Annotated in this window: 36 protein-coding genes (1 of these 36 cut by a window edge); 20 read left to right on the top strand and 16 right to left on the bottom strand. The window is 75.5% G+C overall.

Annotated features, from left to right (window positions below):
* Positions 1-204 precede the first annotated feature (204 nt).
* Complete coding sequence (locus LWC33_RS18345) at positions 205-1,929, bottom strand: class I adenylate-forming enzyme family protein (RefSeq protein ID WP_233305622.1); 1,725 nt, start codon at positions 1,927-1,929, stop codon at positions 205-207.
* Positions 1,930-2,027: 98 nt separating this feature from the next.
* Here LWC33_RS18345 and LWC33_RS18340 point away from each other — a divergent pair, with 98 nt between their 5' ends.
* Positions 2,028-3,119 carry an AbrB family transcriptional regulator gene (locus tag LWC33_RS18340; protein WP_233305621.1) on the top strand — a complete coding sequence of 364 codons (1,092 nt, stop codon included), beginning with the start codon at positions 2,028-2,030 and terminating at the stop codon, positions 3,117-3,119.
* A gap of 1 nt (position 3,120) precedes the next feature.
* Here the strand turns inward: LWC33_RS18340 and LWC33_RS18335 are convergent, their stop codons facing one another.
* Both LWC33_RS18335 and LWC33_RS18330 read right to left on the bottom strand, forming a co-directional pair.
* Positions 3,121-4,485 (bottom strand): MFS transporter, encoded by a 1,365-nt coding sequence (locus tag LWC33_RS18335; protein ID WP_233305620.1) that lies wholly within the window; start codon positions 4,483-4,485, stop codon positions 3,121-3,123.
* Positions 4,486-4,567: 82 nt separating this feature from the next.
* On the bottom strand, positions 4,568-5,449 hold the full coding sequence (locus LWC33_RS18330) for an ABC transporter substrate-binding protein (protein WP_233305619.1): 882 nt from the start codon (positions 5,447-5,449) through the stop codon (positions 4,568-4,570).
* Positions 5,450-5,525: 76 nt separating this feature from the next.
* On the opposite strand from LWC33_RS18330, the gene pgm reads away from it, so the two are divergent.
* Both pgm and ppgK read left to right on the top strand, forming a co-directional pair.
* A complete protein-coding gene (pgm, locus tag LWC33_RS18325; RefSeq protein ID WP_233305618.1) occupies positions 5,526-7,253 on the top strand; it encodes a phosphoglucomutase (alpha-D-glucose-1,6-bisphosphate-dependent) in 1,728 nt (575 codons plus the stop codon).
* Entirely contained in the window at positions 7,250-8,017 is a 768-nt protein-coding gene (gene ppgK, locus LWC33_RS18320; protein ID WP_233305617.1) for a polyphosphate--glucose phosphotransferase, read from the top strand. The genes pgm and ppgK overlap by 4 nt, the downstream gene beginning before the upstream one ends.
* Here the strand turns inward: ppgK and LWC33_RS18315 are convergent.
* The 4 genes from LWC33_RS18315 to LWC33_RS18300 form a co-directional block, all read right to left on the bottom strand.
* Positions 8,014-9,489 carry a mannitol dehydrogenase family protein gene (locus LWC33_RS18315; protein ID WP_233305616.1) on the bottom strand — a complete coding sequence of 492 codons (1,476 nt, stop codon included), beginning with the start codon at positions 9,487-9,489 and terminating at the stop codon, positions 8,014-8,016. The genes ppgK and LWC33_RS18315 overlap by 4 nt on opposite strands.
* 48 nt (positions 9,490-9,537) lie before the next feature.
* Complete coding sequence (locus tag LWC33_RS18310) at positions 9,538-10,443, bottom strand: aldose 1-epimerase family protein (protein ID WP_233305629.1); 906 nt, start codon at positions 10,441-10,443, stop codon at positions 9,538-9,540.
* 78 nt (positions 10,444-10,521) lie between these two features.
* On the bottom strand, positions 10,522-14,040 hold the full coding sequence (locus LWC33_RS35635) for an AAA family ATPase (protein ID WP_308190961.1): 3,519 nt from the start codon (positions 14,038-14,040) through the stop codon (positions 10,522-10,524).
* Positions 14,041-14,043: 3 nt separating this feature from the next.
* Entirely contained in the window at positions 14,044-15,312 is a 1,269-nt protein-coding gene (locus LWC33_RS18300; RefSeq protein ID WP_233305615.1) for a DNA repair exonuclease, read from the bottom strand.
* Positions 15,313-15,524: 212 nt separating this feature from the next.
* Between LWC33_RS18300 and LWC33_RS18295 the strand changes: the two genes are divergently transcribed.
* Together LWC33_RS18295 and LWC33_RS18290 are read left to right on the top strand one after the other, a co-directional pair.
* A complete protein-coding gene (locus LWC33_RS18295) occupies positions 15,525-15,806 on the top strand; it encodes a hypothetical protein (RefSeq protein WP_233305614.1) in 282 nt (93 codons plus the stop codon).
* 202 nt (positions 15,807-16,008) lie between these two features.
* Entirely contained in the window at positions 16,009-16,671 is a 663-nt protein-coding gene (locus LWC33_RS18290; protein WP_233305613.1) for an RNA polymerase sigma factor, read from the top strand.
* A gap of 13 nt (positions 16,672-16,684) precedes the next feature.
* Here the strand turns inward: LWC33_RS18290 and LWC33_RS35630 are convergent, their stop codons facing one another.
* The 3 genes from LWC33_RS35630 to nhaA form a co-directional block, all read right to left on the bottom strand.
* Positions 16,685-19,744 carry a helix-turn-helix transcriptional regulator gene (locus LWC33_RS35630; protein WP_308190960.1) on the bottom strand — a complete coding sequence of 1,020 codons (3,060 nt, stop codon included), beginning with the start codon at positions 19,742-19,744 and terminating at the stop codon, positions 16,685-16,687.
* Between the two features lie 230 nt (positions 19,745-19,974).
* Positions 19,975-21,189, bottom strand: coding sequence for an MFS transporter (locus tag LWC33_RS18275; protein ID WP_233305612.1), 1,215 nt, complete (start codon positions 21,187-21,189; stop codon positions 19,975-19,977).
* Between the two features lie 154 nt (positions 21,190-21,343).
* Positions 21,344-22,624, bottom strand: coding sequence for a Na+/H+ antiporter NhaA (gene nhaA / locus LWC33_RS18270; RefSeq protein WP_372476625.1), 1,281 nt, complete (start codon positions 22,622-22,624; stop codon positions 21,344-21,346).
* A 147-nt stretch (positions 22,625-22,771) separates the two neighbouring features.
* Between nhaA and LWC33_RS18265 the strand changes: the two genes are divergently transcribed.
* Positions 22,772-23,995 (top strand): ROK family transcriptional regulator, encoded by a 1,224-nt coding sequence (locus tag LWC33_RS18265; RefSeq protein WP_233305610.1) that lies wholly within the window; start codon positions 22,772-22,774, stop codon positions 23,993-23,995.
* Here the strand turns inward: LWC33_RS18265 and LWC33_RS18260 are convergent.
* Positions 23,979-24,659, bottom strand: coding sequence for a GNAT family N-acetyltransferase (locus LWC33_RS18260; RefSeq protein WP_233305628.1), 681 nt, complete (start codon positions 24,657-24,659; stop codon positions 23,979-23,981). The genes LWC33_RS18265 and LWC33_RS18260 overlap by 17 nt on opposite strands.
* Before the next feature lie 153 nt (positions 24,660-24,812).
* Between LWC33_RS18260 and galT the strand changes: the two genes are divergently transcribed.
* The 3 genes from galT to LWC33_RS18245 are packed head-to-tail and all read left to right on the top strand — an operon-like array spanning position 24,813 to position 27,438.
* A complete protein-coding gene (gene galT, locus LWC33_RS18255) occupies positions 24,813-25,952 on the top strand; it encodes a galactose-1-phosphate uridylyltransferase (protein ID WP_372476624.1) in 1,140 nt (379 codons plus the stop codon).
* Positions 25,949-27,073 (top strand): galactokinase, encoded by a 1,125-nt coding sequence (gene galK, locus LWC33_RS18250; protein WP_233305609.1) that lies wholly within the window; start codon positions 25,949-25,951, stop codon positions 27,071-27,073. The genes galT and galK overlap by 4 nt, the downstream gene beginning before the upstream one ends.
* A complete protein-coding gene (locus LWC33_RS18245) occupies positions 27,070-27,438 on the top strand; it encodes a YchJ family protein (protein ID WP_233305608.1) in 369 nt (122 codons plus the stop codon). Before galK ends, LWC33_RS18245 begins: the two co-directional genes overlap by 4 nt.
* Positions 27,439-27,497: 59 nt before the next feature.
* Here LWC33_RS18245 and LWC33_RS18240 read toward each other — a convergent pair whose 3' ends face one another.
* Together LWC33_RS18240 and LWC33_RS18235 are read right to left on the bottom strand one after the other, a co-directional pair.
* A complete protein-coding gene (locus LWC33_RS18240; RefSeq protein WP_443719785.1) occupies positions 27,498-28,112 on the bottom strand; it encodes an Rv1733c family protein in 615 nt (204 codons plus the stop codon).
* Between the two features lie 124 nt (positions 28,113-28,236).
* On the bottom strand, positions 28,237-29,442 hold the full coding sequence (locus LWC33_RS18235; RefSeq protein ID WP_233305606.1) for a PucR family transcriptional regulator: 1,206 nt from the start codon (positions 29,440-29,442) through the stop codon (positions 28,237-28,239).
* Positions 29,443-29,699: 257 nt separating this feature from the next.
* On the opposite strand from LWC33_RS18235, the gene hpnC reads away from it, so the two are divergent.
* The 8 genes from hpnC (at position 29,700) to LWC33_RS18195 (ending at position 39,490) form a co-directional block, all read left to right on the top strand.
* On the top strand, positions 29,700-30,593 hold the full coding sequence (gene hpnC / locus LWC33_RS18230; protein WP_233305605.1) for a squalene synthase HpnC: 894 nt from the start codon (positions 29,700-29,702) through the stop codon (positions 30,591-30,593).
* Complete coding sequence (locus LWC33_RS18225; protein WP_233305604.1) at positions 30,590-31,693, top strand: squalene/phytoene synthase family protein; 1,104 nt, start codon at positions 30,590-30,592, stop codon at positions 31,691-31,693. Before hpnC ends, LWC33_RS18225 begins: the two co-directional genes overlap by 4 nt.
* Positions 31,690-33,102 (top strand): hydroxysqualene dehydroxylase HpnE, encoded by a 1,413-nt coding sequence (gene hpnE, locus LWC33_RS18220; protein ID WP_233305603.1) that lies wholly within the window; start codon positions 31,690-31,692, stop codon positions 33,100-33,102. Before LWC33_RS18225 ends, hpnE begins: the two co-directional genes overlap by 4 nt.
* On the top strand, positions 33,099-34,145 hold the full coding sequence (locus tag LWC33_RS18215; protein WP_233305602.1) for a polyprenyl synthetase family protein: 1,047 nt from the start codon (positions 33,099-33,101) through the stop codon (positions 34,143-34,145). The genes hpnE and LWC33_RS18215 overlap by 4 nt, the downstream gene beginning before the upstream one ends.
* 13 nt (positions 34,146-34,158) lie before the next feature.
* Positions 34,159-36,069 carry a squalene--hopene cyclase gene (gene shc / locus LWC33_RS18210; protein WP_372476623.1) on the top strand — a complete coding sequence of 637 codons (1,911 nt, stop codon included), beginning with the start codon at positions 34,159-34,161 and terminating at the stop codon, positions 36,067-36,069.
* Between the two features lie 34 nt (positions 36,070-36,103).
* Entirely contained in the window at positions 36,104-37,642 is a 1,539-nt protein-coding gene (ispH, locus tag LWC33_RS18205) for a 4-hydroxy-3-methylbut-2-enyl diphosphate reductase (protein WP_233305601.1), read from the top strand.
* 3 nt (positions 37,643-37,645) lie between these two features.
* A complete protein-coding gene (gene hpnH / locus LWC33_RS18200) occupies positions 37,646-38,650 on the top strand; it encodes an adenosyl-hopene transferase HpnH (protein WP_233305600.1) in 1,005 nt (334 codons plus the stop codon).
* Positions 38,651-38,830: 180 nt separating this feature from the next.
* Positions 38,831-39,490, top strand: a complete 660-nt coding sequence (locus LWC33_RS18195) for a VC0807 family protein (protein WP_233305599.1) — start codon at positions 38,831-38,833, stop codon at positions 39,488-39,490.
* A 23-nt stretch (positions 39,491-39,513) separates the two neighbouring features.
* Here LWC33_RS18195 and LWC33_RS18190 read toward each other — a convergent pair whose 3' ends face one another.
* Positions 39,514-40,644: an MGDG synthase family glycosyltransferase gene (locus tag LWC33_RS18190; RefSeq protein ID WP_233305598.1), complete on the bottom strand. Its 1,131-nt coding sequence runs from the start codon at positions 40,642-40,644 to the stop codon at positions 39,514-39,516.
* Positions 40,645-40,703: 59 nt separating this feature from the next.
* Between LWC33_RS18190 and LWC33_RS18185 the strand changes: the two genes are divergently transcribed.
* From LWC33_RS18185 to LWC33_RS18175, 3 genes are all read left to right on the top strand, one after another.
* Entirely contained in the window at positions 40,704-43,070 is a 2,367-nt protein-coding gene (locus LWC33_RS18185) for an MGDG synthase family glycosyltransferase (RefSeq protein WP_233305597.1), read from the top strand.
* A 109-nt stretch (positions 43,071-43,179) separates the two neighbouring features.
* Complete coding sequence (locus LWC33_RS18180; protein ID WP_233305596.1) at positions 43,180-44,091, top strand: DMT family transporter; 912 nt, start codon at positions 43,180-43,182, stop codon at positions 44,089-44,091.
* A gap of 115 nt (positions 44,092-44,206) precedes the next feature.
* Positions 44,207-44,932: an SDR family NAD(P)-dependent oxidoreductase gene (locus LWC33_RS18175; protein WP_233305595.1), complete on the top strand. Its 726-nt coding sequence runs from the start codon at positions 44,207-44,209 to the stop codon at positions 44,930-44,932.
* Positions 44,933-45,091: 159 nt separating this feature from the next.
* Here LWC33_RS18175 and nusB read toward each other — a convergent pair whose 3' ends face one another.
* The gene (gene nusB / locus LWC33_RS18170) at positions 45,092-45,511 is read right to left on the bottom strand and encodes a transcription antitermination factor NusB (RefSeq protein WP_233305594.1); all 420 of its coding nucleotides are present in this window, start codon (positions 45,509-45,511) and stop codon (positions 45,092-45,094) included.
* Position 45,512: 1 nt separating this feature from the next.
* Positions 45,513-45,526: the 3' portion of an elongation factor P gene (gene efp, locus LWC33_RS18165; protein WP_232874434.1), read on the bottom strand. Its footprint extends 550 nt past the window's final position; 14 of the gene's 564 nt are visible here — the last part of the coding sequence; its start codon lies beyond the right edge, outside the window; it ends in the stop codon at positions 45,513-45,515.

Genomic DNA, 45,526 nt, shown 5'->3' with positions numbered 1-45,526 from the left:
CTGGGGGACTGAGGTCGGGCTGATGCCCGACGTCCCGAGGCCGGGGACGGCGGTCCGCCGAGCCATGATCATCGACCGTGGAGGCAGACGGTCGGAAATCGACCCCCTCGGTCCACGATCCGTGATCACGGCTCGGGCGCCGGCAGCCGAACGTTCCCCGAGGGAGCGTCCGGCGCCGAGACCGCGGCAGAAGGATCCGCCGGACTAGCCCGAGCGGTCCCGCAGCTCCCGCTTGAGCAGCTTGCCGGTGGCGGTGCGGGGCAGCGGTTCGGTCCACCAGAACACGTGGGCCGGTGCGGCGAAGCCCGCCACCCGGGCGGTCACGTGGGCGCGGAGGGCCTCCGCGGCGGCGTCGTCGTGCGGGGACCCGGGGGTCGTGCGGACGGCGGCGGCCACCTCCTCCCCCAGGGTCGGGTGCGGCACCCCGAAGATCGCGACCTCGTCGACCCACGGCACCTCGTGCAGGGCCGCCTCGACCTGCGCGCTGTAGACGTTCTCGCCGCCGCGCAGCACGACGTCCTTGAGCCGGTCGACGACGTACACCCAGCCCGCGCGCACGAACCCGAGGTCGCCGGTGCGGAACCAGCCGTCGACGAACGCCGCCGCGGTCGCCTCGGGGTTGCGCCAGTACCCGCCCACGATGTTCGGCCCGCGGAACCACAGCTCGCCGATCTCGCCCTCCGGCACCTCGGCGAGCGTCTCCGGGTGGACGATCCGCACGTCGGCGCCGGGCGCCGGCCGGCCGACGCTGTCCGGGTGCGCCACGTAGTCCGCCCCGATGTTGGCGCAGACGGCCGAGGTCGTCTCGGTGAGCCCGTACCCGTTGGCGGACAACGGGCCGAGCTCGGTGGCGATGCGCTGGACCAGCTCGCCGGGGATCGGCGCCCCGCCCATCCCGATGCGCGACACCGAGGACAGCTCGTCCGGGTGCGCGATGGCGATCTCGGCGAGCTCGCGCATCGTGGTGGGGACGCCGGCCCCGCCGGTCAGCCGCTCCTCGCGCACCAGGCGCCGCGCCTCCTCGCGGTCCCAGCGGTACATCGTCGCGATCTTGCCGCCGATGATCACCTGCCCGTACAGGCCGTTGAGCCCGGCGATGTGGAAGAGCGGGTAGGTCAGCAGGGTCCCGGTCTGCGGCGGCGCGGGTCGGCCCGACCTCGGCGACGCCGGCGACGCGGCCGCGTTGGCCCGTGCGGTGAGCAGCACGTTCAGCGCGTTGGTGACGTGGTTGCGGTGGGTGTGGACCGCGCCCTTGGGTCGCCCGGTGGTGCCCGAGGTGTAGAGGATCGTGGACGGGTCGTCGGGCCGGACCGTCACCGGCGGCGGGCCGGCGTCCCGGTCCAGCGAGGCCACCAGGTCCGCCCACTCGCGCCCCGGGAACGGGCCCTCGCCGCGCACCCGCACGAGCGGCACGTCGCTCCCGATCCCGCCGTGCCCGGCCAGCAGAGCCGCCCGCTCGCCGTCGGCGACGACGATCCGGGCGCCGGCGTCGCCGACCGCCCACACCAGCTCCGGGCCGGTCCACCAGGCGTTGAGCGGCACGGCGACGAGCCCGGCGAGCTGCGCCGCCCAGAACACGACGCCCCACTCGGGGTAGTTGCGCATGGCGATGGCCACGCGGTCGCCGGGCTCGAGGCCGTACTCGCCGAGCAGGGCCGCCGCCAGGCCGTGCACCAGGCGCAGATGGGTGGCGTAGTCGAGGTGCTCGTCGGCGTAGACCCAGTAGGGGCGGTCGCCGAAGGCGGCGGTGTCCGCGATCATCTCGGCGAGCGTGTGCGGGCCGCGCACGTAGACACGCATCGGGACGCCGCCGACGTCCTCCTCCCGGAGGGCGTACTCCGCGCCGGGTGCGGTCATCCGGGAGAGCTCCCGCCCGAGCGGGGTGTCGTCCGCGGGGATGCCCGGTTCCACCGTCTGCTCGACCGGCACTGCCTGGTCCTCACTGTCCGTGGCATGCATCGGAGATCACTCTGCCACTCGCCTCCCCGGTCGCGCGACGGCTCGTTTCGCCGTGACAGGGTCGGGGGGTGACGGAGGAGCGGACCGGGGTCGCCCGCTGGGCCCGGACCTTCCCGTGGGGCCGGTGGGCATTGCTGGTCGCCCTCACGGTCGTCCTGACGGTGGTGCTGCAGGCCGTCGGCGTCCCCTCCCCCGCCCTCTTCGCCGGCCTCGCCGTGGCCACCGTCCTCGCGTTGATCGGGATCGGGCCGGCCCGCATGGCCCGCCCCGCCACGTCGGCGGCGCAGGCGGTGATCGCCGTGGTCATCGGCGTCCTGGCCCGCCCGGACACGCTCTCCGCGGTGGCCGCCGGCTGGCTGCCGGTCCTGCTGGTCAGCCTCGGGACGCTGGTGGTGAGCATGGCCGCCGGCCTGCTGCTGGGCGTCCAGCGCGGGATCTCGCCGCTGACCGGGACGCTCGCGCTGACCGCGGGCGGCGCCTCGGGCCTGGTGGCGATCACCCGCGAGCTGGGCGGCGACGAGCGGGTCGTGTCGGTGATCCAGTACCTGCGGGTGGGGATGGTCACGGCGAGCATGCCGATCGTGGCGGCGGCGGTGTTCGGGGCCGGGCACGTCGGGGTCGGGAGCGGCACGGGCTCCACCTCCGGTCCCTGGTACCTCGGGGTGGCGCTGGTCGCGGTGTGCGCACTCGTCGGGGTCCCGATCGCGAACCGGCTGCACGTGCCCGCGGGCGCCCTGCTGGGCCCGATGGTGATCGCGCTGGCGCTCAGCCTCTCCGGGCTGACGTTCGCCGCCTCGCCGCCCGCGCTGCTCGTCGACGTCGCCTACGCCGTGATCGGCTGGCAGGCCGGGATGCGGTTCACCCGGCCCGCGCTGCGGACGGTGCTGCGGGTGCTCCCGTTGGCCACGGTGCTGATCCTCGTGATCGTCGCGGCCTGCGCGGGGCTCGGGCTCGTCCTGTCCGCCACGACGGGTGCGACCCCGCTCGACGGGTACCTGGCCACCACGCCCGGCGGCATCTACGCCGTGCTGGCGACGGCGATCTCGTCCGGCGGCGACGTGACGTTCGTGGTGGCCGTACAGGTCCTGCGGGTGATCCTCATGCTCCTCGTCGCCCCGTTCCTCGCCCGGCTCGCGGGCCGGCACTGGAGCGGCTCCTAGGCTAGGTGAGCTCCGCCAGGCTGCGGCCCGTCGTGCGCGGCCCGAGCACGGCGACGTCGACGGCCACGATCACCATCGCGATCGCGATCGCGACGAACACGGCCGTCGGGCCCGCCGAGTTCAGCAGCGGGACCAGCACGAACGGCATCACGGCGGTGGCCAGACGGGACAGCGAGTAGGCACTGCCGGCGCCGGTGGCGCGCAGCGTCGTCGGGTAGAGCTCGCCCGAGTACACGTGGAAGCCGTTGGAGAACAGGTTGCTGACCACGGTGTAGGCGAACCCGAGCACCACGATCAGCACCGGGTTCCCGGCGTACCCGAAGCCGAGCCCGAGGACCAGCATCGCGAGCGCGGCGCCGACGATCAGCGTCTTGCGCTGCACCCGCTCCATCAGCGGGATCGACAGCGCCGAGCCGATCGGGTAACCGAGGAAGCTCAGCGCGGTGAAGGTCAGCCCCTGGACGATGTCGTAGCCCTTCGCCGCCAACACCAGCGGGACGAGCGTGCCGAAGCCGTAGTAGCCGAAGGTCTGGAACAGCTGGAAGATCCACAGCATCGCCGTGCGGCGCCGCCAGGGCCTGCGGAACAGCGTCCGGATCGGCTCGCGCTTCGCCGCGGCCGCCTCCGGTGCGGGCTCCGGCTCGTCGAGCGTGCCGTGCTCGGCGCGAGCCGCGTCCTCGAAGGTACGGACGGCGGCGTCGGCCTCCTCGTTGCGACCGACCGACGCGAGCCAGCGCGGCGACTCGGGCAGCCCGCGGCGCATCAGCCAGCACAGCAGCGCGCCGAGCCCGCCGATCACGAACATCCACCGCCAGCCCTCGAGCCCGAGGAAGCTGTGCGGGGCGATCACCCGGGCCAGCAGGCCCGCGATCGGGACGCCGCAGAACCCGACGGTGTACGCCCAGGCGATCATCCGGCCCCGGACGCGCGCGGGCAGCAGGTCGGAGAGATAGGCGTCGCAGAGCGGCAGCTCGGCGCCGATCCCGATGCCCGCGAGGAACCGGCACACGATCAGCATCTCCACGTTCGGGCTGAAGGCGCCCAGCACCGAGAACAGCGAGTAGATGCCGAGGGTGAGGAAGAAGGCCCGCCGGCGGCCCACGCGGTCGGCCAGCCGGGTCAACGTGATCGCGCCGACGAACGCGCCCACGAACACCGAGGCGAGCACCAGCTTCTGCGCGGTGCCGGTGACGCCGAACTCCTTGCCCAGGACGGTGGCGAGCGTGCCCGCGAGGAACACCTCGTAGAGATCGAAGAAGATCCCGATCCCGACCGCCACCAGCACGAACCGGTGCCGCCGGGTCACCGGCAGCCGGTCGAGCCGGGCGTGGATCGCCGCCACGGATGTGCCCGCCGAGGTCGTCATCGACCCTCACCTCCCCCGGCATGGTCGGGGCACCCCGGCGGACACGCACGGCGAGCTGTCCGCTTCGCCCGATTCACCGGCGTCAGCGCCGGCTGATGCGGCCCGGCGGCGGCTCGGGCACCACCTCCGGGTGCAACGCCCAGGCCAGCGCCTCCACGCCGTCGACCAGCCCGGGCCCGGCCTGCACCACGTACGCCGCCGAGTCGATCGCGACGAGCGGGACCCCGGGCAGGTGCTCCGCCACCGCCCCGGCCCGGCGCTCGGCCTCGGCCAGCCCGAACCCGCACGGGGCGACGACGGCGACGTCGGGCCGCAGGGCCGCGAGCTCGGCCCACGGCGCGGCCACGCTCCGGCCGCCCGCGATCGCCGCGAGCGGCTCCCCGCCGGCCCGGCGGACGAGATCGGGCACCCAGTGGCCGGCCACGTACGGCGGGTCCGTCCACTCCAGCAGCAGCACCCGCGGGACCGGCCGCCCGGCGACGGCGTCGGCCACGGCCGCGAGCCGCTCCCGCAGGCCCCCGACCAGGCGTTCCCCGGCCTCCGCCGCGTCGGCCGCCCGGCCGACGGCGAGGATCGCCCCGAGCACGTCGTCGAGCGTGTGGGGGTCGACGGACACCACGGCCGCGTCCGTGCCGATGGTCGCCAGCGCCTCCTCGACCGTGCCGGCGGGCAGCGCGCAGACCCGGCAGAGGTCCTGGGTGAGGATCAGGTCCGGGCGGGCCGCGGCGAGCGCGGCCCGGTCGAGCTCGTACAGCGGCAGCCCGGCCGCGGCGCGGTCGGCGACCCAGGCGTCGATCTCCTTCGGCTCCAGCCCCGGCGGGATCGCGGTGTCGACCACCACCGGGACGTCCGCCGGCGCCCCGGGCGGGAGACCGCACTCGAAGGTCCGGGCGACGAGCGCCCCGCCCAACCCCAACGCCCCGACGATCTCCGTGGCCGCGGGCAGCAACGACGCGATCCGCATGCGGCGGAGGGTAACCCCGGCGGCCCCGGCGCAGAGCTCACCGATGCCGTCCGGTGCATCCGGTGCTCGCGTCCGGATGACCGCGCGGCGCGGATGCGGCAGGCTACACGCGGCACCCGCGCCGGAGGAGCACCCGGCGCTGCCCTGCACCCAGCTGTTCGATGCGGAGGACGACATGGCCATCCACCCGCGGGCCGGCACGCCGGCGCGCCCCGAGGACCTCGTCGACGTGCCGGCCCTGCTGGCCGCCTACGCCGACCGGCACCCGGACCCCTCGGTCGCGGAGCAGCGGGTCGCGTTCGGCACCTCCGGGCACCGCGGGTCGGCCTTCTCCGCCACCTTCAACGACGACCACATCGCGGCCACCAGCCAGGCCATCTGCGAGTACCGGGCGCAGCAGGGCACCGACGGGCCGCTGTTCCTCGGCAAGGACACCCACGCCCTGTCCGACCCGGCGTGGGGGACCGCGGTCGAGGTGTTCGCCGCCAACGGGGTGCACGTGCTCGTCGACGCCCGCGACGGCTGGACGCCGACCCCGGCCGTCTCGCACGCGATCCTCACCTACAACGAGGGCCGGGACTCCGGCCTGGCCGACGGCGTCGTGGTCACGCCGTCGCACAACCCGCCGAGCGACGGCGGCTTCAAGTACAACCCCCCGGACGGCGGCCCGGCCGGGACCGCGGCCACCAGCTGGATCGCGAACCGAGCCAACGAGCTGCTCGAGGCGAAGCTCCAGGGTGTCCGCCGGGTGCCGCTCGACCGGGCCGAGCGCGGGACCTACGACTTCCTCGACGCCTACGTGAGCGACCTGGAGTCAGTCGTCGACCTCGACGCGATCCGCAGCGCCGGCGTCGTGCTGGCCGCGGACCCGCTCGGCGGCGCGGCGGTGCACTACTGGGGTGCGATCGCCGACCGCTACAAGCTGGACCTCACGGTGGTGAACCCGGACGTCGACCCGGCCTTCGGCTTCATGACGCTCGACTGGGACGGCAAGATCCGGATGGACTGCTCGTCGCCGTACGCGATGGCGTCCCTGGTCGGCCGCAAGGACGAGTTCACCATCGCGACCGGCAACGACGCCGACTCCGACCGGCACGGCATCGTCACCCGCGACGCGGGCCTGATGAACCCGAACCACTACCTCGCCGTCGCCATCGGCTACCTCTACGCGCACCGCTCCGGCTGGCCCGGCGGCGCCGCCGTCGGCAAGACGGCGGTGAGCTCGTCGATGATCGACCGGGTGGCCGGCGACCTCGGCCGGGAGCTGCTGGAGGTGCCCGTCGGGTTCAAGTGGTTCGTGCCCGGCCTGCGCGACGGGAGCATCGCCTTCGGCGGCGAGGAGAGCGCCGGGGCGTCGTTCCTCAGGACCGACGGCCGCCCGTGGTCGACGGACAAGGACGGCATCATCATGTGCCTGCTGGCCGGCGAGATCACCGCGGTGACCGGGCAGACGCCGTCGCAGCGCTACGCGGAGCTGACCGCCCGGTTCGGCGACCCCGCCTACGCGCGCACCGACGTGGCCTGCTCCCGCGAGGACAAGGCCAAGCTGGGCAAGCTGTCCGCCGACGACGTCGCCGCGACCGAGCTGGCGGGCGAGCCGATCACGGCGCGGCTCACCACCGCGCCCGGCAACGGCGAGCCGCTCGGCGGGCTCAAGGTCGTGACGGAGAACGGGTGGTTCGCCGCCCGCCCCTCCGGCACCGAGGACGTCTACAAGGTCTACGCGGAGAGCTTCCTCGGCCCGGACCACCTGGCACGGATCCAGGAGGAGGCCCAGGAGGTCGTGAGGGGGGCACTGGCATGACCAAGAAGAAGAAGCACCACGACCAGCGGCTCGGGCTGGGGATCGACATCGGTGGGTCCGGGATCAAGGGCGCGCCCGTCGACCTCGACAAGGGCAAGCTCGCCGACGACCGGCTGCGCATCCCGACCCCGCAGCCGTCGACGCCGGAGGCCGTCGCCGAGGTCGTCGGGCAGATCCTCGACCACTTCGAGTGGGACGGGCCCTTCGGCTGCACGTTCCCGGCCGTCGTGCAGCACGGGGTCACGCAGACCGCCGCCAACGTCGACCCGAGCTGGATCGGCTGCAACGCCCAGGACCTGCTGCGTGGCAAGACCGGCCGCAAGGCGCTGCTGGTCAACGACGCCGACGCCGCCGGCGTCGCCGAGGTCGAGTTCGGCGCGGCCAAGGGGCACAAGGGGACCGTGCTCGTGTCCACGCTGGGCACCGGCATCGGCTCGGCGCTGGTGATCGGCGGGCGGCTGGTGCCGAACACCGAGCTGGGCCACATCGAGCTCGACGGGCACGACGCCGAGTCGCGCGCCGCCGACTCGGCGCGCGAACGCGAGGACCTGTCCTGGGAGGACTGGGGCGCGCGGCTGACCCGCTACTTCCAGCACGTCGAGAACCTGCTGTGGCCGGACCTCATCGTGGTCGGGGGCGGCGTGAGCAAGAAGTTCGCGCGCTGGCAGCCCTATGTGGAGACGCGCACCCGGATCGTCCCGGCCGAGCTGCTCAACGAGGCCGGGATCATCGGGGCGGCGCTGCTGGCGGGCGAGGAGCGCTAGCCGCGCTCGACCAGTTTCTCCACCGTGGCGCGGGCGCCGTCGCGGTGCAGGGAGTCCAGCGCCCAGAGGTAGGCCTCGCGGAACCGCGCGTTCTCCGCGAGGTCGCCGAACACGGCGGTGTTGCGGATGAACGCCTCCGGGTCCTCGCGCTGGGTGCGGGCCAGCGGGACCAGGGTGTCGGCCAGCCGGTCCTGGACGTCGATCGGCGAGCCCTTCTCGTCGACGCCCTCGGCGTAGCGCGCCCAGCTGGCCACGACCGCCGTCGCCCGCTCGATCTCGCCGCCGTGCTCCAGCTGGTGGCGGATCACCGGCAGCACCCACAGCGAGATGCGGTCGGAGCTGCCGAAGTTGATCCGCGCCAGGGTGTCGGCCACGCCGGGGTTCGCGAACCGCTCGATCAGCGTGGTCTTGTAGGCGTCGAGGTCCACACCGGGCACCTCGGAGAGCGTCGGCGTGCCCTCGCGGTCCATGTAGGCCCGCAGGAACCGCGCGAACAGCGGGTCGCCGGCGACCTCGTGCACGTAGGTGTAGCCGGAGAGGAAACCGAAGTAGCCCAACGCCTGGTGGCTGGCGTTGAGCAGGCGCAGCTTCATCAGCTCGTAGGGCACGACGTCCTCGACGAGCTGCACGCCGACGTCCTCGAACGGCGGGCGGCCCGAGGAGAAGTGGTCCTCCAGCACCCACTGGGTGAACGGCTCGCAGACGACCGGCCAGCCGTCCGTCAGGCCGAACTCGTCGGCCAGGCGCTTCGTGTCCTCCGCGCTGGTGGCCGGGGTGATCCGGTCGACCATGCAGTTGGGGAAGCCGACGTTCTTCTCGATCCAGGTGGCCAGCTCCGGGTCCTTGAGCCGGGCGAAGGCGCCGAAGGTCCGGGCGGCGTTGTCGCCGTTGCCCTGGATGTTGTCGCAGCTCATGATCGTGAAGGGCGGCAGCCCGCGCTCGCGGCGGCGGACCAGCGCCTCGGTGACCAGCCCGAACACCGTGGTCGGCTCCGCGCCCGGCTGCAGGTCGGCGCGGATCTCCGGGGTGTCCTCGGCGAACTCACCGGTGACCTGGTCGATGTTGTAGCCGCCCTCGGTGATCGTGAGCGAGACGATCCGGGTGCTCTCGGCGGCCATCTTCTCGATCACGGCCTCGGCCGAGTCCGGCGCGAACAGGTACTCGACGATCGAGCCCACCACGCGGGGCGCCAGTGAGCCGTCGGGCTGCTTGACGACGAGCGTGTACAGCCCCTCCTGCTCGGTGAGCACCTCCTGCATGCGGCGGTCCCCCGGCAGCACGCCCACCCCGCAGATGCCCCAGTCGAGCGCCTCGCCCTGGTTCATCAGGGCGTCGACGTACATCGCCTGATGGGCGCGGTGGAACCCGCCGACGCCGAAGTGGACGATCCCCACGGTCACCGCGGAGCGGTCGTAGCCCGGGACCTTCACCCCGTCGATCTCCGGCAACCTGCCCCCGGCCAGAGTCTGCATGCCAGCCCCCTCGTCCGCGTCGTCGGTGACCGGGACGACCCTAGCCGCTCAGGCCGTGACCGGCCGGACTCCCCAGCGCGCCGTCCACTCCTCGCCGGGGGCGAGGACCGCCAGGTCGGTGCCGGAGTTCAGCGCGTCGGGCGGGCAGGTCATCGGCTCGACGGCGACGCCCCGGCCGTGCCCGGGCATGTCCGGCGGCGTGAAGACCTGCACCCAGCGGAACACCGGCTCGGCCCACAGCTCGACGCCCCGCCCGTCCGGCGCGACCAGGCGGTGCCGGACGAGGTCGTCGCCGTCGGCGGGCGCGCAGTCGCCGAAGGCGGAGTCCAGGTCGACACCCTTGAGCTGCTTCCCGACGCGCAGCGGGGCGTCGGCGGCCAGCGGCTCCAACGGCCCGCTCGGCAGCTGGTCGGCGAGCGGGAGTGCGGCGCGCGCGGCGAGGGTGAGGGTGCAGTCGTCCGTCGGGGTGTCACCGATGCGCAGGTAGGGGTGGAAGCCCAGGCCGAACGGCACCGTGTCGGAGCCGAGGTTGGTGGCGGTCGTGGTGACCGTGAGGCCCTCCTCGGCCACCGCGTAGGTGACCGCGACGCGGACCGGCTGCGGCCAGCCGTTCTGGGGCGGTGCGACGGCCTCGAGGGTGATCGCGGCGTCCGAGCGGTCCGTGGGGCGCCAGAAGGCGTAGCGGAGCAGCCCGTGGATCGCGTTGCCGGCCGCGGGCTCGGTGAGCGCGAGCTGCTGCTCCTTCCCCTGCCAGGTCCAGCGGCCGGCGGCGACCCGGTTCGGCCAGGGCGCCAGCAGCGACCCCGACCCGCGCGGCGGACGGACGCCCTCGGGCTGAGGCTCGGTGTAGTCGACGCCGGCCACGGAGAAGGAGCGCAGGCCCGCCCCGACCTCGTTCACCGCCGCCCGCGCCTCGCCGGACGCGATCGTGAAGTGCTCGCCGCTCGGATCCATCACGGACGCCATCCTGCCGGGTCGGGCAAGGGGGCCGTCCGGTGCATGATCCACCGGGCGCCCCGGGTGCCGCACCGGTCAGGCGGGGTGGGCCAGCGGGAGGGCGACGGGGGCGGGCGCGCCCAGGTCGACGACCGTGACGCCGTCCGCGACGTCGGCGGTGGCCCTCCGGGCCAGGTCGGCCAGGTGCTCGTGGTGGCTGAACAGCAGCACCTGCCAGTCCGCGGCGAGCTCGGCGAGCACGCCGAGGGCGGCCGCGGCGCGGACGTCGTCGAAGGTCATCAGCACGTCGTCGAGCACCACGGGGACGGCCGGCAGCCCGGCGGCCCGGCGCTCGGCCTGCAGCTGGCGGATCCCGGCGAGCCGCAGGGCGAGGAACACCTGGTCGGCCGTGCCCTCGGAGAGCTGGTCGGTGGCGAGCTCCTCCCCGTCCGCCCGGGCGGCGACGAGCGTGCGGGCCTCGCCGCCCGCCGGCCGCAGCCCGGCGAAGCGCCCGGCCGTGAGCCGTTCGAGCAGCCGGCCCGCCTCGTCGAGCAGCGGGGACGAGTGTCGCCGCTCGTAGCTCTCCAGCTCACGGCGCAGTGTCTCGCGCTGCAGGTGGACGATCACGTACCGCTCGGCCGCCTCCGCGGCGCGGGCGAGGTGGCCCTGCGCCTCGGCGTGCAGCACCGCAGCACCGTCGGCGCCCTCCAGCACGCGACGGCGGTCCCGGAGCCCACCGAGCTGCTCCAGGAGCTCCTCGTGCTCCCGTGCGAGGTCCGCGGCGGCGGCGCGGGCGCGCTCGAGCTCGTCGGCGAGCGCGCTCTCCTCGACCGCGTCCGACGCGGCGACCAGCTCGTCCGCGTCGAGATCGGGGGCGGCGGTGCGCAGCAGGGCCAGCGCGGTCGCCTCCTCCTCGCGGATCCGCACCGCCTCCCGGCCCCGCTCGGCCGCAGCCTCCAGGCCGCCCTCCTCGGGCGACGCCGTGAGCCACAGCTCCACCGCCAGCCGGTCGAGCCGCTGCCGCGCCGCCGCCGCCTCGCGGCGGACGCGCCGGGCCTCGGCCTCGGCCTGCTCCGCGGCGGCGTCGACGTGCCGGGCCGAGACCGCGGCGTCCGCGGCCTGCCGCACCCGTTCGACGAGCTCGGGCAGGGCGACGGCCGGGGGCAGCGCGCGGCCGAGGTACCGCTCGGCGAGCGCCGTCACGGCCTTCTCGTGTGCCGAGACCCGCGCGGCCAGCCGCTTGGCCTCCGCGGCCAGCATGCGGCCGTCGGCCTCCGCGTGGACGGCCTCGGCGAGCACCTCCTGCCGGACGCGCCAGCTCGCGGGTCCGGCCCCGGCCGGTCCGCCCGCCGCACGCACGGCGTGCCGCCAGCGCAGGGTCGCCTGGTCGAGGTCGTGGCGGCGGGCGTCGCTCTCCGCGGCCGCCCGCTCGGCGTCGGCCCGCAGGCGGTGCAGGACGGTGCGCCGGTCCCGCGCGGCGTCGGCCTCCGCCTCGAGGTCCTCGGCGGCGCGGAGCAGCGCGTCGAGGTCGGCGCCGGGGCGGGCGCGGCCGGCCCCCTCCAGCGCCGCGGCGAGCGTGGCGGCCTGGGCGGCCTCGTCGGCGGCGAGGTCGGTCGCCCGCGCGGCGGCGTGGTCGCGCTCGGCGAGCGCCTGCCGGGCGGCGAGCAGGCCGTGGCGGACGGTGTCGGCCTCGTCCGGGTGCGGGGCGGGGCAGGCTCCCCACAGCGCGATCCAGCGCTCGCGGGCCTGGGCGCGTGCGGTGGCGGCAGCGCTGGCCGCGCTCTCCGCGGCCGCGTGCTCCTCCTCGGCGGCGGCGACGTCGGCGCGGGCGCGGGTCAGCTCGGCCATCCGGTCCGCGGCGGTGATCATGCCGTCGGCCAGCGCGTCGGCCTCGCGGACCGCGCGCTCCACGGCGAGCGACGCCCGCGCGAGGCCACTCGGGTCGGTCGCCGCGGGGTCGCGGACGGCGGCCAGCAGGGCGTCGACCGCCGCGTCCCGCGCACGGCGGGCCGCGGCGAGGGCCTCGGGATCGGCGGGGGCGCCGGCGGCGACCAGCGCGTCGAGGGTGGCGCGTGCCGTGTCCCGACGGCGGGCGGCGCGGTGCGCCTCGCGGCGCGCCTGCCCGTCCGCCTCCGCGGCCTGCCGCAGGGCGGTGCGGTGCGTGGCGATCCGCGCGGTGGCCGGGGGTTCGGGGACGGGCGGGAGCGGGTCGGCGCTCGTCGGGCCGGCGGTAAGGCGGGTGCCCTCCAGGGCGGTGCGGGCGCGGAGGGCGGCGTCGGCGGCCTCGCGCAGCGCGGACCGGCGCAGGGCGCAGGCCGAACCCTCGGCCAGGACCGAGCGACGCGCCTCGACCACCCGCGCGACCGCCGCCGAGTCGGGTCCGGCCGCGCCCTCCGCGGCATCCCGCGCGGTGCGGCGCGCCTCGCGGTGCTGGTCCGCGGCCCGGTCCGCGGCGGCGGCCACCCGCTCGACCTCGGCCGCCAGGGCGTCGAGGTCCGCCGCCCGGTCGGCCGGGACGGTCAGCGCCTCCAGCCGGCGCCGCACCTCCCGGGGCGGGACGCCCGGCTCGATCCGCTCGAGCAGCTCCTCCGCCCGGCGGGTCCGGTCCGCCGCCTCGGCTCGCAGGGTGCCCAGCCGCTCGGCCTCGGCCTGCCGGGCCTGCCGCTCGCCCGCGAGCCGGTGGATCTGCTCGGCGTCGGCCGTGACGCCCTCGTCGACCCGGATCTCGCCGCGCTCGGCCCGCAGGTCGCGCAGCCGGTCCTCGAGCTCGGCGAGCGTCTCCTCGGCCCGGTCCCGCGCCTCGCGGGCGGTGTCGAACTCGGCGAGCCGCGTGGCGTCGAGCACCACGCCGGAGGCCGCGAGGGCGGCCAGGTCCGCACGCAGCCGCGCCACGTCGCGCGCCGCCGGGTAGGCCCGCACCCGCTGCTGCGCCTCGGCCCCGGCCCGCGCGGCGCTCTCCCGGTCCCGGGCCAGGGCGGCGGCCCGCCGCTCCAGCCGGCCGATCTCCTCGGCCAGCGCCGCGACGTCGCCCGCCCGGGACATCTGCTCGGCGGCCGCGGCGTCGGCGTGCTCGTACGCGGACAGCGCGCGGCGCAGCTCGACCTTCTGGGCGTTGCGGTGCTCCTTGTAGAGGCGGTCCGCCTCCTCGTCGAGCTCCGCGAGGATGGCCCGGACGTCGCGTCCGCTGCGGGCGGTGAAGACCAGCTCGGCCAGCTCGCCGTCGCCCCGGCACAGCCGGGCGCCGCCCTCGCGCAGCGCCTCGTGCCCGAGCCCGAAGCTCTGCTGCCAGGTGCGGCGGGACTGCGCGCCGCCCGGGCCCCAGGGCGCCTCCAGCGGCTCCTCCCCCGGCCCGAACAGCCCGCGGGTGGTGCGACGGACGCTCAGCTCGCCGCCGGACACCGCGATCTCGGCCGCGATCGCGAGCCGGGCCGGCGAGGCCGCATACGCGTGCCGGACGGGGCGCGGGAAGCCCCAGAGCAGGTCGGACACCGCGTCGAGCAGCGTCGACTTGCCCGCCTCGTTCGGCCCCGTGACCAGCGTGAGCCCACGGCCGAGCGCGAGCACCCGGCCCTCGTGGGTGCCGTAGCGCTCGAGGGTGAGCCCGGTGATCCGCACCCGTCAGGCCGCCGATCCCCGCGCGGGGTCGGAACCGGCGAGCCGGGCCCGCAGCTCCTCCTCGGCCCGCCGGGCCAGCTCGGCCAGCCCGGCCGGGTCCCGCAGGTCCAGCCCCGCGCCGCGCAACCGGCGCCCGGCCTCGCGTTCGAGCACGGCGACGAGCTCCCCGGCCCGCTCGGGCTCCTCCACCAGCCTGGAGGCCGCGACGGCGACCGCACCGGCGAGCTCCTCGTCGACCGCGACGACCGCGTCGGCGGAGGCGTCCTCCGCGCGGGGGCTGCGGGTGCGGTTGCGCACCATCTCGACCACGGCCCCGGACTTCTCGGCCACGACGTCGATCTCCGCGCGCAGCCACTCCGCGTCGAGCAGGGCGGGCGCCGCGGGAGTGGGCCCGTCGAGCGTCACCCGGGCCGCGACCGGCCGGGAGCCGGCGGCCAGCCCGATCTCGCGCAGCTCGGCGTCGAGCGCCTCCAGCACCTCGTCGGCGTCGGCACAGGTGCTCGCGTCGAGCCGGACGTGGGTCCAGCGCGCGACGTCGCAGACCTCGTGGCGCAGCTCGGCGCGGGCGCCGGGGACGACCTCGACCACGGTCGCGCCCTTCGCCCCGGGCTCCCGGGGGTGCCGGCCCTGTAGGTTCCCGCTGAACGCGGCGACGTGCTCCCCGTCGTTGACCACGCGGCGGTCGTGCACGTGCCCCAGGGCGAAGTACTCGTAGCGGCAGCGCGCAAGGTCCTCCGGGGTGCAGGGCGCGTACGAGTCGTGTCCCTCCGCGCCCAGTACCGAGGTGTGCAGCAGGCCCACGTTGACCAGGCCGGGAATCCGGTCCGGGTAGGCGGGGACCAGGTTCTCCAGCACCGCGCGGGTGGCGAAGCCCTGGCCGTGCACGGCCAGCCCCACGTCGTCGAGCACCACGGTCTCGGGGCGGTCCGTGGTGAGGCGGTGCACGTTGGGCGGCAGGCGCAGCGAGCGCGTGATCTCGCTCTCCGCGTCGTGGTTGCCGTTGATGAGGAAGACCGGGATCCCCTCGTCGTGCAGCCGGGACATCTGTCGGACGAAGAAGGCGCCGGTGGCGTAGTCCCGCCAGTCCCCGTCGTACACGTCGCCGGCGAGCAGCAGCGCGTCGGCCCGCTCGGTCACCGTGAGGTCGACGAGGTTCTCGCAGGCCCGGCGGGTGGCCCGGCGCAACGTGTCGGCGAGGTCGGAGTCCCCGAGCCGGGACAGGCCCAGCAACGGGCTGTCCAGGTGCAGGTCGGCGGCGTGGACCAGGCGCACTCGCAGAACCTCCAGACGGGCGAACTACACGCGTGCGATTCGCGCTGCGCCGAGAGTACAACCGGGGCCCGACAATCCCGGGACGTGCGCGACGCCACCCCGGACGACCTGGGGATCACGGTCCCCGCGTGCCAGAATCGGGCAAATCAGCGTCCGATCCAGCCTCGTCTCAGCGCCGACCCGGGGCCCTGCCCCGAGCCCTGGGAGGCGAGTTGCAGATCCACCTGTGCGAGCGGTGCTACGCGCCGATCGACACCGCTCGCGAGCGCTACACCACCCTCGCCCACATCGACCGCGTGCTGCCCGACGGCACCATCGCGTGGGTCCGCTCCGCCCTGCACGCCGAGGCGTGCGGCGAGCCGGCCCGTGAGCGGTCCGCCGCCGAGCCGCCGGACACCGGTGAGTGGGACGCGAGCCGCCGCGGGCACTCCCCGGCCGCCGCGGCGCACGCGGCCCGCCGGACCGCACCGAAGGGCGTGCGCACCTCGCGCTGACCGTCCCCCGGTAGGGTCCTCCCCCGGCCGGCGACCGGCCCACCCACGGGTGGCGGGGGTGGTCCCCCGCGGAAATAGGGGGGTCGTCGCGACCCTCCTAGGGGGTTGTCCAGACGCGCGGGAGGCCGTCCGGACGGAAGTCTCTGAGGGGTCATCAGCGAGCCGGTGCCCCGGCCGCGCAGGACCCCCCTCGGAGGCATCCATGCGCACCCCCGTCCCACCCCCGTCCGGCACCGGCGCGCCCGTCCCCACCACGGCCGCCGGATCCTCGGGCCAGGAGCTGCTGGACCGGATCGCCGCCGGCGAGCCGATCGCCTGGCGCGAGGTGGTCGACCGCTACGAGCGGCTCGTCCGGTCCCGGGTCCGCGGCTTCCGGCTGCAGCCCGCCGACGCCGACGACGCCGTCTCCGCCACCTGGCTGCGCCTCGCGCAGAACGCCCACCGCATCCAGGACGCCGACCGGCTCCCGGGCTGGCTCTCGACCGTCGCCGGTCGCGAGTGCCTGCGCATCCTCGACCGCTCCGCACACGCCGGCGTGCCCGTCGAGGACGCCGGCGCGACGGTCCCGGAGACCACCCCCGGACCCGAGCAGCGCGCGCTCGACGCCGACATCGCCCGCGAGCTGCGTGCGCTGATCGCGGACCTGCCTCGGCGGCGCCGGCTGCTCATCGCCGCGCTCTTCGGCGAGGACACCTGGAGCTACGAGCGGATCAGCCGGGTCACCGGCATCCCCACCGGGTCGATCGGCCCCACCCGGGCCCGCGCCCTGGACCAGCTGCGCCGGCTCGCGGTGGAGCGGGGCCTGGGGGCCGCCGCCCGCCCGGTCGTGCGGGGACTCGCCCCCGCCGGCACCGCCACGGGCTGAGCGGCACCACGCGTCAGGGGGTCGGGTGCGGTTCGGTCGGGGCGGCGCGCAGGTAGACCGCCCCGGCCTGCACCCGGCTGCGGACGCCGAGCTTGGCCAGCAGGTGCGTCACGTGGATGCCGACCGTCTTCTCACTGATGAACAGGCGCTGTGCGATCTCCCGGTTGGTGTGCCCGGCCGCGATCTCCGCGAGCACCTCCGTCTCCCGCGGGGTCAGCGAGGCGAGCACGTCCCGACGGCTCGGCCGGGACGCGGCGACCCGCGGCGCGGCCGGACGCGCGTCCTCTGAACCCGGGACGGGCGCCGGGACGGCGGGGACGGCAGCCCGCTCCGGCTCGACGACCAGGTCCGGGAGCCGGATCCGCGCCCGTCTGCCGAGGTCGCGGACCTCCTCCAGGAACGGCCGGGCCCCGAGCTGCGTCGCGATGTGGTGTGCCTCGGCGAGCGCCTCCGCGGCGGCCTTGCTCCGGGTGCGCCGCGCGAGCAGCGCCTCGGCCCGGCGCAGCTGCCCGTAGGCCACGTTGTAGGGCTGGTCCCGGCGCCGCCACTGTGCGGCCACCTCGCCCCAGAGCTCGGGATCGGAGTCGCCGTCGGCGCGGGTCACCTCGGCGTCGCACATCTGCGCGAACACCCTGACCAGGCCGCCGACCATCGGCACCGCCCGTCGGGCCCGGTCGTGCAGCCCGGTGCCGGACTCCCGGAGCCGATGGACGACCTCGCCGGCCGGCGGGGGCCGGTCCAACCGGACGGTCTCGGCGTGGGCGCGCAGCCCGTGCCAGATCAGCGGGGCCTCGAGCCAGACGTCGTCGTGCCCGGTCTCGAGCGCGTCGAGCCCGGCGACCGTGTGTCCCACGGCCTGCTCGGGCCGCCCGAGGAACATGTCCAGCCCGGCCCGCAGGGTGAGCAGCGGGACGCGGTAGCGGGCGCCGACGGTGTCGTGGGCCAGCATCGCGACCGCGTCGAGGTCCTCGGCGGCCCCGGAGAGGTCGCCGCGCCCGACCCGCATCCGGCCGCGGGACAGCCGGATGTCCAGCGCCTCGCTGCCCGACGGCCGGGCCCGGAAGGCCTGGTCGATCACCTCGACGGCCTCGTCCCACCGCCCGCAGCGGAACTGCCCGTTGGCGGCGAGCGCGAGCAGCCGCACGCCGTGCGTGCGGCCCAGCCCCAGCTCGGTCAGCCGTTCCGCGCCGGCCAGGGCCAGGTCGATGCCCTCGGACAGGGCGTTGAGCGGCCCGGAGAGGAGCTCGGCCCGGCGGTGGTAGGCGCTGCCGAGCACCGCGGGGGACCCGCTCGCCTCGGCCACGCGCAGCCCCTCGGCGAGGGCGGCCGCGCCGGCCTGGGTGTCCTCCAGGTACGCGAGGCTGAAGCCGAGCGTCACGAGCACACGCGCCTGCTCGTCGAGCGTGCCGGCGTGCCGCGCCGCCTCCAGCGCGCGGGTGGCCTCGTCACGGGCGTCGGCGAACCGGCCCGCGGCCTGCAGCGCCTCCGCGTGCCCGGCGAGCAGCGCGACGTGCGCCTCCCCGCCCAGCCGCAGCGCCTCCCGGTAGGCGCCCTCGGCCTCGACGCCCCGGCCCGCCGCCAGCAGGTAGTCGCCGAGCCGGGCGACGAGCGTGGCCCGTTGCGGATCGGCGGGGGCGGTGAGCCCGATCCGTTCCTGCAGCACACTGACGGCGGCGTCGTGCTCCCCCGCCAGGTGCGCGGCCTCGGCCGCACGCTCCAGGCTGGCCGGCCGGTCCAGACCGACCGAGACGACGGGTTCGGGTGCCGGCCGGGCCGGTGTGGAGGTCCGCCCGGCGACCAGGTCGGCGACCCGGCGCCAGTGCCGGTAGGCGTCGGCGTAGCCGTGCACGCGCTCGGCCGCGCTCGCGGCGTCGGCAGCGGCGGTGAGGGCCCGTGCGTCGTCGCCCGCCCGGTCCCAGTGGTGGGCGAGCAGCGCCGCGACGGCCGACCGGTCGCCGCCCGCGGTCAGCTCGGCGAGCGCCGCGGCGTACCGGCGGTGCAGGTCGCGGCGCTCGGCGGGCAGCAGGTCCGCGGAGACGACGTCGACGGCCAGGCCGTGCCGCAGCCGGTAGCCGTCGTCGCCGCCCTCGGCGCCGGGCCCGTCGAGCACGACCGAGCCCTCCTCGACGACGTGCCGGACGGCGGTGAGCAGCCGATCCGGCGGCAGCCCGGTGACCAGCTGGGCGAGCTCGTGCGAGACGGCGCCCTCGGCGACCGACAGCGCCCGGACGACCGTGCGGGCGTCCTCCGGCAGCGCCCGCACCCGCCCGAGCACGAGGTCGCGCAAGGTGCCCGAGACCGCCATCGGGTCACGGTCGCGCAGCGCGCGCACGGTCTCCTCGGCGATGAACGCGTTGCCCCGGGAGCGCTGCCACACCAGCTCGACCGGGTCCTCGACGTCCGTGTCCGGAAGCGGCGCACGCGCCACCAGCTCGGCGATCGCCCCGCGGTCGAGCGGGCCGAGGGACAGCCCGCGCACCCGCGGGTGCCGGCGCAGCCCGCCGAGACCGAGCTCGTCGAGCCCGGGCGAGCCGCCGCCCTCGCGGTGCGTGACGACGACGAGCAGCCGGGCGTCGAGCATGATCGCCGTGAGGTAGGCGAGCAGGTCGCGGGTGGCGCGGTCGGCCCACTGGACGTCCTCGACGACGAACAGGACCGGCCGGTCGGCGGCGAGCCCGAGCAGGACCCGTCCGGCCGCGTCGAGGTGGTGCGGGACGGCCTGGACCGCGGCGCCGGGCGCGGGCGGCAGCAGCCCGAGGGCCTCCAGCTCCCCCCGCCACGGCTCGACGATCGCGCGGCCGGCGGGTTCGCGGGCCAGCGTCCGTACGGCGAGGGTGAGCGGCAGCAGCGGCGGGCTCTCCCCCACGTCGACCGCGGCCCCGGCGAGCACGACGGCTCCGGCCCGTCCGGCCCGGTCGACCAGCTCGGCGACCAGCCGGGACTTCCCGACCCCCGCCTCCCCGGAGACGAGTGCGACCCCCGGCGTGCCCGCGCGGGCCGCCTCGAACAGCTCGGCAAGGGACCGCAGCTCGTCGGTACGTCCGATCAGCGGCGGACGGGCCGGGGCGGTCACTCTGCGCACGGTATTCAGCCCGGGCCTCCTGGTCCAGCAGGTCGACCCGCCCGAGGCGCGGCCGGGCCGCGGGGACCCGACGGGCCGGGGCGGACGCAGACACGGGCCCCCCGACCCGCTTCTGCGCCACCCCCACGGCCCCGGCCCGGCGGCACCCTCCCCCACGCCGGGAAAGAGCAGGGCGGGCCGCCGCCGGATACACGCGACCGGAAAGAGATCCGGAGAAGTTCTCAGACGGTGCGGCGGGACGCCGCCAGACCCGCCGTGAACAGCACCAGGACCGACGCGAACACCACGAGGAGCGGCCCGGACCACCCGCCGGTCGCCTCGTGCACCGCGCCCACGACCGACGGTCCGGTCGCCGCGATCGTGTAGCCGCCGCCCTGGACCAGCGCGGACATCCGTCGGTTCTCGGTCAGGTCCCGGGCCCGGCGCACGACCAGGGAGAAGATGACGGTGATCCCGCCGCCCTGGGCGGCCCCGCCCAGCGCGCACCACACCGCCCAGCCGTGCGGGGCCAGCAGCAGGCCGAGCGGCAGCGCCGCCCAGGCCACGGAGACCACGGCGACGACGGTCCGGGGCGAGGGGCACAGCCGCAGCAGCACGGGGACGCCGAAGGCCCCGACGACCGCCGCGATCTGGAAGATCGAGGAGCTGACGCCGGCCGCGGTCTCGCTCATCCCGAGCCGGTCACCGAGCAGCAGCGGCAGCCAGGCCGTGACGCCGTAGTAGGCGAAGGCCTGCCCGGCGAACGCGATCATGAGACCCCACACCACGGGGCGCCGCCACCACACGGGCCCGGCCACCGGCGCCTCGCCGGCCGACCGCTCGGCGGGTGCGTCCGCGAGCGAGCGGGTGGCCCACCACCACACCCCGGCGGCGACCACCACCAGCAGGCCCCACGACGCCAACGCGAACCGCCAGTCCGACGCGCCCGCGATCGGGACGGTCAGCGACAGGGTGATCATCGAGCCGATGTTGAGCGCGGCCGTGTACATCCCGAGCACGGCGCCCGCCTGCCGCGGCAGGTCGCGGCCGATGACCACCGGCACCGCCACGTTGCCGACGGTGATGGCCGCGCCGATGAGCAGGGTGCCGGCGATCGCGGCCGGCAGCCCGTCGAGCGACCGCACGACGGTCCCCGCGAGCAGCACACCCAGGGCGACCAGCACCCCGCGGGCCAGCCCGGTGCGCGCGAGCAGCGCCGACGCGAGCGGCGTGGCCAGCCCGAAGCAGAGGACGGGGAGGCTGGTGAGCAGGCCGGCCGTGCCGGCGTCGATCCCCAGGTCGGCGCGGATCGCCCCGGTGACCGGCGAGACGGCGACGATCGGGCCGCGCAGGTTCAGCGCGAGCAGCAGGATCGCGGCGACGAGGAGGGCGGGAGCGAGGGTCCGGGGTGGTGCTGCGGCGGAGGAGGGGGCGTGGGTTTCGTCCGTGGCGGTCACTGGTTTCATCTTTGCAGTGCGAAACTGTGGCGTCACGTGGTCGTGAGCGAGGGAACTGGCGTGGCCGCCGTGGACGAGACGCACGACACGGTCGCGGTGGTGGGCCCCGGGGCGATCGGGACGGCGCTGGCCGCACGGCTCGGGCTCGGTCGACTCAGTCGTCCCGCCGCTGGTAGACGTCCGGGACCCCGTCGGCGTCCGTGTCGATCGCCTCCTCTGCCTCCATGCGCCGGTACCGGGCGTTGCGGATGCGCAGGATCACCGTGGCGACCAGCGCCGAGAGCAGCGAGCCGGTCAGCACACCGATCTTGACCTCGTCGTCGATCGCCGAGCCCGGGCCGAAGGCCAGCTCCCCGATCAGCAGCGAGACGGTGAACCCGATCCCGGCGAGCACCGCCAGGCCGAGGACGTCCCACCAGCTGAGCCCCTCGGCGAGCTGCGCCCGGGTGAACCGCTGGACCGCCCACGTCGCACCGAGCACCCCGAGGGTCTTCCCCACGACCAGGCCGAGGATCGCGCCGAGCGCGACCGGGTGCAGGAAGGCGTCGAGGCCGGCGTCGACCACGGGCACCCCGGCGGCGAAGAAGGCGAAGACCGGCACGGCGACCCCCGCCGAGAGCGGCCGGAACCGGTGCTCGAAGTGCTCGGCCAGCCCCGGCCCGGGTCCCTCGGTCCGGCGCACCACCGGCACCGCGAACCCGAGCAGCACCCCGGCGACCGTGGAGTGCACCCCGGAGGCGTGTACCAGCCCCCACGTGAGGACGGCGAGCGGCAGCAGCAGCCACCACGACCGGACGCGACGCTGGACCAGCACCGTGAACACCGCGAGCGGGACCAGGGCCAGCAGCAGTGGCAGCGGGTGCAGGTCGTCCGTGTAGAAGATCGCGATGATCGTGATGGCCAGCAGGTCGTCGACGACCGCGAGGGTGAGCAGGAAGGTCCGCAGCGCCGACGGGAGGTGCGTGGAGATCACCGCGAGGACGGCCAGGGCGAAGGCGATGTCCGTGGCGGTCGGGATGGCCCAGCCCACGGCGGTCCCGCTGCCCGCGTTCAGCGCGGTGAAGATCACGGCCGGCACGATCATCCCGCCGACGGCCGCGGCCACCGGCAGCGCCGCGCGGCGCGGATCGCGCAGGTCCCCGGCCACGAACTCGCGCTTGAGCTCGAGCCCCGCCACGAAGAAGAAGATCGCGAGCAGCCCGTCGGCCGACCAGGCGGCGAGCGTGAGGTCCAGGTGCAGCGCGGCCGGCCCGACCGTGATCGCGCCGAGCGCGGCATAGGCCTCGCGCCACGGCGAGTTCGCCCAGGCCAGCGCGACGACGGCGGCACCGACCAGCAGCAGGCCACCCACGGTCTCGGTGCGGAGCAGGTCGCCGATGCGGCGGGCCTCGGGCCACGTTCCCCGGTCGAACAGGCGGGCGGGACGGCTCACGATGGTTGGCCTCTCGATGCGCGGGCAGGGCAGGACCGACGCCGACCAGACTTCCCGGCACACCGGGAGGTCACCCTACGGCACGGCTTGCGCACACGAAAAGCGAAAATGTGGCATCTTCGGTATCGACGCAGGTGAGGAGGCCCCGTCATGACCGGTGCCGGCATCGGGTCCGCCCGTGGCCGCAGGCCCACGTCCGCCCCGGCCACCGCGGGCGAGATCTTCGCGCTCATCCGCCAGGGTGCCGTCGCCACCCGGACCGAGATCGGCCGGGCGACCGGGCTGTCCCGGACCGCGGTGGCCGCGCGGGTGGACCGGCTGCTGAAGGAGGGCCTGGTCACCGAGGTGCAGGGCGGCGCCGCGACGGGGGGCAGGCCCGCCGCCCGCCTGGCCTTCCACACGGCCGGGGGCAAAGTGCTGGCCGCGTCCGTCGGCGTCAGCCGGACCTCGCTCGCCGTCTGCGACCTCGCGGGGACCGTGCTGGCCCAGGACTCCCTGCGGATGCGGGTGCGCACCGGGCCGGAGACCGTGATGGAGGCGGTCGGCGAGCGGCTCGCCCGGCTGCTCGGGGAGACCGGCAGCGACCCGGCCCAGGTGCGCGGCATCGGGCTGTCGATCCCCGGCACCGTGGACTCGGTCGCCGGCTGCAGCATCGGCGTCCCGGTCCTGCCGGGCTGGGCCGAGGTCAAGCTCCCGCCGCTGCTCACCGACCGGTTCCCGGTGCCCGTGCGGGTGGACAACGACGTGAACGTCATGGCCATCGCCGAGCAGCACGCCCATCCCGGCATCGACGACCTGCTGGTGGTGAAGGTCTCCACCGGGATCGGCGCCGCCGTGGTGAGCGGCGGCACGCTCCAACGGGGCGCCCGCGGGTCGGCCGGCGAGATCGGCCACACCCAGATCTCGGACGGGCCCGGCACGCCCTGCCACTGCGGCAACGTCGACTGTCTGGAGATCCTGGCCAGCGGCACCGCGCTCATCCGGGACCTCACCGCGCGCGGACGCACCGTCGACACCGTGTCCGGCGTCGTGGACCTGGTCCGCGGCGGCGACGCCGAGGCCGTCCGGCTGGTCCGCACCGCGGGCCGGCGGATCGGCGAGGTCCTGGCCTCGGCCGTCAACCTGCTCAATCCGGCGGTGATCACCGTGGGCGGCGACCTCGTCGGCGCCTACGAGCCCTTGGTCGCCGGCATCCGGGAGTCGGTGTTCAGGCGGTCGGTCGCCACCGCCACCCAGACGCTGCGGGTCGAGCCGGGCGCGCTGGCCGGGCGCAGCGGCGTCACCGGCTGCGCGATCCTCGTGCTGGACCAGGTGCTGTCCCCCTCGGCGGTGGACGACGTCCTGGCCCAGCACGACCTCACCCCGCCGGACTGACCGCCGGGGCCCGGTAGCCGATGAACTCCAGCTCGCGCGAGACCGTGAAGCCGAGGTGCTCGTAGAGCCGGATGGCGGTGACGTTCGTGGCCGCGGCGTGCAGGAAGGGGCGCTCACCGCGCCCGCGGATCACGGCGCCGACGGCCCGGACGAGGCGGGCGGCCAGGCCCTGCCCGCGTGCGGCGGGATCGGTGCAGACCGCGGAGATCTCGGTGCCCCCGGGCACCCGCATGCGCTCCCCCGCCATCGCGACCAGCGCGCCGTCGCGGCGGATGCCGAGATAGGTGCCGAGCTGGATCGTCCGGGGCAGGAACGGCCCCGGCTTCGTCCGGGCGACCAGGTCCAGCATCTCCGGCACGTCGGCGGGCCCGAGGCGCACGGCCTCCGGGTCCGGGGCGACCTCCAGCGCGTCCCCGGTCATCTGCACCCCGGGCAGGTCCATCCCGGTCTCCCAGCCCGCGGGCGCCTCCCGCCGCGGGCCGGCCAGCACCGCCGAGCCGCCGGGCCCGCTCAGCGCGGCGAGGTCCGCCCAGTCCGCGGCGGTGGGGTCGAGCGGCAGCCCGGCGAACGGGGTGACGTCCGGCTGGTAGCGACCCGCGCGGCCGCGCAGGTCGGCGAACTCGCGGTGCCGCCCGGTGAGGGCGGTGAGGACGGGGTTGGCCAGCGGGTCGGTCGGAGCGTCGGGCCGGGGGCCGGGCTGGAGGTCGGACAGGCGATCGGGGGACGGGAGAGCCACGAGATCCATCCTGCCCCGCCCGCGGGGTATAGCGTTCCGACGGCTCGCAGGAACCGGCACGACCAGGTTGGAGCATCCTCCGTGACGCAGGCACCGCCCCCCGCCGTCGTCGGCGGCACGACCGTCCACCGCACCCGAGGCAGGCTGTCCGACGGTCGGGAGGTCCTGTGGTACGACACCGCGCCGGGCCGGGTGGCCGGCACGGACGAGCGCGGCCTGCCCGAGGTGCACACGGTCTCGCAGATCCGGTACGACGAGCTGCTCGACGAGTGGGTGGCGATCGCGAGCCACCGGCAGACGCGCACGTTCCAGCCCTCCGGCGGCGCCGACCAGTGCCCGCTGTGCCCGACGATCCCGGGCCGCGCCACCGAGGTGCCCACCCCGGACTACGAGACCGTGGTGTTCGAGAACCGCTTCCCGTCCTTCTCCGGCGGGGTGGGCCGGGCGGAGGTCGTCTGCTTCACCAGCGACCACGACGGCCGCTTCGGCGCGCTGCCGCCCGACCGCGTGCGGCTCGTGATCGACACGCTGGCCGACCGCACCGCCGAGCTCTCCGCCCGCCCGGACGTCGAGCAGGTGTTCCCCTTCGAGAACCGCGGCGAGGAGATCGGGGTGACCCTCGCCCACCCGCACGGGCAGATCTACGGCTACCCGTTCGTCACGCCGCGGACCCGCCAGCAGCTCGAGTCCGCCCGCCGGTACCGCACGCGCACCCGCGGCAACCTCTACGCCGACATCCTCGAGCGGGAGCGCACCGAGCGCGAGCGCGTCGTGACCGAGACCGAGCACTGGACCGCGTTCGTGCCGAAGGCCGCGCGGTGGCCCGTCGAGGTGCACCTCTACCCGCACCGGGACGCGAAGGACCTGCCCGAGCTCACCGACGCCGAACGCACCGACCTCGCCACGATCTGGCTCGACGTGCTGGGCCGGCTGGAGCTCTTCCACGGCCGCCCGCTCCCCTACATCGCGGCCTGGCACCAGGCCCCGGTGCGCACCGACCGGGACCTCGCCTGGCTGCACCTGGAGCTGTTCTCGATCCTGCGCGCGCCGAACAAGCTGAAGTTCCTGGCCGGGTCCGAGTCGGGCATGGGCGTGTTCATCAACGACACCACGCCCGAGGACGTCGCCGCCAAGCTGCGCGAGCTGGGCACCGGGAAGGACGGCACCGGGAAGGACGGCGCCGGAAAGGACCGCACAGGGACCGACGGGGCCGGGGCATGAACGTCGCCGCGCGGTTCGCCGAGGCCTACGGTCGCGAGCCGGCCGGGGTGTGGGCGGCGCCCGGCCGGGTGAACCTGATCGGCGAGCACACCGACTACAACGACGGTTTCGTGCTGCCGCTGGCGCTGGACCGGCGGACCCTCGTCGCTGCGGAGCTCGCACAGGGGCCCACCACCGTGCGGTCCTCCAGGGAGGCCGATCCCGTCACGTTCGCGGCGGCGACGGTCGCGCCGGGCGACGTCGACGGCTGGGCCGCCTACGTCGCCGGGGTGGTGTGGGCGTTTCGGCAGGCAGGGCTGCCCGTCGCCGACCTCGACCTGTTCGTCGCGGGCGACGTCCCGGTCGGGGCCGGGCTGTCGTCGTCGGCGTCGCTGGAGTGCGCCGTCGCGGTGGCGCTGGCCGAGCTGACGGTCACCGCCCTGGACCTCACCGAGGTCGCGCACCTCGCCCGCCGCGCCGAGAACGAGTTCGTGGGCGCGCCCACGGGCGGCATGGACCAGATGGCGGCGATGCACGGCGTCGCCGACCGGCTGGTCTTCCTCGACACGCGGACCGACCACGTCGAGCTGATCCCGTTCGCGCTGGCCACCCACGGCCTGCGGCTGCTGGTGATCGACTCCCGGGCCCCGCACCAGCTGGTCGACGGCCAGTACGGCGCGCGGCGCGCCGACTGCGCGAAGGCGGCGGAGCTGCTCGGGGTGCCGGCGTTGCGCGACGCGACGGCCGCGCAGGTCGAGGCCCTCTCCGACGAGCGGCTGCGTCGGCGGGCGCGGCATGTGGTGACCGAGGACGACCGCGTGCTCGAGGTCGTCGACCGGCTGCGCGGCAACAGCGACCCGCGGGCGATCGGGCCGCTGCTGTCGGCCTCGCACGCGTCGATGCGGGACGACTTCGAGATCACCGTGCCGCATGTCGACGTCGCCGCCGCGGTGGCCGAGGAGGCGGGTGCGCACGGCGCCCGGATGACCGGCGGCGGCTTCGGCGGGTGCGTGATCGCGCTGGTCGACGCCGAGGCCGGCGACCGGATCGCCGCGGCCGTCGCCGCCGCCTACGCGGAGCGGGGCTGGGAGGCGCCGGTCGTCTTCGACGCCGTGGCCGCCGACGGTGCGGGCCGCGCGTGACGCCCTGTCCGTGCGGGTCCGGCGAGCCCTACGGGGCCTGCTGCGGGCGCTTCCACGCCGGCGAACGGGCGGCGACGGCCGAGCAGCTGATGCGCAGCCGGTTCGCCGCCTTCGCCCTGCGCGACGAGGCGTACCTGCGCCGGACCTGGCACCGCTCGACGCGGCCGCGCCGGCTGGAGCTCGACCCGGCGGTGGAGTGGACGCGGCTGGAGATCGTGGACCGGGAGGCGGGCGGCCCGCTCGACTCCGACGGGATCGTCGAGTTCCGGGCCCATCACCGGATCGGCGGGCGCGTAGGCGTGCAGGCGGAGCGCAGCCGCTTCGTGCGGGAGGGCGGGGCCTGGTTCTACCTCACGGCGGAGTAGCGGTGGTCGGCGGCGCACGAGGCCGTACAGAGGCGGCGCCGTAGCGGCCGACCCCGGGCTCAGCGGCCGGACCAGAGCGGCTCGTAGAGCGCCCACTCGCGCGCCCACGCGGCGTGGTTGCGGGCCGCGCACCGGGCGCGGACGAGGGCGCGCACGCCGAGCAGCACCAGCGCCCCGACCAGGAGCACCAGCACCCCGCCGACGACGGCGGTGACCCCGGCCTGCAGCGCGTCGACCGGCGGCGGCGCGATGGCCCCGCTGCTGCGGTCCACCCACACCGGCACGGTGGACCCGGCGGGCTGGGAACCCAGGACGGGCACGGCCCCGGTGCGCGGGGTGCCGTCGGCCGCGGTCCAGGTGGCCGGGGCGGTGACCTGCGTGGTGCCGGAGGCGGCGTCCATGCCCATCGCGCCGTCGACGGGCTGGAGCAGCGTCGCATCGACCGAGACCCGGTCGACCGCGTCGGCGCGGGCCTGCTCCATGCCGTTGGTGTGCAGCTGCAGCCCGGTCAGCACCGCGACCGCGACGAGGACGAGGACGAGCACGCCCAGGACCCAGGAGACCACCGACTCCACGCGGTCCGTCGCCCGTCGGGGAATCCGGTCGGCGCCTACCGCGGAATACGGGTGCGGCCGGTCCGAATGATCCGAATTCCCTGGCCGGTGGGGTTGCACGTCTCGGGTCCTCTCCACGTCGGTACCTCCACGGTGCTACCCGACGACGGAGTCCGGCAACGCGGGTGAGACCCACTCGGCCGTGGGATCAATCACCCCGGGGAAGCAGGCCGTCACCGACCGTTCACCGAAGGTCCTCGGCCTCCGGCGGCCGCGGGGCGCCCCAGGCGAGGGCCAGGAGGAGCCGCGAGCGGTTCTCCGGGTCGTCGAGCTGGGGCCCGAAGAGCTCGTGCAGCCGCGCCAGGCGGTAGCGCACCGTCTGCGGGTGGACGTGCAGCTCGGCGGCCATGGCCTGCCGGTCACCCAGGTGGCGCAGGTAGGCGGAGAGGGTCTCGCACAGCCGTTCGCGGGAGGCCGGCGCGGAGCCCTCGAGCGGGCGCAGCACCTGGGCCCGCAGCACCTCCAGCAGCCGGGAGTCGCGGTGCACGATGATCGCGTCGAGGTGCTCCTCGGCGAAGACGGGGTCCTCGGGCAGCACCCCGGTGCGCTGCAGCCGGGCCGCCACCTCGGCGATGTGCAGGCTGGCCGGGAGCCGATCCGGCGTCACCGTGGGCCCGACGACCGCGTGGGTGCCGCGCAGCATCCCCGCCAGCCGCAGCCGCCGCCCGCTCTGGGCCGGGTCCGGCACGATCGCGCCGGACAGCCGGGCGCGGTTGATCAGCAGCGACGCGGGGTCGAACCGGGAGAGCACGCCGTGCCCCAGCACGCTGTCGTCCTGCACCAGGACGACGGCGACCTCCTGCGGCACCTGCCAGCCCGCGCGGGCGGCGGCGGCCTGCACGGCACCCTCGGTCGCCCGGTCGGAGAGCAGCAGCTCCACCAGCTCCTCGCGCAGCCGCTCGCGGGCGACCGCGGCCTCCGACTGCTCCAGCACGAAGCCGTGCGCCGCCGACGACGACAGCCGGTCGACGAACGCGAACACGCCCTCGGCCAGGCCCGCCAGCAGCGCCGGCTCCAGGTGCAGCTCCACGGCCACCACGGCGACGTGCCGCCAGAACACCCGCGCCCCGAGCTGGAACGCCGACAGCAGCGTCGAGACGTCCCGGCCCTCCCGCCACTGCGTGCGGCCGATCTCCTCGAACAGCTCCTGCTCGCCGAAGCCGGACGAGTACTCCCCGGGGAGGGCCGGGCCGGCGTCGAGCTCGCTGCTCGCCGCGACCAGCCGGTACAACGCGTGGTGGGCCGCCGCCGCGACCTCCGTGCGATTCACGTCGACGAACCGGGCGTAATCGGGCCATTCGGTCAACAATGCCGCGCTGACCTCCTCCAGCACGGCCGGGACGCGCGCCAGAAGGGCTTCGACGAGGTCGTCCGTTCCGGCGTTCGACATCTCCACACCGAGGTTCTACACGCCCGGTGGGGGGAAGGCCGCCCCACTTTTGTACGTGCGTGACAATTCTGGTCCGAAAGAATTAACACGCGTTGAGGAGAGTCCGGCTGCCCTCGTGCGACACGATCAGCGGCGTGGCACGGGGGAACGAGGCGCCCGCAGGGGCGTCGGGAGACGTGTGCGCGGGCTCGGTCGGGGCCGGCGGACAAGGCGTGCCCGCAGTGCCTGCAGTCCCCGGAGAGACCCAGGCCGACCCCGTGGCCGTGTCCAGGCTGCGCGAGGCCGAGGCCTCGGAGAACTTCCCCGTGGCGATGCGGATCCTGCCCGCGCGGTATCGCCGCAGGCTGCGGGCGGTGTACGACGTCGTCCGGGTGATCGACGACCTCGGCGACGAGGGCACCGGCACCCCCGCCGACCGGATCGCCGCGCTCGAGGCCTTCCGCGCCGACCTGCACGCGGCCGCGCCCACGACGCCGGTGCTGCGCCGGCTCGCCGGGATCGCCCCGGACCTGCCGGCGGAACCGTTCGACCGCCTGCTCGATGCGAACGTGCAGGACCAGGAGACGGTGACCTACGACACCTGGGACGCACTCCTCGGGTACTGCGCCCTGTCGGCGGACCCCATCGGGCGGCTCGTCCTGGCGATCTTCGAGGTGCCCGCGGACGGCGAGATCGAGCACGCCTCCGACGCCGTGTGCACCGCGCTGCAGCTCCTCGAGCACCTGCAGGACGTCCGCGAGGACCGGGGCAGGGGCCGCATCTACCTGCCGGCCGAGGACCGCGCGGCGTTCGGCGTCACGGAGGCCGACCTCGACCGTCCCGTCGCCACGGACGCCCTGCGCGCGCTCGTCCGGCACGAGGCGGAACGCGCGGAGCAGCTGCTCGACGCCGGTACACCGATCGTCGGCGCCCTGCACGGGTGGGCGCGCCTCGCGGTGGCCGGCTACGTCGCCGGCGGCCGGGCGGCGGCCGACGCGCTGCACCGGGTCGACGGCGAGGTCCTCGGCCGCGCCGCCGAGGCCGCGCACAGCCGGAAACGGGATGTCCTGCGGCACCTTCCCGCGGTACTGATGCAGACCCGATCACCCGGCCCGCGCCGGGCCCGGTCCCGTCCGGATCTCCCCCGCACGACCCCCCGGAGCTGCCGATGACCGACCCCTCCCGGCCGACCGCCACCACCGCCGCCACGACCGACCGCTCTCCCCGCCCGACCACGGGGCCCGGGGACGGCTCCGCCGACCCCGAGGACGGAACCGCCACGAACCGCACCGAGGACGCACCCGGCCGCCCCCTCGACCTCGCCGCCGCCTACGCCGCCTGCGAGGAGATCACGCGTCGCGAGGCGCGCAACTTCTCCTACGGGATCCGCCTCCTGCCGGCGCCGAAGCGCGCCGCGCTCTCGGCCGTCTACGCCCTGGCCCGCCGCATCGACGACATCGGCGACGGCGACTTCGACCCGCCCGGCGGCGCCACCGTGATCTCGTTCGAGGAGAAGAGCGCCGCGCTCGCCGAGGTCCGGGCGTCGATCCGGGCCATGCGCGCGCAGCGGCCCGACCCGTCCGACCCGGTGCTCGTCGGCGTCACCGACGCCGCCCGTCGCTACCCGATCCCGCTCGGCGCGTTCGAGGAGCTGGTCGACGGCGTCGAGGCCGACGCACGGATGGACCGCGACGCGTCCCGCAGCGGTGCGGACGGGGCCCGTGGGGTCGACCACCAGGACCTGGCCGCGCGGCCGCACACGACGTTCGACGACATGACGGTCTACTGCCGGCAGGTGGCGGGCTCGGTGGGCCGGCTCTGCCTCGGCACCTTCGGCTCCCGCCCGCACCCCCGGGCCGCGGAGTACGCCGACGCGCTCGGGATCGCGCTGCAGCAGACGAACATCCTGCGCGACATCCGCGAGGACCTGCGCAACGGTCGGGTCTACCTGCCCACCGGGGAGCTCGCGCGGTTCGGCGCCGAGCTCCGGCTCGACGACGCCGGCGCCCTGGCCGACCCCGACGGCGCCCTGGCCGCCTACATCCGCTTCGCCGCGGAACGGGCGCGGGGCTGGTACGTCGAGGGACTCAAGCTGCTCCCGCTGCTCGACCGGCGCAGCGCGGCCTGTGCGGGGGCGATGGCGGGCATCTACCGGCGGCTGCTGGAGGACATCGCGGCGGAGCCCCGGTCGGTGTACGCGCAACGCCGGTCGCTGTCCGGCGCGCAGAAGATCGGCGTGGCGCTGCGCGCCCTGGCGGGGCGGACGGCGTGAGCGGAAGGACGCGGGTCACGGTCGTCGGCGGCGGGCTCGCCGGCGTCGCCGCCGCGCTCCGCTGCGCCGAGGAGGGGCTCGCCGTCACGCTGCTCGAGTCGCGGGCCCGGCTCGGCGGGGTGGCCGGCTCGTTCACGCGCGGCGAGCTGGCGGTCGACACCGGACAGCACGTGTTCCTCCGTTGCTGCACGGCCTACCGCGATCTCGTCGTGCGGATCGGCGCCGCAGACATGATCATGCTCCAGGAGCGGCTGGACATCCCGGTGCTGGCACCCGGCGCCGCTCCGGCCCGGCTGCGCCGCACTCCGCTGTCCCTGCTGCCCGCCCCGCTGCACCTGGGAGGTGCCCTCCTGCGCTACCGGCACCTGTCCGTCGCCGAACGGCTCCGGCTCGTCCGGGCGGCGCTGGCCCTCGGCGCCGTCGACCGCACCGACCCGGCCACGGACGGGCGGTCCTTCGGCGACTGGCTCGCCGACCACGGGCAGAGCCGCCGGGCCGTCGACGCGCTGTGGGACCTCGTCGGCATCGCCACCCTGAACGCCCGGGCCGGCGACGCCTCCCTCGCGCTCGCCGCCACGGTCTTCCAGCTGGGCCTGCTCACCGACGCCGCCGCCGGCGACATCGGCTGGGCCACCGCGCCGCTCGGCGCGATCCACGACGACGCCGCCCGCCGCGCCCTCGCGGCGGCCGGTGTGGAGGTGCGGCGGTCCGCGAAGGCGCGGGCGCTCGTGCAGGACGGGGCCCGCCCGGGAGGCCGGTGGCGGGTCCCGGTGGGAACGACCGACGGAGAGGAGGAGCTCGTGACCGACCGGATCGTGTGCGCCGTGCCGCCGGGCCCCGCGGAGCGGCTGCTGCCCACGGGGGCGCTGCCGCTGCCCGGGGGCTGGGCCGATCGGCTGGGCAGCACCCCCATCGTCAACGTGCACGTCGTGTACGACCGCCGGGTCCTCGGCCCCGAGATCGACACCGGGTTCGCCGCGGGCGTGGACACGCCCGTGCAGTGGGTCTTCGACCGGACCGGCCAGTCCGGCGCCGCCGCGGTGTACGGGCCGCGCGCCCAGTACCTGGCCGTCTCGCTCTCGGCCGCCGACGACCTCGTCGGGATGCCCGCGGCCGCGCTGCGGGAGCGGTTCCTGCCGGCGCTCGAGGCGCTGCTGCCCGCCGCACGCGACGCGGTGGTCCTCGACTCGTTCGTGACCCGGGAGCCGCACGCCACCTTCCGCGGCGCCCCCGGTCAGGCCTCGCTCCGGCCGGGCCCGCGCACCGCCCTGCCCGGGCTCTACGTCGCCGGGGCGTGGACCGACACCGGCTGGCCCGCGACCATGGAGGGCGCGGTCCGCAGCGGCGTGGCCGCCGCCGACGCCCTGCTCGCGGACCGGGCGGCCGTGCCGGCGGAGGTGGCCGCATGACCGCCGTCCTCGGGACCACCGACACCGCCGCCGGCCCCGACGTGCCGGCCCTGCTGGCCGGGTGCCGGGACGCCGTCACGCCCGCGCTGAAGGCCGCCGTCGCCCGCCTCGACACCGCCAGCCGCGAACAGGCCGAGTACCACCTCGGCTGGGTCGAGCTCGACGGCTCGCCCGGTCGCGGGGGTGGCAAGGCCGTGCGCCCTGCGCTCGCGCTGCTCTCGACCCGGGCGGCCGGGGCGCCCGTCGAGGCCGGGATCTCCGGCGCCGTGGCCGTCGAGCTGGTGCACAACTTCTCCCTGCTGCACGACGACCTCATGGACGGCGACACCGAACGCCGGCACCGCCCGACGGTCTGGTCCCGCTGGGGCGCGGCCTCGGCCATCCTCTGCGGCGACGCGATGCTCGCGCTGGCCACCGAGGTGGTGCTGGAGGACCCGTCGCCGCACGCGGCCGAGGCCGCCCGGCTGATCGCCACCACCACTCGCGAGCTGATCCGCGGGCAGGCCGAGGACGTCGCCTTCGAGGACCGCTCGGACGTCGGCGTCGACGAGTGCCTGTCGATGGCGGCCGGGAAGACCGGCTCGCTCCTGGCCACCAGCGCCGCGATCGGCGCGGTGCTGGCCGGTGCCCCGTCCGCGTCGGTGGCGGGCCTGCGGGACTACGGCGCGGCGATCGGCCTTGCCTTCCAGTTGGTTGACGACCTGCTCGGGATCTGGGGCGACCCGGCCGTCACCGGGAAGCCCGTGTTGTCGGACCTGCGCTCGCGCAAGAAGTCCCTCCCGGTGACCTTCGCGGTGCAGCGCGGCGGGGCGGCCGGGCGGGAGCTGGCCGCGTGGCTCGACCGCACCGGTGAGCAGACCGAACACGAACTGCACACAGCCGCAGCACTCGTCGAGCGGGGCGGCGGGCGCGAGTGGGCCGCCGCCGAGGCGCGGCGGCAGATGGACCTCGCCGAACGGGCCCTCACCGGTGCCGGGCTCGCCGACGGGCCGCGCGCGGAGCTCGTCGCGCTCGGCCGCCACCTGACGACACGAGACTTCTGAGCAGGGAGAACTGGTGACCCTCACCGCACCGGAGACCGGCACGACCGAAGCCGGTGACGCCCGGCGGACCCTCGAGAAGGCCGTCGGCTTCCTCAGGTCGATCCAGCACGAGCGCGGCTGGTGGCAGGGCGACCTCGAGACCAACGTGACCATGGACGCCGAGGACCTGCTCATGCGGGAGTTCCTCGGCATCCGCACCGCGCGGGAGACCGAGGAGGCCGCCCGCTGGATCCGCTCCCAGCAGCGCTCCGACGGCACCTGGGCCACCTTCGCGGGCGGCCCCGGCGACCTCTCCACCACCGTCGAGGCGTGGGTCGCGCTGCGGCTGGCCGGCGACGACCCCGCCGCGGAGCACATGCGGGCGGCGGAGAAGTTCGTCCAGGCCGAGGGCGGCATCGAGCGCTCCCGGGTGTTCACCCGGATCTGGCTGGCGCTGTTCGGGCTGTGGTCCTGGGACGACCTGCCGAACATGCCCCCGGAGCTGATCTTCCTGCCGAGGTGGTTCCCGCTGAACGTCTACGACTGGTCCTGCTGGGCCCGCCAGACGGTGGTGCCGCTCACGATCGTCGCCACGCTGCGGCCGACTCGGCCGCTGCCGTTCGAGGTCGACGAGCTGCGGTCCGGGGCGGCGCCGGAGCCGTTCGACGCGCCGTGGACCTGGGCCGGGACCTTCCAGCGGCTCGACGTCGGCCTGCACGCCTACGCCAGGCGGCCGATCGGGCCGCTGCGCCGGCTGGCCATGCGCCGCGGCGCGGAGTGGATCCTGGCCCGCCAGGAGGCCGACGGCGGCTGGGGCGGGATCCAGCCGCCGTGGGTGTACTCCCTGCTCGCGCTGCACCTGCTCGGCTACCCCCTCGACCACCCGGCGGTGCGGGCCGGGCTGGAGGGCTTCGAGCGGTTCCTCGTCCGCAGGGAGACCCCGGACGGCACGATCCGGATGCTCGAGGCCTGCCAGTCGCCGGTCTGGGACACCTGCCTGGCCGTCACCGCCCTGCTCGACGCCGGCGCCCCGGCCGACGACCCGGCGGTCGTCCGGGCCGCCACCTGGATGCTCGACGAGGAGATCCAGGGGGTGCGCGGGGACTGGGCGGTCCGCCGCCCGGACCTGCCCGTCGGCGGCTGGGCCTTCGAGTTCGACAACGACGGCTACCCCGACACGGACGACACCGCCGAGGTCGTCCTGGCACTGCGCCGCGTCGCGCACCCCGACCCGGAGCGGCTGCGGGCGGCGATCGACCGCGGCGTGGTCTGGAACGTCGGGATGCAGTCCTCCGACGGCGGCTGGGGCGCCTTCGACGCCGACAACACCCGCGAGCTCGTCACCAAGCTGCCGTTCTGCGACTTCGGCGCGGTGATCGACCCGCCGTCGGCCGACGTCACCGCCCACGTGGTGGAGATGCTCGCCCACGAGGGCCTGGCCGACGGGGAGGCGTGCCGGCGCGGCGTGCGCTGGCTGCTCGACCACCAGGAGTCCGACGGCTCGTGGTTCGGCCGCTGGGGCGCCAACCACGTCTACGGCAGCGGCGGCGTCGTCCCGGCGCTCGTCGCGGCCGGGATCCCGGCGTCCGACCCGGCGATCCGGCGGGCGGTCACCTGGCTGGAGCGCCACCAGAACGCCGACGGCGGCTGGGGCGAGGACATCCGCTCGTACTCCGACCCGACCTGGATCGGCCGCGGCGAGTCCACCGCGTCGCAGACGGCGTGGGGCCTGCTCGCGCTGGTCGCCGCCGGTGCGGCGCGGTCGGGGGCGGCACGGCGCGCCGTCGGGTTCCTCGCGGACACCCAGCTCCCCGACGGCAGTTGGGAGGAGGAGATGTACACCGGCACCGGGTTCCCGGGCGCCTTCTACATCCGCTACCGGCTGTACCGCATGACGTTCCCCGTCTCCGCCCTCGGGCGCTGGTGCGAGGAGGTGGGCGCATGAGCCGCGTCGACGTGCAGTCCCCCGGGGAGGCGGCATGAGCACCCCACGAGCGGTACCGGCCCTGGGACCGCCGGTGGTCTGCGCCCCGCTGGGCGTGGAACGCGCCGCCCTGCGCGGCGTGGTCGGCGACGCGACGGTCGTCCGGACCGGGATGGGCCCGGCCCGTGCGCAGGCCTCGGCCGCCTGGATCGCCTCCGGCGGCCCGCGCCCGGTGCTGGTCACCGGCGTGGCCGGGGCGCTGGACGCGGCGGTCCGGGCCGGCGACCTGGTGGTCGCCGACGAGATCCGGTTCACCGACTTCCGTGCACCGGTCCCCGTGCCGACCGCACCCGCGCTCGCCGCGGCGCTGCGCCGGCTCGGCCTCCGGGTGCACCTGGGCCCGATCGTCTCCTCGCCGACCGTGGTCGAGGGGGCGCGACGTGCCGGGCTCGGCCGCGAGGGCGCCCTCGCCGTCGACATGGAGTCCGGGTGGCTCGCCGAGGCGTCGGCGGGCGGGCCCTTCGCGGTCGTCCGGGCGATCGTCGACACCCCCGTGGCGCCGCTGGTGCGGCCGGGCACCCCGGTGCGCGGTTTCACCGCGCTGCGGGCCCTGCGCCACGGCGCACCCGCACTGCGGGAGTGGTTCGCCGCGACGTGGACCGGGCCCGCCGCCCGCGAGGTGGTGCTCGCCGAGCCGCGGAGCTTCTGCGCCGGGGTCGAGCGGGCGATCGACATCGTCGACCGGGCCCTCGACCGCTACGGCGCCCCGGTGTACGTGCGCCGGCAGATCGTGCACAACGCGCACGTGGTGCGGCGGTTGACCGAGCGCGGCGCGGTGTTCGTCCAGGAGGTCGAGGAGGTGCCCCGCGGCGCGACCTGCGTGCTCGCCGCGCACGGCGTCTCCCCCGCGGTCCGGGCCCAGGCCGAGGCCCGCGACCTCGCGGTCATCGACGCCACCTGTCCGCTGGTCGGGAAGGTGCACGCCGAGGTCAAGCGGCACACCGGGCGCGGCGAGACAGTCTTCCTCATCGGCCACGCCGACCACGAGGAGGTCGAGGGCACGGTCGGCGAGGCCCCGGCCGACATCGTCGTGGTCGAGGACGAGGCCATGGCCCACACGGTGACCGCGCCCGATCCGGGCCGGGTCGCCTACGCGATGCAGACCACCCTCGCGGTGGACGAGGCCGAGCGGATCGCCGCGGTGCTCCGCGGCCGGTTCCCGGCGATCTCGACACCCCGCCGCGACGACATCTGCTACGCCACCACGAACCGTCAGCGCGCGATCCGCGCGGTGGCCGCCGAGACCGACCTCGTGCTCGTCGTCGGCTCGGAGAACTCGTCGAACTCCCGCCGGCTGGCCGAGGTGGCCGCCCGCGCGGGCACCCCGGCCCACCTCGTCGACGACGTCGGCGGGATCGACCTGACCTGGCTCCACGGGGCCCGGCGGGTCGGGGTCAGCGCGGGGGCGTCGGCGCCCCCCGAACTCGTCGACGAGGTCGTGTCCTGTCTCTCCGGCCTCGGTCCGGTCGCCGTCACGACGACCACGACCGGGACCGAGGACGTCGTCTTCACCCTTCCCAAGGAGGTGAGCTGACCAGTGGCGATGCCTCTGCGCCAGTCCATTCGACTCGGTACGTACCTGCTGAAGCAGAAGATCAAGGGCGCCGAGAAGTACCCGATCCTGGTCGAGCTCGAACCGCTGTTCGCCTGCAACCTCAAGTGCAACGGGTGCGGCAAGATCCAGCAGCCCGCGCACCTGCTCAAGCAGCGGATGCCGGTCGAGCAGGCCGTGAACGCCGTCCTGGAGAGCGGCGCGCCGATGGTCTCCATCGCCGGCGGCGAACCCCTGATGCACAAGGAGATCGACGTCATCGTCCAGCGGCTGCTGGACCTCGGCAAGATCGTCTTCCTGTGCACCAACGCGGTGCTGCTGCCCAAGCACCTGCACCGCTTCACCCCGCACAAGAACTTCGCGTGGATGGTGCACATCGACGGGCTGCGCGAGCGGCACGACGAGTCGGTGGCCAAGGAGGGCGTGTTCGACCAGGCCGTCGCCGCCATCAAGATGGCGCAGGAGGCCGGGTTCCGGGTCAACACGAACACCACGTTCTTCGACACCGACACGCCGCAGGACGTCATCGACGTGCTCGACTACCTCAACGACGAGCTCAAGATCGACAACATGCAGATCTCGCCGGGGTACGCCTACGAGAAGGCTCCGGACCAGGAGCACTTCCTGGGCGTCCAGCAGACGCGCGAGCTGTTCAAGAAGGCCTTCGACAACGGTCGCCGGCGCAAGTGGCGGCTCAACCACTCCTCGGTCTTCCTGGACTTCCTGGAGGGGCGCCGGGACCTCGAGTGCACCGCGTGGGCCATCCCGTCGTACTCGCTGCTGGGCTGGCAGAAGCCCTGCTACCTGCTCGACGACGGGTACGTGAAGACCTACCGGGAGCTCATCGACGACACCGACTGGGAGGCCTACGGCCGCGGCCGCGACGAGCGCTGCGCCAACTGCATGGCGCACTGCGGGTACGAGCCGTCGGCGGTGTTCGCGACGCTCGGGTCGCTGCGGGACACCATCCGCACCGCCGCGGGCGCCTGACCGCACCTCCGGAGCAGGTCAGCGCAGTGCCGGGACGCGGGCTCACGGGGAGGTCACAACGGGCAACCGGCCCGTTATCTCCCCGTGACCCGGACCGCTACACTCCGGGTCACGCGATCGACGACGACGCGGGCGTACTGGTTTCCCGAGCCGACAAGGACCTGCATGCCGGAGCACCGGATGACCACTCTGATCCATCTGCCCCCGATCGGATCCCTGTTGCGCCACGCCGGCCGACCGCTCCTGGAGTCCACGCTCATCCCCCTCGCGCTCTTCTGGATCCTGTTCACGCACGCGGGCTTCGACGCGGGGATCATCGGGGCGCTGTCCTGGTCGGCGCTGGCCATCGGGCGCCGCGTCGTCACGCGGCGGAAGATCCCCGCGGTGCTGTGGCTGACCACCGTCCTGCTCGTCGTCCGCACCGCGGTCGGGCTGTGGACCGGGTCCGCCTTCCTCTACTTCCTGCAACCCACCGTGCAGAACTTCGTGTTCGCCGGGCTGCTGCTCGTCACGATCGGGCTGGAGCGGCCGCTGCTGGCCAAGCTCGCGGACGACTTCTGCGCCTTCCCCGACACGCTCACCCAGCACCCGCGGATGAAGAGCTTCTTCAAGAAGGTCTCGCTGCTGTGGGCGGCGGTCTTCCTGGTCAACGGCGTGACCACGCTCGCGGTGCTGGCCACCCAGACGGTCGGCAACTTCCTCATGGTGTCCACGGCCGGGTCGTACTCGCTGGTCGCGGTGGGCATCGGCCTCTCGCTCTGGTGGTTCCACCGCTCCCTGGCCGGCGAGGGCATCGGGCTGCGGATCGGCGTGCCGCAGCCGAAGCTGCGCGTGGGCTGAGGCTCCCCCCGCCCCAGAGCGGGTCAGAGGCGGCGGGCCAGGTCCTCGAGCTCCGTGTCGAGGGTGCGGCGGGAGAACTCCCGCGCCCTGCGGCTCAGCTCCTCGCGGCCCGCGGGCTCGGCGCGCAGCCGGCGGACCGCCTCGGTGACGTCGGCGGGCCGCGGGCAGACGAGCGCCAGCCCCGCCTCCTCCGTCATCCGCGCCCCGGCGCGGCCGTGCCCGGGCACCGGGTTCGCGAACAGCACGGGCGTGCCGACGGACAACGACTCGCTGGCGATCATTCCGCCGGCGGTGGTGAGCACCAGGTCCGCCGCGGTGATCAGCTCGGGCACCCGGTCCGTCCAGCCGAGAGCGGTCAGCCCCGGCGTCCCTCGCGCGCCCAGCCGGGTCCGCAACCGGCCGTTGCGCCCGCACAGCACCACGGCCTCGATCGGCGGGCCCTCCCCCGCGCCGCCCGCCAGCACGGCGTCGACCACGCCCTCCATGCCGCCGAACGCCAGCGAGCCGCCGGTCACCAGCACCACGAACGCGCCCTCCGGCAGCCCCAGCGCCGCCCGGGTGGCGGCCCGGTCCCCGGGGTGGAAGCGACGGTCGACGGCCGCGGGCGCCACCCGCACCTCGGCCTCCGGCACCAGGTCCGTGGCCTGCGCGCGGCTGGCCGGGAGCAGCGTCCAGGTCTCGTCGACGTCCGCCCACACCCAGAACGGGTGCACGGCGACGTCCGTGACCACCGCGACGCTGCGGGCGGGCAGCTGCCCGTGCCGGCGCAGCCAGGCGAGCCCGCCGCTGATCATGGGGTAGGTGGAGACCACCAGGTCCGGATGCTCCTCGCGCAGCAGCGGGGCGAGCGCCCGGCCCAGCCGCGCCGCCGCGACGCGCTTGCAGAGCGCGGCGAACCGCGGATGGTGCACGAGCAGGTCGTAGCCCAGGCCGTACAGGCCGGGAGCCCAGCGCATGGTGGCGGCGTAGGAGCGGCGCAGCACCGCGTCGCGCACGCCGCCGCGCCGCCCGCCGCTCGCGCTCTCCACCTCGTGCACCTCGGCGGCGGGCCACAGCTCCCGCATCCGCGCGGCCAGGGCACGGGCCGCGGCGACGTGGCCCTCCCCCACCGGGGCCGACAACACCAGGACCCGGCGCGGCGCTCCACCGTCCATACAGGACACGATACCCCCGTCTCCCCCCGCTCGATCACTCCCCGCACGCAAGGACACTGATGACCGATCCGCAACGGTTGCTGCTGGTCACCGGCAGTATGGGCGCAGGCCACCACGCGGCGGCCCGTGCCGTCGAGGAACGCGCCCGACGGTCGTGGCCGGGCGTCGAGGTGACCTGGACCGAGACCCTCGACGGCATGGGCCGGCGCGCCGGACCGCTGTTCCGCGCCGTGTACGCCGGCTGCATCCGCTACCTGCCCTGGTTGTACGAGCTCTACTTCCGTCTGCTCTGGCACGTACCCGTCTTCCGCGCCGGCACCCGTGCCGTGATCGGACGGTGGAGCGGTCGCGGCCTCGAGACCACACTCCACGAGCACCGGCCGGACCTGGTCGTGGCCACCTTCCCGGAGGGCATCACGGGCCTCGCCTGGCTGCGGCGCCGCGGCCGGCTGGCGGCCCCCGCCGTCGCCCTGGTCAACGACCCCGCCCCGCACCCGTTGTGGGCCTCGCCGGTGCTGGACCTGCACCTGGTGAGCACCGAGGAAGGGGCCGCGCTGCTGCGCCGGGCCGCCCCGGGCGCCCCGGTCCGGGTGGCCGCCCTGCCGGTGGTGTCCGCGTTCGGCCCGCCCGAGGAGGCGCCGCGGGAGCGGCCGCGGGTCCTCGTCTCGTGCGGCTCGCTGGCCTTCGGCGACGTCGCCGGGATCTGCGCGGGCGCGCTCGACGCCGGCGCCGAGGTGGTCGTCACCACAGGCCGGCTCCCCGCGCTCCGCCGGCGGCTGGAGCGGATGGCCCGGCTTCATCCGGAGGGCGGGCGGCTGACCGTCGTCGACTGGATCGACGACCCCGCCACCGCCACCCGGGAGTCCGACCTGGTGATCACCAACGGCGGGGGTGCCACCGCGCTGGAGGCACTCGCCTGCGCCCGCCCGCTGCTGCTCGCCGACCCCATCCCCGGCCACGGCCGGGCCAACGCCGAGGTGCTGGCCGCCGCGGGGCTCGCCCGGATCTGCCGCGGCCGGTCGGGCGTGGCGGAGGCGGTCGCCGAGCTGCGCGATCCCGGCGCGCGGGCCGTCGTCGTCAAGGACCTGCGCCGCCGGCTCGAGGCCCGCGACCTGGACCGGGACGTCGCCGCCCTCGCCCGGCTCGGGGCGTCGCCCGTCGAGCAGCGGCTGCGCCCGCAGGACGCCCTGTTCGTGCACGCCGCGACGCCGGAGGTACCGCAGCAGGTCGGCGCCCGGATCACGGTGGAGGGTGCGCCCGCCGAGGGCTGGGTGGCACATCTCGACGCGCTGGTCCGGGAGCGCGCACCGCACCTCGACCTGCTCACCCGGCGGCTGGCCCCGCCGCGGCCCGGGCGGCCGCTGCACTGGCGCTCGGAGCCGGTTCCGGACCCGTTGGCCCACGTCCGGCGGACGGTCTGGGGGATCGGTCCGGACGGGGACCACGCGACCTGGGACGACGCGGTCACCGCGTTCTTCGCCGACGCCCTCGACCCCGGCCTGGGCTGGGAGCTCCAGGCCGCCGGTGCGGACACCGGCGATGCCGCGGTGCTGGCGCGCGTGCACCACGCCCTCGGCGACGGCCTCGCGGTGACCGACGGGCTGATCCGGCTGCTCACCGACGAGAACGCCGGGACACCGGCCGCGCGGATGGCCTCCGCCGGCGGCGAGGGGAGCGGGGGCCGGCTCCGGCAGGCCCTCACGGTCGTCCGCGGGATCGCGAGCCTGGCCACGGCCGGTCCCGCGGGGCGGTCCCCGCTGGTCGGGCGCTCCGGGTCCGCGCCCCGGCGGCTGGCGGTCGACCTCGACGGCGGCGAGGTCCGCCGGGCCGCCCGGGCCCACGGCGTCGGCACCACGGTCCTGGTCCTGGCCGCGCTGGCCCAGACGCTGCACGAGGAGTTCGACGCGCCGCCGCGGATCCGCACGATGGTGCCCATGACGACGCGCACACGCGCGGGCGTGGGCAGCCGGTCCGGCGGGAACCGGACGGCGGCGGTGTCGGTGGACCTGCCGACCGGGCCGATGACCACGGCCGAGCGGATCGCCCGGGTGGACCGGGCGCTGGCCGCGGGCTCGTCGGCGGGGCAGCCGGAGGGCGCCGCGGCGGTGCTGGCCGCGCTGGGCCTGCTTCCCGGCCGGGTGCAGGCGCCCCTGGTGAAGCTGGTCTACGGCCGTCGGTTCTTCCACCTGCTGGCCTCGGTGATGCCGGGCGCGCGCCGCCCCCTGCACATCCGCGGCGGGCTGATCAGGACCGTGCAGCCGGTGCTGCCGCTCGCCGACGGCGTCGGGCTGGCCGTCGGGGCGCTGCACTGGGGCCGGTACACGTGCGTGGGAATCACCGCCGACCCCGCCGTACTTCCCGTGATCGAGGGAATACCCGCTGGCCTGAGGCGGTCGTTGGAGAGTATGCAGCTACCCGGACGCTGAGCGAAGCTTGCGGAGTATCGGCACCGAGCGAAGCTTGCGGAGCGACCGGCGGCGTTGGGCGGGAGGTCGGGCACGTGTGCGACGGGGGGTGGTGAGGATGGACGGCGACATGCTGATCGCGGTCCCTGCCGCCGTGCTCGGGGCGGCCGGGTTCGGGCTCGCCACCGCCGCCCAGCAGCGCGCCACACACGAGGTGGAGACCGCGCCGACGCTGAGCCCCCGGCTGATCACCACGCTGGCCCGGCGGCCGATGTGGCTGCTCGGCCTGGTCGCCACCGTCGTGGCGCTGTTGCTGCAGCTCATCGCCCTCGCGTACGGCGCGATCGCCGTCGTGCAGCCGCTGCTGGTCACCGGGGTGGTGTTCGCGGCGGCGTTCTCCTCGCTGATGTCGCGCCGCCGTCCGGACCCGCTGATCCTGCTCGGCGCGCTGCTCTGCGCCGCCGGGATCGCCGCGTTCCTGCTGCTCGCGCGCCCGGTGCCGTCGGAGCAGGAGCACGTCGACGTCTGGGGCGGGCTGCCGCTCGCGATCGCGCTCGCCGCCGCCGTGGTCGGTTCGATCGTGTACTCCTCGCTGGTGAGGCACCCCACGCGCGTGCTGGCCCTCGCCCTGGCGACCGGGATCATGTACGGCGTCACGGCCGGACTGATGAAGGTCGTCACGGGGCAGCTGCGGATCGGGCTGCTCGAGCCGTTCCAGCACGCCACGCTCTACGCGGTGTGCGTGATCGGGCCGATCGGCTTCCTGCTCAGCCAGAACACCTTCCAGCAGGGGCGGATGGTGTCGCCGGCCGTCGCCGTGATCACCAGCGTGGATCCGGTGGTCGCGGTGCTGATCGGCGTGTCGTGGCTGGGCGAGCGGCTCGACTCCTCGCCGGCGCTGCTCGGCGGGCAGTGCTTCGCCGCCGTCGTGGTGATCGCCGGGATCGCCTTCATCACCCTGCGCGGCAGCCGTCTGCTCCACGAGCTCGACGCCCAGCACGCGGCCTCGGGTCCCCACCGGCCGGACGTGGCCCCCGGATGAGCCGCATCATGGAACCATACTCTCGAAATTCCCGCGTCCTTTTCGCATTATGGAACCATAATGCGGTTTCTGGGCCGTTCTGTGGACGTTGTGGATCCATGGTGCGGAGTGCGTGATGAGGGTCTCGGGCCGGGTCGCGCTGGTGACCGGGGCGTCGTCGGGGATCGGCACCGCGGTGGCGCAGCGCCTCGCGGGCGACGGCGCGCGGCTCGTGCTCACCGGGCGGGACCCGGAGCGGCTGCAGCAGGTCGCCGAGCGAACCGGGGCGAAGGCGGTGGTCGCCGACCTCGCCGCGGGTGTCGACACCCTGCTCGACGCGCTGCCCGCCCGGCCCGCACTCGTCGTCCATTGTGCGGGGGTCGGTGCCGCCGGGCCGCTGGAGGAGCTCTCCCCTGCCCGGGTCGACGAGCTGATCGACCTGAACCTGCGGGCGCCGGTCCAGCTCACCCGTGCCCTGCTGCCCGGCCTGCGTGCCGAACGCGGGCACCTCGTGTTCGTGGCCTCGATCGCGGCCCTCGGGGTAGCCGGCGAGGCCGTGTACTCCGCCACGAAGGCGGGTCTGCGTGGCTTCGCCGACGCGGTGCGGATCGAGGCGCCCGAGGTCGGCGTGACGACGGTGCTGCCCGGCGCCGTGGACACGCCCTACTTCGGCCGCCGCGGCCGGGAGTACGACCGGCGGTTCCCGCGGCCGATCCGCGCCGACCGGGTGGCCGAGGAGATCGCCCACGGGATCCGGCGCGGGTCCGTGGAGATCGTCGTCCCACGGTGGCTGGCCCTGGGCGCGAAAGTGCACGGGGCCGCTCCGGCCCTGTTCGCCCGGGCCTCGCGCCGCTTCGGCTGACCACGCCTGGGCGCGCTCTGGAACCATGATGCGGCTCGGGGACGCGCAAGACCCCATCCTGGGTTCCATACTGCGATCAGGACCCATCCCCAATCGCATTATGGTTCCGTACTGCGATCTGGGCGCGCCCAAAACCGCATTATGACTCCATAATGCGCGTCAGAGCGTCGCGCGGAGGTGCTCGGCGATGTCCGCGATCCGGCCGAGGACGCCGTTGAGGAAGCGCGGCGAGTCGTCCGTCGACAGGGTGCGGGCGAGCTCGACCGCCTCGGTGATCGCCACCGGGTCGTCGATCTCGTCCACCCAGAGCAGCTCGTAGACGCCGATCCGCAACAACGTGCGGTCGACGGCGGGCATCCGCGCGACCGTCCAGCCCTCGGCGTGCTCGGCGAGGAGCTGGTCGATGCGCTCGCGGTTCTCCACCACGCCGCGCACCAGCAGCGCGGCGTAGTCCGAGACGGGCGGCGCGTCGTCCGTCTCGCGGCGCTGGGTCAGCACTCCGAGCGGGTCGGCGCCGCGCGCCTCGGACTCGAAGAGGATGTCGAGGGCGCGCTTGCGGGCCTTGGTCCTGGCCCGCACGTCAGCTGCTGACGC

The sequence above is a fragment of the Pseudonocardia terrae genome (genome assembly GCF_021343995.1).
Classification (GTDB): domain Bacteria; phylum Actinomycetota; class Actinomycetes; order Mycobacteriales; family Pseudonocardiaceae; genus Pseudonocardia; species Pseudonocardia terrae.
Note: the sequence above shows the minus strand (reverse complement) of the source record. Positions and strands in the feature narration are given on the sequence as shown.

Excerpts from the sequence above, each read along its gene's own strand:
- LWC33_RS18335 (WP_233305620.1), bottom strand. The coding sequence starts at position 4,485 with ATGACGACCTCGGCGGGCACATCCGTGGCGGCGATCCACGCCCGGCTC.
- LWC33_RS18330 (WP_233305619.1), bottom strand. The coding sequence starts at position 5,449 with ATGCGGATCGCGTCGTTGCTGCCCGCGGCCACGGAGATCGTCGGGGCG.
- pgm (WP_233305618.1), top strand. The coding sequence starts at position 5,526 with ATGACCGCGCGGCGCGGATGCGGCAGGCTACACGCGGCACCCGCGCCG.
- ppgK (WP_233305617.1), top strand. The coding sequence starts at position 7,250 with ATGACCAAGAAGAAGAAGCACCACGACCAGCGGCTCGGGCTGGGGATC.
- LWC33_RS18315 (WP_233305616.1), bottom strand. The coding sequence starts at position 9,489 with ATGCAGACTCTGGCCGGGGGCAGGTTGCCGGAGATCGACGGGGTGAAG.
- LWC33_RS18310 (WP_233305629.1), bottom strand. The coding sequence starts at position 10,443 with ATGGATCCGAGCGGCGAGCACTTCACGATCGCGTCCGGCGAGGCGCGG.
- LWC33_RS18290 (WP_233305613.1), top strand. The coding sequence starts at position 16,009 with ATGCGCACCCCCGTCCCACCCCCGTCCGGCACCGGCGCGCCCGTCCCC.
- LWC33_RS18265 (WP_233305610.1), top strand. The coding sequence starts at position 22,772 with ATGACCGGTGCCGGCATCGGGTCCGCCCGTGGCCGCAGGCCCACGTCC.
- galK (WP_233305609.1), top strand. The coding sequence starts at position 25,949 with ATGAACGTCGCCGCGCGGTTCGCCGAGGCCTACGGTCGCGAGCCGGCC.
- LWC33_RS18235 (WP_233305606.1), bottom strand. The coding sequence starts at position 29,442 with ATGTCGAACGCCGGAACGGACGACCTCGTCGAAGCCCTTCTGGCGCGC.
- LWC33_RS18225 (WP_233305604.1), top strand. The coding sequence starts at position 30,590 with ATGACCGACCCCTCCCGGCCGACCGCCACCACCGCCGCCACGACCGAC.
- LWC33_RS18215 (WP_233305602.1), top strand. The coding sequence starts at position 33,099 with ATGACCGCCGTCCTCGGGACCACCGACACCGCCGCCGGCCCCGACGTG.
- ispH (WP_233305601.1), top strand. The coding sequence starts at position 36,104 with ATGAGCACCCCACGAGCGGTACCGGCCCTGGGACCGCCGGTGGTCTGC.
- LWC33_RS18195 (WP_233305599.1), top strand. The coding sequence starts at position 38,831 with ATGACCACTCTGATCCATCTGCCCCCGATCGGATCCCTGTTGCGCCAC.
- LWC33_RS18190 (WP_233305598.1), bottom strand. The coding sequence starts at position 40,644 with ATGGACGGTGGAGCGCCGCGCCGGGTCCTGGTGTTGTCGGCCCCGGTG.
- LWC33_RS18185 (WP_233305597.1), top strand. The coding sequence starts at position 40,704 with ATGACCGATCCGCAACGGTTGCTGCTGGTCACCGGCAGTATGGGCGCA.
- LWC33_RS18180 (WP_233305596.1), top strand. The coding sequence starts at position 43,180 with ATGCTGATCGCGGTCCCTGCCGCCGTGCTCGGGGCGGCCGGGTTCGGG.
- LWC33_RS18175 (WP_233305595.1), top strand. The coding sequence starts at position 44,207 with ATGAGGGTCTCGGGCCGGGTCGCGCTGGTGACCGGGGCGTCGTCGGGG.